This is a genomic window from Rhodococcus sp. 320_ES, from assembly GCF_059691855.1.
The window spans coordinates 1-57,671 of sequence record NZ_JCAWAG010000001.1 but is presented as its reverse complement, the minus strand read 5'-3'; the positions used below and the strand labels follow the sequence as shown (position 1 = coordinate 57,671).

General features: G+C 67.0%; 48 protein-coding genes and 1 tRNA gene (1 of these 49 running past the window's edge). 23 read left to right on the top strand and 26 right to left on the bottom strand.

Features of this window, described 5'->3' with window-relative positions; translation table 11 throughout:
- Both AC59JP_RS00245 and AC59JP_RS00240 read left to right on the top strand, forming a co-directional pair.
- Positions 1-1,147, top strand: the 3' portion of a protein-coding gene (locus AC59JP_RS00245) for a zinc-dependent alcohol dehydrogenase (protein WP_497323612.1). 35 nt of this gene lie to the left of the window's left edge; 1,147 of the gene's 1,182 nt are visible here — the last part of the coding sequence; the start codon falls outside the window, past its left edge; it ends in the stop codon at positions 1,145-1,147.
- Positions 1,144-1,419, top strand: a complete 276-nt coding sequence (locus AC59JP_RS00240) for a hypothetical protein (RefSeq protein WP_497323611.1) — start codon at positions 1,144-1,146, stop codon at positions 1,417-1,419. The genes AC59JP_RS00245 and AC59JP_RS00240 overlap by 4 nt, the downstream gene beginning before the upstream one ends.
- Here the strand turns inward: AC59JP_RS00240 and AC59JP_RS00235 are convergent.
- Positions 1,407-2,555 carry a metallophosphoesterase gene (locus tag AC59JP_RS00235; RefSeq protein WP_497323609.1) on the bottom strand — a complete coding sequence of 383 codons (1,149 nt, stop codon included), beginning with the start codon at positions 2,553-2,555 and terminating at the stop codon, positions 1,407-1,409. The two genes, AC59JP_RS00240 and AC59JP_RS00235, sit on opposite strands and share 13 nt — an antisense overlap.
- Positions 2,556-2,643: 88 nt before the next feature.
- On the opposite strand from AC59JP_RS00235, the gene pabB reads away from it, so the two are divergent.
- From pabB to AC59JP_RS00215, 4 genes are read left to right on the top strand one after another with little or no spacing between them, the layout of a single operon-like run.
- The gene (gene pabB, locus AC59JP_RS00230) at positions 2,644-3,801 is read left to right on the top strand and encodes an aminodeoxychorismate synthase component I (RefSeq protein ID WP_497323608.1); all 1,158 of its coding nucleotides are present in this window, start codon (positions 2,644-2,646) and stop codon (positions 3,799-3,801) included.
- A 27-nt stretch (positions 3,802-3,828) separates the two neighbouring features.
- Positions 3,829-4,407 (top strand): TetR/AcrR family transcriptional regulator, encoded by a 579-nt coding sequence (locus tag AC59JP_RS00225; RefSeq protein WP_497323606.1) that lies wholly within the window; start codon positions 3,829-3,831, stop codon positions 4,405-4,407.
- Positions 4,404-4,892 carry an FBP domain-containing protein gene (locus AC59JP_RS00220; RefSeq protein ID WP_497323605.1) on the top strand — a complete coding sequence of 163 codons (489 nt, stop codon included), beginning with the start codon at positions 4,404-4,406 and terminating at the stop codon, positions 4,890-4,892. The genes AC59JP_RS00225 and AC59JP_RS00220 overlap by 4 nt, the downstream gene beginning before the upstream one ends.
- A 12-nt stretch (positions 4,893-4,904) precedes the next feature.
- Positions 4,905-5,837, top strand: coding sequence for a LysR family transcriptional regulator (locus AC59JP_RS00215; RefSeq protein ID WP_497323604.1), 933 nt, complete (start codon positions 4,905-4,907; stop codon positions 5,835-5,837).
- Here the strand turns inward: AC59JP_RS00215 and AC59JP_RS00210 are convergent.
- From AC59JP_RS00210 to AC59JP_RS00185, 6 genes are read right to left on the bottom strand one after another with little or no spacing between them, the layout of a single operon-like run.
- A complete protein-coding gene (locus AC59JP_RS00210) occupies positions 5,830-6,807 on the bottom strand; it encodes a cyclase family protein (RefSeq protein WP_497323603.1) in 978 nt (325 codons plus the stop codon). The genes AC59JP_RS00215 and AC59JP_RS00210 overlap by 8 nt on opposite strands.
- Before the next feature lie 2 nt (positions 6,808-6,809).
- Positions 6,810-7,781, bottom strand: a complete 972-nt coding sequence (locus tag AC59JP_RS00205; protein WP_497323601.1) for a fumarylacetoacetate hydrolase family protein — start codon at positions 7,779-7,781, stop codon at positions 6,810-6,812.
- Positions 7,778-8,725 carry a VOC family protein gene (locus tag AC59JP_RS00200; RefSeq protein ID WP_497323600.1) on the bottom strand — a complete coding sequence of 316 codons (948 nt, stop codon included), beginning with the start codon at positions 8,723-8,725 and terminating at the stop codon, positions 7,778-7,780. Before AC59JP_RS00200 ends, AC59JP_RS00205 begins: the two co-directional genes overlap by 4 nt.
- The gene (locus AC59JP_RS00195) at positions 8,722-9,762 is read right to left on the bottom strand and encodes an amidohydrolase family protein (protein WP_497323599.1); all 1,041 of its coding nucleotides are present in this window, start codon (positions 9,760-9,762) and stop codon (positions 8,722-8,724) included. The genes AC59JP_RS00200 and AC59JP_RS00195 overlap by 4 nt, the downstream gene beginning before the upstream one ends.
- Entirely contained in the window at positions 9,759-10,895 is a 1,137-nt protein-coding gene (locus AC59JP_RS00190; protein ID WP_497323598.1) for an FAD-dependent oxidoreductase, read from the bottom strand. The genes AC59JP_RS00195 and AC59JP_RS00190 overlap by 4 nt, the downstream gene beginning before the upstream one ends.
- On the bottom strand, positions 10,892-11,881 hold the full coding sequence (locus AC59JP_RS00185; RefSeq protein ID WP_497323597.1) for a fumarylacetoacetate hydrolase family protein: 990 nt from the start codon (positions 11,879-11,881) through the stop codon (positions 10,892-10,894). Before AC59JP_RS00185 ends, AC59JP_RS00190 begins: the two co-directional genes overlap by 4 nt.
- Before the next feature lie 227 nt (positions 11,882-12,108).
- On the opposite strand from AC59JP_RS00185, the gene AC59JP_RS00180 reads away from it, so the two are divergent.
- The gene (locus AC59JP_RS00180; RefSeq protein ID WP_497323596.1) at positions 12,109-13,320 is read left to right on the top strand and encodes an MFS transporter; all 1,212 of its coding nucleotides are present in this window, start codon (positions 12,109-12,111) and stop codon (positions 13,318-13,320) included.
- A 22-nt stretch (positions 13,321-13,342) separates the two neighbouring features.
- Here AC59JP_RS00180 and glgX read toward each other — a convergent pair whose 3' ends face one another.
- Positions 13,343-15,382: a glycogen debranching protein GlgX gene (gene glgX, locus AC59JP_RS00175; RefSeq protein ID WP_497323595.1), complete on the bottom strand. Its 2,040-nt coding sequence runs from the start codon at positions 15,380-15,382 to the stop codon at positions 13,343-13,345.
- Between the two features lie 150 nt (positions 15,383-15,532).
- Between glgX and AC59JP_RS00170 the strand changes: the two genes are divergently transcribed.
- On the top strand, positions 15,533-16,540 hold the full coding sequence (locus AC59JP_RS00170) for a crotonase/enoyl-CoA hydratase family protein (protein WP_497323594.1): 1,008 nt from the start codon (positions 15,533-15,535) through the stop codon (positions 16,538-16,540).
- 4 nt (positions 16,541-16,544) lie between these two features.
- On the opposite strand, the gene AC59JP_RS00165 is transcribed toward AC59JP_RS00170, so the two are convergent.
- From AC59JP_RS00165 to AC59JP_RS00155, 3 genes are all read right to left on the bottom strand, one after another.
- A complete protein-coding gene (locus tag AC59JP_RS00165; protein WP_497323593.1) occupies positions 16,545-17,402 on the bottom strand; it encodes a cyclopropane mycolic acid synthase family methyltransferase in 858 nt (285 codons plus the stop codon).
- A gap of 226 nt (positions 17,403-17,628) precedes the next feature.
- Complete coding sequence (locus AC59JP_RS00160; RefSeq protein WP_497323592.1) at positions 17,629-18,969, bottom strand: dipeptidase; 1,341 nt, start codon at positions 18,967-18,969, stop codon at positions 17,629-17,631.
- 59 nt (positions 18,970-19,028) lie between these two features.
- Complete coding sequence (locus AC59JP_RS00155; RefSeq protein ID WP_497323591.1) at positions 19,029-20,540, bottom strand: hypothetical protein; 1,512 nt, start codon at positions 20,538-20,540, stop codon at positions 19,029-19,031.
- A gap of 208 nt (positions 20,541-20,748) precedes the next feature.
- Here AC59JP_RS00155 and AC59JP_RS00150 point away from each other — a divergent pair, with 208 nt between their 5' ends.
- A complete protein-coding gene (locus AC59JP_RS00150; RefSeq protein WP_497323590.1) occupies positions 20,749-21,456 on the top strand; it encodes a TetR/AcrR family transcriptional regulator in 708 nt (235 codons plus the stop codon).
- A 104-nt stretch (positions 21,457-21,560) separates the two neighbouring features.
- Here AC59JP_RS00150 and acpS read toward each other — a convergent pair whose 3' ends face one another.
- Both acpS and AC59JP_RS00140 read right to left on the bottom strand, forming a co-directional pair.
- Positions 21,561-21,953 carry a holo-ACP synthase AcpS gene (gene acpS, locus AC59JP_RS00145; RefSeq protein ID WP_497323589.1) on the bottom strand — a complete coding sequence of 131 codons (393 nt, stop codon included), beginning with the start codon at positions 21,951-21,953 and terminating at the stop codon, positions 21,561-21,563.
- Complete coding sequence (locus tag AC59JP_RS00140; protein WP_497323588.1) at positions 21,950-31,162, bottom strand: fatty acid synthase subunit beta domain-containing protein; 9,213 nt, start codon at positions 31,160-31,162, stop codon at positions 21,950-21,952. Before AC59JP_RS00140 ends, acpS begins: the two co-directional genes overlap by 4 nt.
- A 409-nt stretch (positions 31,163-31,571) precedes the next feature.
- On the opposite strand from AC59JP_RS00140, the gene AC59JP_RS00135 reads away from it, so the two are divergent.
- The 4 genes from AC59JP_RS00135 to AC59JP_RS00120 all read left to right on the top strand — a co-directional run bounded on the left by AC59JP_RS00135 (position 31,572) and on the right by AC59JP_RS00120 (position 33,288).
- Complete coding sequence (locus AC59JP_RS00135) at positions 31,572-32,330, top strand: DUF8548 family protein (RefSeq protein WP_497323587.1); 759 nt, start codon at positions 31,572-31,574, stop codon at positions 32,328-32,330.
- Between the two features lie 60 nt (positions 32,331-32,390).
- A tRNA-Leu gene (locus AC59JP_RS00130) sits at positions 32,391-32,474 on the top strand.
- A gap of 59 nt (positions 32,475-32,533) precedes the next feature.
- Positions 32,534-32,926: a transcriptional regulator gene (locus tag AC59JP_RS00125; RefSeq protein WP_497323586.1), complete on the top strand. Its 393-nt coding sequence runs from the start codon at positions 32,534-32,536 to the stop codon at positions 32,924-32,926.
- A complete protein-coding gene (locus tag AC59JP_RS00120; RefSeq protein ID WP_497323585.1) occupies positions 32,923-33,288 on the top strand; it encodes a DUF3817 domain-containing protein in 366 nt (121 codons plus the stop codon). The genes AC59JP_RS00125 and AC59JP_RS00120 overlap by 4 nt, the downstream gene beginning before the upstream one ends.
- A 1-nt stretch (position 33,289) precedes the next feature.
- Here the strand turns inward: AC59JP_RS00120 and rdgB are convergent, their stop codons facing one another.
- From rdgB to clpS, 7 genes are read right to left on the bottom strand one after another with little or no spacing between them, the layout of a single operon-like run.
- Entirely contained in the window at positions 33,290-33,892 is a 603-nt protein-coding gene (gene rdgB / locus AC59JP_RS00115) for an RdgB/HAM1 family non-canonical purine NTP pyrophosphatase (RefSeq protein WP_497323583.1), read from the bottom strand.
- Positions 33,885-34,637, bottom strand: a complete 753-nt coding sequence (gene rph, locus AC59JP_RS00110) for a ribonuclease PH (RefSeq protein ID WP_497323582.1) — start codon at positions 34,635-34,637, stop codon at positions 33,885-33,887. The genes rdgB and rph overlap by 8 nt, the downstream gene beginning before the upstream one ends.
- A gap of 17 nt (positions 34,638-34,654) precedes the next feature.
- Positions 34,655-35,413, bottom strand: coding sequence for a cyclic nucleotide-degrading phosphodiesterase (locus AC59JP_RS00105; protein WP_497323581.1), 759 nt, complete (start codon positions 35,411-35,413; stop codon positions 34,655-34,657).
- A 46-nt stretch (positions 35,414-35,459) separates the two neighbouring features.
- A complete protein-coding gene (locus AC59JP_RS00100; protein ID WP_497323580.1) occupies positions 35,460-36,110 on the bottom strand; it encodes a rhomboid family intramembrane serine protease in 651 nt (216 codons plus the stop codon).
- 41 nt (positions 36,111-36,151) lie between these two features.
- A complete protein-coding gene (locus AC59JP_RS00095; RefSeq protein ID WP_497323579.1) occupies positions 36,152-37,204 on the bottom strand; it encodes a P1 family peptidase in 1,053 nt (350 codons plus the stop codon).
- The gene (aosR, locus tag AC59JP_RS00090; RefSeq protein ID WP_497323578.1) at positions 37,201-37,788 is read right to left on the bottom strand and encodes an oxidative stress transcriptional regulator AosR; all 588 of its coding nucleotides are present in this window, start codon (positions 37,786-37,788) and stop codon (positions 37,201-37,203) included. The genes AC59JP_RS00095 and aosR overlap by 4 nt, the downstream gene beginning before the upstream one ends.
- Before the next feature lie 15 nt (positions 37,789-37,803).
- The gene (clpS, locus tag AC59JP_RS00085; protein ID WP_497323577.1) at positions 37,804-38,109 is read right to left on the bottom strand and encodes an ATP-dependent Clp protease adapter ClpS; all 306 of its coding nucleotides are present in this window, start codon (positions 38,107-38,109) and stop codon (positions 37,804-37,806) included.
- Between the two features lie 61 nt (positions 38,110-38,170).
- Between clpS and AC59JP_RS00080 the strand changes: the two genes are divergently transcribed.
- The 3 genes from AC59JP_RS00080 to AC59JP_RS00070 are packed head-to-tail and all read left to right on the top strand — an operon-like array spanning position 38,171 to position 42,083.
- The gene (locus AC59JP_RS00080; protein ID WP_497323576.1) at positions 38,171-39,469 is read left to right on the top strand and encodes a nicotinate phosphoribosyltransferase; all 1,299 of its coding nucleotides are present in this window, start codon (positions 38,171-38,173) and stop codon (positions 39,467-39,469) included.
- Positions 39,466-40,017 (top strand): nicotinamidase, encoded by a 552-nt coding sequence (locus AC59JP_RS00075; RefSeq protein ID WP_497323575.1) that lies wholly within the window; start codon positions 39,466-39,468, stop codon positions 40,015-40,017. Before AC59JP_RS00080 ends, AC59JP_RS00075 begins: the two co-directional genes overlap by 4 nt.
- Positions 40,018-40,034: 17 nt before the next feature.
- Positions 40,035-42,083, top strand: coding sequence for an ATP-dependent DNA helicase (locus AC59JP_RS00070; protein ID WP_497323574.1), 2,049 nt, complete (start codon positions 40,035-40,037; stop codon positions 42,081-42,083).
- On the opposite strand, the gene AC59JP_RS00065 is transcribed toward AC59JP_RS00070, so the two are convergent.
- Together AC59JP_RS00065 and glgP are read right to left on the bottom strand one after the other, a co-directional pair.
- Positions 42,080-42,862, bottom strand: coding sequence for an alpha/beta fold hydrolase (locus tag AC59JP_RS00065; RefSeq protein ID WP_497323573.1), 783 nt, complete (start codon positions 42,860-42,862; stop codon positions 42,080-42,082). The two genes, AC59JP_RS00070 and AC59JP_RS00065, sit on opposite strands and share 4 nt — an antisense overlap.
- Before the next feature lie 59 nt (positions 42,863-42,921).
- Positions 42,922-45,489, bottom strand: coding sequence for an alpha-glucan family phosphorylase (gene glgP, locus AC59JP_RS00060; protein WP_497323572.1), 2,568 nt, complete (start codon positions 45,487-45,489; stop codon positions 42,922-42,924).
- A 202-nt stretch (positions 45,490-45,691) separates the two neighbouring features.
- Between glgP and AC59JP_RS00055 the strand changes: the two genes are divergently transcribed.
- Genes AC59JP_RS00055 through AC59JP_RS00040 form a run of 4 tightly spaced genes read left to right on the top strand, consistent with a single transcriptional unit; the run spans position 45,692 to position 51,547 of the window.
- The gene (locus tag AC59JP_RS00055; protein ID WP_497323571.1) at positions 45,692-47,698 is read left to right on the top strand and encodes an alpha-1,4-glucan--maltose-1-phosphate maltosyltransferase; all 2,007 of its coding nucleotides are present in this window, start codon (positions 45,692-45,694) and stop codon (positions 47,696-47,698) included.
- Entirely contained in the window at positions 47,695-49,911 is a 2,217-nt protein-coding gene (gene glgB, locus AC59JP_RS00050) for a 1,4-alpha-glucan branching protein GlgB (protein ID WP_497323570.1), read from the top strand. Before AC59JP_RS00055 ends, glgB begins: the two co-directional genes overlap by 4 nt.
- Entirely contained in the window at positions 49,911-51,356 is a 1,446-nt protein-coding gene (locus AC59JP_RS00045; RefSeq protein ID WP_497323569.1) for a neutral zinc metallopeptidase, read from the top strand. Before glgB ends, AC59JP_RS00045 begins: the two co-directional genes overlap by 1 nt.
- Positions 51,357-51,370: 14 nt before the next feature.
- Complete coding sequence (locus AC59JP_RS00040) at positions 51,371-51,547, top strand: hypothetical protein (RefSeq protein ID WP_497323568.1); 177 nt, start codon at positions 51,371-51,373, stop codon at positions 51,545-51,547.
- A gap of 22 nt (positions 51,548-51,569) precedes the next feature.
- Here AC59JP_RS00040 and AC59JP_RS00035 read toward each other — a convergent pair whose 3' ends face one another.
- Together AC59JP_RS00035 and AC59JP_RS00030 are read right to left on the bottom strand one after the other, a co-directional pair.
- Positions 51,570-52,454: a co-chaperone YbbN gene (locus tag AC59JP_RS00035; protein ID WP_497324819.1), complete on the bottom strand. Its 885-nt coding sequence runs from the start codon at positions 52,452-52,454 to the stop codon at positions 51,570-51,572.
- Positions 52,455-52,524: 70 nt separating this feature from the next.
- On the bottom strand, positions 52,525-52,893 hold the full coding sequence (locus AC59JP_RS00030) for a DUF3817 domain-containing protein (RefSeq protein WP_497324818.1): 369 nt from the start codon (positions 52,891-52,893) through the stop codon (positions 52,525-52,527).
- A gap of 91 nt (positions 52,894-52,984) precedes the next feature.
- Between AC59JP_RS00030 and mce the strand changes: the two genes are divergently transcribed.
- Both mce and AC59JP_RS00020 read left to right on the top strand, forming a co-directional pair.
- Positions 52,985-53,464 carry a methylmalonyl-CoA epimerase gene (gene mce, locus AC59JP_RS00025; RefSeq protein WP_497323567.1) on the top strand — a complete coding sequence of 160 codons (480 nt, stop codon included), beginning with the start codon at positions 52,985-52,987 and terminating at the stop codon, positions 53,462-53,464.
- Positions 53,465-53,512: 48 nt separating this feature from the next.
- A complete protein-coding gene (locus AC59JP_RS00020; protein WP_497323566.1) occupies positions 53,513-54,679 on the top strand; it encodes a hypothetical protein in 1,167 nt (388 codons plus the stop codon).
- Positions 54,680-54,694: 15 nt separating this feature from the next.
- Here the strand turns inward: AC59JP_RS00020 and AC59JP_RS00015 are convergent, their stop codons facing one another.
- Together AC59JP_RS00015 and nucS are read right to left on the bottom strand one after the other, a co-directional pair.
- Positions 54,695-55,033 carry an Rv1322 family protein gene (locus tag AC59JP_RS00015; protein ID WP_497323565.1) on the bottom strand — a complete coding sequence of 113 codons (339 nt, stop codon included), beginning with the start codon at positions 55,031-55,033 and terminating at the stop codon, positions 54,695-54,697.
- A gap of 20 nt (positions 55,034-55,053) precedes the next feature.
- Complete coding sequence (gene nucS / locus AC59JP_RS00010; protein ID WP_497323564.1) at positions 55,054-55,761, bottom strand: endonuclease NucS; 708 nt, start codon at positions 55,759-55,761, stop codon at positions 55,054-55,056.
- Positions 55,762-55,804: 43 nt separating this feature from the next.
- On the opposite strand from nucS, the gene AC59JP_RS00005 reads away from it, so the two are divergent.
- Complete coding sequence (locus AC59JP_RS00005; protein WP_497323563.1) at positions 55,805-57,352, top strand: adenylate/guanylate cyclase domain-containing protein; 1,548 nt, start codon at positions 55,805-55,807, stop codon at positions 57,350-57,352.
- Positions 57,353-57,671 lie beyond the last annotated feature (319 nt).

Here is a 57,671-nt window from a genome sequence, read left to right as displayed (position 1 = left end):
GCGAGTGGACACGGTGCCCGACCCCGAGATCCAACAACCCACCGACGCCATCATCGAAATCACCTCGACGGGCATCTGCGGTTCCGACCTCCACCTGTACGAAATTCTCGGTTCTTTCATGACGGCCGGAGACATCCTGGGCCACGAGCCGATGGGCATCGTCCGCGAAGTGGGATCCGAGGTCACCGACCTCTCCGTGGGGGACAGAATCGTCGTTCCCTTCCAGATGTCCTGCGGCCATTGCTACATGTGCGAGAAGTCGCTCTACACCCAGTGCGAGACCACGCAGGTGCGCGATCAGGGAATGGGCGCGGCACTGTTCGGCTACTCCGAGCTCTACGGCTCCGTCCCCGGTGGTCAGGCCGAGTTCCTCCGCGTCCCGCAGGCGCAGTTCACCCACATCAAAGTGCCGCACGAGCACGACGATGCGCGGTACGTCTACCTGTCCGACGTTCTTCCCACCGCCTGGCAGTCGGTGCAGTACGCCGACGTTCCGGACGGCGGCTCGGTCACCGTCCTCGGGCTCGGTCCGATCGGAGACATGGCTGCACGCATCGCATCTCACCTGGGGTATCGCGTCATCGCGGTCGACCGCATTCCCGAACGATTGGCACGCGCCGAAGCGCGCGGAATCGAAACGATCGACCTCCGACAGCATCCCGGCGAGGTGGGCGACGTCATTCGGGAGATGACGGGCGGACGCGGTACCGACTCGGTCATCGACGCCGTGGGTATGGAAGCGCACGGTTCACCGATCGCCAACGCTGCCCAGCAGGTCACGGGACTGCTTCCCGACTTCATCGGCAAGAAGATGATGAGCAAGGCGGGCGTCGACCGCCTCGACGCCTTCTACTCCGCCATCGACATCGTCCGGCGCGGAGGAACCATCTCCCTGATCGGTGTCTACGGCGGCATGGCCGACCCGCTTCCCATGCTCACCCTGTTCGACAAGCAGATTCAGCTGCGCATGGGACAGGCGAACGTCAAGAAATGGGTCGACGACATCCTGCCGCTGCTCACCGACGCCGACCCCCTGGGCGTCGACAGTTTCGCGACCCACGTGCTGCCTCTCGAGGACGCCCCGCACGCCTACGACATCTTCCAGAAAAAGCAGGACAACGCGGTGAAGATTCTCCTGCGCCCATGACCGAGCACACCGACGACGGCCGCTACATCGTCGTCAACGGACGGAAGTGGCGCGCAACGGACCCGAAGATACCGCCGGACCGGGATGCCGAACTCCGCAAGATCTTGATGGCGTGGCGACGCGACGTTCGCCGCACCGACGGGGCGCACGAGTCTCGCGCCGGGGTGCAGGCTGCCAAGACGGCGCTCGGTGAACGCGGGACGCCGTGGTGGGAACAGACCGACGACGAGCGCCGGGCCCGATGGGAAGCCGACGTGCCCTATCCGGACTGACGCGACACCAGCGTGAGCATCGAAATCTCGGGCGGCGCAGCCACTCTCACCGGCGGACCCCATGCTCCGGCGCCGCGGGTGGTGTAGACGGTGGTCGACCCGACCGTGTCCAGACCTTCGACCGTCGGTTGCTGAAGTGGGACCAGGTAGCGAATCGGCCAGAGCTGCCCGGCGTGGGTGTGGCCGGACACCTGGAGGTCGACTCCCCGGTCCGACGCTTCGAGTGCCTGGCGGGGCTGATGAGCGAGCAGGAAGACGAACCGGTCGGGATCGATGCCGTCGAGAGCGGCGCCCATGTCGGGTTCGTACGGCGCCGGGGCGGTGAAATCGTTGACGCCGGCCACGTCGATCTCTGCGCCGTCGCGGCTCACCGTGGTGCGGTCGTTGCGGAGAACGTCGACACCGAGATCGGACCAGCGGTCCAGCCACTTCCCGCCGTCGTCGGCGTAGAACTCGTGATTGCCGCTGACGGCGAACACACCCAGCGGCGCAGACAAGTCCCTGATCGGTTCCAGCACGTCGCCGACGAGGTCGACGGTTCCGTCGATCAGATCGCCGTCCAGAACGATCATGTCCGGCTTCTGGGCGTTCACGTCGTCGACCACTGACCGAACGAAGTCCTGCCCGCGCGCCGGGCCCGCGTGGATGTCGGACACGAGGGCCACGCGAACGCCGTCGAACTGCGCAGGTAGCCGGTCGAGCGCGACATCGGTGCGCGTCACTCGCGGCGTCGCCGCCTCGAACAATCCGTACCCGACTGTCACCGCTGTTGCCACGACGACAACCGTCGAGCCGACCCGCAGGAACGATCTCCGGGTCGACGACGTGTCGCGGTGGCCGACCGCGCCTACAACGCGCACGACGAGCACCACGAGGCCCAGGACGAGCACCCCGAGCGTGAGGTACAGAAGCGCCGCCAACCAGGTGAGTCCGACGAAGCCGGGACCGCGCGCCCAGGACGGGTCGAACAGGTTTCCGCTGCCGAGTCCCACGACGGCGAGCACCCACATCACGAACAGCGCGAGTGCGACGACGCGGCGCACGGCACGGGGTGCGCCCGTCGCCCGTGCGAGCCGCCGATAGAGAAACAGGCTGACCAGGGCGAGTACCGGGCCGAAGCCGAAAACAGCGGGCATGTCCTTTACAACTTGTTTGCGAGGGTTCTGGTTCCTTGCCGGTGCGGTACTTTCGGCGCACACCGTCGGCGCAGTAGGAGGAGGCAGCGTGCACGGCTTCCCCGCCCAAGCGCGCTTCGACGACCTCGTCGCGGGCACGGCGCTGGCGTTCGAGCACGTGGAACGTCACCTCGTCGCATGGCAGATCGACGAGGTCGCCGCCGTTCTGGACGAGGCACAGCGGCTGTCCGACGAGGGGTTCTGGGCCTTCGGATACGTCGCCTACGAGGCTGCGCGCGGGCTCGATCCCACGCTGACCACCGCGCCCGCGGACCCGGCGCTTCCGCTGGCGTGGTTCGGCATCTCCCCCGGCCCCACCGCGGTCCCGGTGGTGACCGAGCCGGTGGTCCGCGGCTATTCGGCCGGCCCCTGGACGCCAGCCTGGAGCGGGAGACGACACGCGCAGGCCGTCGAGGCGGTGCGCGAGTACATCGCGGCCGGCGACACCTATCAGTGCAACCTGACAACCACCATGACGTCGAGCGTCGTCGGCGACGTCGTCGATCTGTACCGGGACCTGGCCCTTCGCCAAGGAGGTCGCTACAATGCCTACCTGGACCTGGGCCGACACGTGGTGGCCGGCGCGAGCCCCGAGCTGTTCTTCGAGCGAGCCGGAGACCTGCTCCTCATGCGGCCCATGAAGGGGACGGCGGCCCGCGGCAGCACCCGCGCGGAGGACGAGGCGGCGCGGACTCGCCTGGCGGCGAGCGAGAAGGACCGAGCCGAGAACGTCATGATCGTCGATCTGGTGCGCAACGATCTCGCCAGAATTGCTCGGTTGGGAAGCGTTCGGGTACCGGCGTTGTGCAGCGTCGAAACCTACGAGACGGTCCACCAATTGACGTCCGACGTCAGCGCCGAGGTCGCCGAGTCCACACCCCTGTCCGACATCTTCCGAGCGCTGTTCCCCTGCGGTTCCATCACCGGCGCTCCGAAGCAGCGCACCATGGAGATCATCGCCGATCTCGAAGACGGACCCCGCGGAATATATTGCGGTGCAATCGGAATGCTCGCACCGGCCGGCTCGGACTTTCGCGCGCGCTTCTCGGTTGCCATCCGCACTGTCGTCGTGGACCGCGAGCAGGGCACGGCGACCTACGGTACCGGCGGAGGCATCACCTGGGGCTCGCACGCCGCGGACGAGTACGCGGAGCTGCTGACCAAGACCCGCGTGCTGAACGAGCAGCACCGCAGATCGTTTGCCTAATACCCTTAGGCAATTTACGATTGTCTTATGGCACGAGCTGGATTGACCCTGGAGCGAGTGGTGCTCGCGGGCGCCGAACTCGCCGACCGCGACGGGTTCGAGCAGGTGACGATCTCTGCCGTCGCCCGGCACTTCGATGTCGCCGTGCCCAGCCTGTACTCCCACGTCAAGAACAGCCGCGACCTCGAAACCCGGATCTCGCTGCTCGCGCTGACGGAACTGGCCGACCGCGCCGCCGAGGCCGTCGCGGGTCGGTCCGGCAGGGACGCACTGACGGCCTTCGCCGACACCTATCGCGAGTACGCGCACACCCATCCGGGCCGTTGGACAGCTACCCGAGCCCACCTCGACCCCGATGCCGCGACGATTGCCGCGAGCAGACGACACAGCGAGCTGATGCGAGCCGTCCTGCGCGGATACGACCTCGAACCCGACGACGAGACACACGCAATTCGTTTGTTGGGCAGCGTGTTCAACGGGTTTGCGTCACTGGAATCCAGAGGCGGGTTCGCGCACAGCGCCCCGGACTCGCAGGAATCGTGGATGCGAATCCTCGATGCCCTGGACGCGCTTCTGCACACGTGGCCACGGAAAGGACAGCCATGAAACCGATCACCGAGTCCGACATCCGGGGCTCCTTCGTCAACTGCTCCAAGGGCGAGGTCAAGCGCCTCCCCACACCGAAGGACCTCGACGAGAGAGCGTGGGACGACCTCGACTTCCTCGGCTGGAGCGACCCGTCCTTCCCCGGCCGGTGCTACATCGTCTTCCCCCTGGGCGACGAACTGGTCGGTGTCGCACTGAAATACGAGGCGGGCGGCACCCGCAAGGCGCAGATGTGCTCGATCTGCCTCACCACGCACCCCAGCGGCGGTGTGGCACTGATGAGTGCCCGCAAGTCCGGCGAGTCGGGACGGAAGGGAAACACCGTCGGCACCTACATGTGCGCGGACCTCGACTGCTCCCTGTACACCCGCCGCAAGAAGACACCCGCGCTCGGTCGGCAGTACCGCGAGGACTTCGACCCGCAGGAGCGCATCGAGAAACTCTGCGACAACCTCGAAGCGTTCGTGGCACGGGTCCGCATCTGAGACAGTGTTCTCATGCGCGAGCTTGTGAACGTCTCCAACCTCGACCTCAACTTGTTGGTGTCGCTGGATGCGTTGCTGCAGAACCGAAGTGTCACCAAAGCGGCTCAACAATTGAGCCTGAGTCAGCCCGCGCTGTCGGCTGCCCTCGCGCGGCTGCGGCGACACTTCGGCGACGAATTGCTCTACCGAGTGGGCAACGAGTACCGACTCACCCCGTTGGCCGCGGAGCTAAGGGGCCGGGCGCGACTGGCGCTGGACGGGGTGGAACGGGTGTTCTCGAGCCAACCGGAGTTCGACCCCAGCGAGTCGACGCGCGAATTCACGATGCTGGTCAGCGATTACGGAATATCGGTGCTGGGCGACACCGTCGCCGGCCTGCTCGCCGAGGAAGCACCGCACGCTCGACTCCGGTTCGCGCCCACCAGCCCCGACGTGGTGGGGCACGCGGACCGGACGCTGCTCGGATCCGATGTTCTGCTCATACCCCACGGATTCATCACCGACCTGCCGCACTGCGACCTGTACCAGGACGAGTGGGTGATCGTGGTGTCCTCGGACAACGACTCCGTCGGCGACGCGTTGACGGACGACCAATTACGCACGCTCCCCTGGGTTCTCACCTACCACGGCCAGACGGCGTCCACTCCGGCCGCGCGACAGCTGCGCATGAGGGGAATCGAGCCGACGGTGCAGGTGGTCACCGAGAGCTTCCTGACGGTGCCCTCGCTGATCGCCGGAAGCGGACGCATCGCGTTGCTGCAGCAACGACTCGTGCGCCTGCTGCCGTTGAATGCCGGCATCCGCACGCTGCCGTCACCGGTTCCGCTGGCGCCGATGGTCGAGGCGATGTGGTGGCATCCGGTCTACGACCGCGACCCCGAACACATCTACCTTCGCGACCTCGTCGTTCGGGCCGCGCGGCTGGCGACGGACGATCTCACTTGACCGCAATGGGATTGACCGGTGCACCCACTGCCCCGGTCACCGGAATCGGTGCGGCCGTGAGGAAGAACTCGTACACACCGTCCGCCGCGCAGTCGTCCGCCAGCGCGTCGAGATCCCACATCTCGCCGAGAAAGAGACCGATGTTGGGAATGGCGATCTGGTGGAGGGGCTGGAAGGCCTCGTCGAATTCGTTGGGCCGTACCTCGAAACCCCAGGTGTCGGTAGCGATGGCCGCAATTTCACTGTCGTGCAACCAGTCTGCAGTGGTGAACGACAACCCTGGCGCCGCACCGCCCGCGTAGTCACCCCAGCCGTCGCGCCGGGCACGGGTGAGCTGGCCGGTACGCACCAGAACGAGATCTCCCGTCCCGACGCTCACCCCCTGGGATCGCATCGTCGACTCGAGATGACCGGTCGTGATCGCGAAGCCGTCGGGCAGTTCGCCGTTCTCACCCTCGCTGCGCCCGACGTCGAGAAGTACGCCGCGGCCGGCGATCCCGTTGGCGACCGTCTCGATGCCCGTGACACCGTCGCCGAGAGAGGTGACCACCTCGTCCGCCGGGCGACCGTTCCAGGCCATGCCGCGATCGAAGATGTGCCCCAGGCCGTCCCACTGCGTCGAGCACTGCAGCGGCATCGACACCACGTCGTCAGCCCCACCGATCCCGTGCGGGAAGCCCTGCACACCGGCCACCGCGTCGGTACCCGTGTCGAGCATCGTGTGAACCGGATTGGTGCGTCGCCTCCAGCCCTTCTGCGGGCCGTCCATGTCGAAGCTCTGCGACAAGGAGAACGAGACTCCGCGCCGAACGAGCGCTGCCGCCGCCGCGCGGTGGGAATCCGTCAGGTAGTTCATGGTGCCGCGGACATCGTCTGCGCCCCAACGGTTCCAGTTACGGTTGCGGGTCGCTGCGGCGGCGATCGCGCCCACCGGGTCCGTGCGATCCAACACGTGACGTTCGCTGTCCACGCTCACCTCGTCACCCCGCTGTCGGCGTGCGCGCGGCGGCGCGCGGGCGGTACCGACGGCGTGTCACGCGGTACGCCGACGACGTTGCTCACCGATCCGATTCCCTCCACGGCCAATGTAACGACGTCACCGGTCACCAACGGAGGCGGTGACTGTTCTCCGCGCCTCCCCCACAGCTCGGCGAGACATCCGCCGTTACCCACCGTGCCGGATCCCAGGACGTCGCCGGGGTGAACCCAGCTGTCGCGAGAGGCGTAGGCCACAAGCGATTCGAAGGTCCATCCCATGTTGACCAGCGAATCGTGACCGACCCGCTCGACGTTGACGACCACGTCGCAGTCCACCTCGAAGAACCCGTCCGCGTTGCGGTGACCGGCGAACTCGTCGGCGGTCACGATCCACGGCCCGAGTGTGTTCGCGAAGTCTTTGCCCTTGGCCGGTCCCAGACTCACTTGCATCTCCCGGCGTTGGATGTCGCGAGCGGACCAGTCGTTGAGGATCGTGTAGCCGAAGATGTGATCACGGGCATCCTCGACCGACACACTCGATCCCGATTTCCCCACCACCGCAGCCACTTCCAGCTCGAAGTCCAGGGCCGCGGTCTCGCGAGGAGGAACCACCGTGTCGTTCGGACCGATGACCGCGTACGGGTTGGTGAAGTAGAACCGGGGCGCCTCGTACCACGCATCCGGCACCGCCGCGCTTCCGTCGATACTGCGCCTGACGCCCTCGACATGCGATTCGAAAGCCACGAAATCACGCATGGTCGGTGGTCGGAGCGGCGCACGAAGAGTGATGTCGGACAACGGTAGTCCGCGATGAGTCACGGCCTCCGCGCCGCGCGTGAGGGCGTCGTGGAGACCGCCTTCGATGAGCTCCACCATGGACGACACACCGGTGAGCGGATGAACCCGGTCGTCGACCACGACACCCACGCGATCGACCGACCCGTCCGAGAACGTCGCGAGTTTCATACCGGCGGCGCCACGAAGAGACCCTTGTCGGGATCGTTGAACGATTGCTTGGCCACGAACTCGTTCATCGCGTTGGCGGTGCCCCACTGATCGGACACCTCGGGTGCGGAGAAGTCCAGCAGGTGCGGATGCCAGGTGTCCTCGTCGAGAATCTCGAGTTCGGTGGTGTACTCCATCGTGTTGCCGTTCGGATCGAGGAAGTACGAGAAGGTGTTGTTTCCGGCCATGTGCCGGCCGGGGCCCCAGATCTTTTCGACTCCGGCGCGCAACATCTTTCCGGTGCCACGCATGTACTCGTCGATCCCGCGCAACTCGAAGGACGCGTGGTGCAGCGCGACATGAGGACCGCGGGCGACCGCCATGCTGTGATGCTGAGCATTGGTACGCAGAAACCACATCATGTTGCCCATGCGGGGATGCATCAGTGTGTCGGACAGTTTGAATCCGAAGTGTTTGTCGTAGAACGCAACCGTGTCTTCCGGGTTCGGTGAGTTCAGGACGACATGTGAGAGTTTGACCGGAATCGACTCCCCTTCTTCGATCTTGCGATGTCGGCGCACCGCGACGTCCGACGAGATTTCGATGGTGCGGCCGTCGTTGTCGAAGAACCTGAATCCGTAACCGCCGCCCGGCGTTTGAAGTACGTCGGGATCGGCGACGAGGGTGACGCCGTCCGTGGCCAGTCGCTGCGCGAGGGAATCGACGGTCGCGGCGTCGGCGGCGCCGTAGGACACCAGGTCGAGGCGCTTGTCGGTGTCCTTGCGAATGCGCACCACGTACTGTTCCGGCGATCCTTCGGCGGCCAGGTACGTGACGTCGCCGTCGGTGGCGGCAACGCTCAGACCCCAGTGCCCGGTGTAGAACTCGAGCTGCTTGGTGTAGTCGGGGACGGCGAGATCGACGTGCCGGAGGTGGGTGAGGGAAAACGGGGACCGGGTGTTCACGATATGACTCCTACTGTGTTCGAAGGCAATGTGCTGGTGTGTAGTCCGAGAGCGGCGGCGTTGCCGCCGAGAACCGCGTCCACGGTGGCGGCGGGCAACCCCGCGGACCGGACGGCAGCCACCGGGTCGGCGGTGCCCATGTCGAACGGATAATCGGACCCGAGGACCACCGACTCCGAGCCGGCGGCGTCGACGAGGTGGCGAAGCTGAGCGGGGTCGTGCACGAGCGAATCGAAGGTCAGTCGGCGCAGATAGCTGCTGGGCAGATCGGCGCACCGACGCGCTTCCGGCCTGACCGTCCACGCGTGATCGGACCGGCCGATGTTCGTCGGCAGGTACCCACCGCCGTGTGCCGCGATCAGTTTCAGGTCCGGATGGCGGTCCAGGACGCCGGAGAAGATGACGTGCGAGAGTGCTGCCGCGTTCTCCGCCGGTTGGCCCACGGTGTTCGACAGGTAGAACCGGTCGAGACGAGCGTCGAGCGAACATCCGAAGGGATGCAGGAAGATCACTGCGCCCAGAGCCGCCGCCCGCGCCCAGAACGGATCGAGCGCAGGGTTCGACAACTCGACCGTCCCGTCCGGCGTCTGCGCGAACGACGAGATCTCGACACCGCTCAGACCGCACGTGAGCACGGCGTCGTCCAGAGCGTCCACCATCGCGTCGGGGTGTTGCAGCGGAACCAATCCGAGTCCGAGGAGCCGCGACGGTTCCTCGGCGACCAGGGCTGCGATGCCGCGATTGGCGGCGCCGTAGATGGTGCGCGAGAGTTCCCGGTCGGCCCAGTAGTGATACTGCGACGGAGACGGAGACACCACCTGAACGTCGATTCCCGCGGCGCTCATGTCGGCCAGGCGGCGGTCGAGGCCGGTGAGCTGAGGGATGCGCTCGCGCACCATCTTTCCCGACACCGCCAGCGACTCCGCGCCGTTCCGTACGGCTTCGAGCGCGCGAAGCTCGTCGAGCCCGGGATTACCGGCCACGATCGCCTCGACCTCGGGCACGATGGCGTGCGCGTGGACGTCGACGGTGCTCATGCCGGCTCGCTCACGAGTGCGGCGATACGTCGCATCAGACCGGGAACGTCTGCGTCCGTGCGGTGTTCGAGCATCCACGCACCGAGCTGCACCGAGGCGTCGACCACTGCACCCGCACGCGGTCGGCGCCGGTCCGCGAATGCGGTGAGGACGGTGTCGTCGACGTTCTCGGCGGCGAGCAACAACTCGGTGAGCACAGCCGCGTCTTCGAGCGCTTGGGCACCGCCCTGGGCGAGGGTGGGCGGGCAGCAGTGCGCGGCGTCTCCGATGAGCACCACTCGGCCTCGGTGCCACGGACCGTCGAGCAGGTGGCTCTCGAACCAGGTGTAGTTGACCGCGCCGGGATCGGTGAGTTGCTCGCGTATGTCGTCCCACGGTCCGTGGTAGTGAGCCGCCAGATCGAGCATGACGTCGAGACGCTCCGCCTCCGAGAGAATGGCGCGATCTCGCGCATCTTCGACGATGTACGCGTACAACGAGTTCGGGCCCGTCGGGCAGTAGCCGGCGATGTATCCGACGCCGCCGTAGTACAGATCGGTCCTGGTGACCGACTCCGGTCGCGGGCCGACGAGGCGCCAGATCCCCATCCCGGTCGGCACGGGCTCGACGTCGATGCCGATCGCCCGACGCGTCCACGAGCGGAGTCCGTCGGCGCCGATCACGACGTCGTAGCGTCTCGATGCGCCGTCCGCGAAGTCGACGTCGACACCGGTCGCATCCTGGGTCAGCGCGGTCACGGTGGTGCCGAGACGGAGCTTCACTCCCGCCTCTTCCGCCGCGTCCATGAGGATCGAGGCGAGGACGGGCCGTTCCATCCCGAGCGTGGCCGGAAGGTCCGGCCCACCGGTGCGGGCGTCGTCCATCTGCACGATGAGGGTTCCGTGCGTATCGGGCGCCCGCAGCCCGAGATCGTCGAACGCGTACCCCGCCGCTCGTACTCGATTCCAGACACCGAGTTGTCGAAGAACGCGGAGAGCGTTGCCCTGCAGTGTGATTCCCGATCCGATGGTGCGGCTGCGCGAGGACTGTTCCACCACGTCCACTTCGACGCCGCCGTGGGCGAGACCGATGGCCACCGCGGTGCCGGCGATACCTGCGCCGATCACCAGGACCGAGTGCACCGGGGCGTTCATGCGTGCGAACCGATCACGGGCGTCTTCTGATGTCCGAGTCCGGTGATGGTCGACTCCATGACGTCGCCGTCGGCCAGCAGTCGGCCCCAGTGCATTCCGTTACCGGCCGGACTTCCCGTCAGGACCAGATCGCCGGGCAACAGCGTGACCGTCTGCGACACCGCCGAGATCAGCTTTGCCACACCGAACAACATGTCCTTGGTCGACTCGTCCTGCATCACGGTTCCGTTGAGTTCGAGAGTGAGTCGGAATTCCGATACGTCACCCGCGTCCTCCTTCGGCACGATCCAGGGACCGACGGGAAGAAAGCCGGGGGCGTTCTTCGCGCGCAACCAGTCGGTACCGATCTCCGGCATGTCGCGGCGGAATACCAATTCCCGTGTCGTGAGGTCGTTCACGATGGTGTAGCCGGCCACCACGTCGAGTGCCTCGTCGACGCTCACGCGGTGTGCGCGTCGGCCGATCACCGCTGCCAGTTCCAGTTCCCAGTCGTTCTTCGTGGTTCCCGGCGGCAGGGTGACCGTGTCGTACGGTCCGGTGATGGCGGACGGGAGACCGACGAAGAAGTACGGTTCACCCTCGGCTGCACGCTGATCCATCATCTCCGCGGCCTCGGCGCGAACCTGCTCTTCGGTGCGACCGTCCGAGCGATCCGCGTGCTTGACGGCGAGGTCGATCACGTGCGTGCGGTAGTTGGCTCCCGCCTGCAGAATCTGACGGGGCTCGACGGGGGCGAGCATGTCGACCTCGTCGACCGACACCCACCTGCCCTCGGACTCCCGCCCGACGACTCGAAGTGCGGGAAGCACTCGGTCCCAGTCGTCGAGGATGTCGCGCACGGCGATCGGCGCGGTCAGATCGAGCCGGTCTGCGACGCTGTCGAGCACCAGGAGCGTGCCGCCGCTGAGCAGCACGGCGCGGCTGTGGCCGTCGAGACGGGCCGTGCCCAGTGCGATGGTCGGGAGGGTGAGCGATGCTGCATCCACGGTGGTTCCACTTCTGTCGCGGTCGGTAGTGACTGCAACCACTGTGCGGCGGCGGGCGGCATCAGGGAAGAAGCGATTGATGATGCCGCCCATCGACGACATTTATGCCGCGGGTATCAGCGGAGCTGATGCACAACCCCGGTGATCGTTATTTCCGTAATGGGCGATCGGGCTCGACACTTCCCTTCAGCACGTGACTCAGATCACCGGACCACGATGGAGAATCGATGACCAACGACATCACGCCGACCCGGGCGGCCACCTCGACCGACCGCGTACCCGGTCCCGTACAGGGACTCCTGCTCATCTCGATGGGCTGCCTGCCGGTTCTCGGAGCCGTACTTCTGGCCCCCGCGCAGCCCCAGATCTTCGACGAGTTCGCCGATACCGGAGCGGCGAAGTGGCTGGTGCCTCTGGTCATCACCACGCCGGCACTCATAGTCGGGCTGGTCGCCCTCGGCGCCGGCCGCATCGTCGACGCGATCGGCCGGATGCGACTGCTGATCACCGCGCTGGTCGTGTACGCGCTGTTCGGCACCGCCCCGCTCTATCTCCACTCCCTCGTCGCGATCTTGGGATCACGTGTCGGGGTCGGGGTGGCGGAGGCCGCCATCATGACGTGTTCGACCACTCTCATCGCCGACTACTTCGTGGGTAAGGAGCGAGCACGCTACCTCGGCCTGCAGGTGGTCGTCAGTTCGCTGTCCGCCGTGGTGTTCATCGGCCTGGGAGGTGCACTGGCACAGTCGAGTTGGCGCACACCGTTCTGGGTGTACGGCATCGGAGTGCTCTTCGCCGTGCTCGTGCCCCTGCTCCTCTGGTCGCCCGCGAAGTCGACCTCGGCAAAGGACACTACGCTGAGCCCGGTCGACTGGCGCCCGCTGGCAATACCACTGGCGGTCACCGCCTTCGGCGGCGTGGTGTTCTACGTGCCGATCGTCGAGATCCCGTACGCCCTGTCGGAGCTCGGGATGACCGGGGCAGGCGCCATCGGTGCAGTCAGCGCCCTGGTCGCGGTGGCCACGGCCGTCGGAGCCGTCTCGTTCATGCGCATAGGCAAGCTCGGACCGAAAACACTGCTGCCCAGCGCATTCGGCGCAGCCGGTCTCGGGATCACCGTCATCGGTCTCGCGAGCACACCGGTCGTCGTCGCGCTGGGAGGCGTCGTCGCGTCCGCCGGCTGCGGCGTCCTGCTCCCCACCTTGCTCACCTGGGTGCTCCTCACCCTGAAGTTCGAGGAACGCGGCCGAGGCACCGGCGCCTGGACTGCGTGTCTCTTCATCGGTCAGTTCGCGTCGGCGCTGGTCGTCGTCGCCATTGCCGCAGCGGTGGGCGGACTGTTCCCGGCGCTCGTGACCGTCGGGGTGCTCAGCCTCGCGTTGGCGGCCGCCTCGACCCGGTTGAGCTCGGTGCGTGCCGCGGTGCCGGCCTTCGAATGATGAAGGCCGACACCGACTGTGCTTATTTGCTGGGCGAACTCAGCAACGTGAAGGAGTGCTCCCGCGCCACCGTCGATGGGCCGCCGGTCTCGTGCACCTGCTCGGGGTCACTCGTCATCTCGAGCGACCACTCACCCTCGGGAAGAGTGAACTCGACGCCACCCGACGACGCGTTGACGATCCACGCGAAATCGGACTCGTCCTTCTCCGCTCGCAACAGCACCAGGATGGACTTCGACGTCGTGTCGTCCCAATCCTCCGCGTTGAGAATCTCGCCGTCCGCTCGGTAGAAGTCGACGCTGTCCGTCGCGCTGGACGAGCTGTCGTGACGGAACCAGATCGGCCGCAGAGCGGGGTGTGCCTTGCGCAGTGAGATCAGACCGGCGGTGAAATCGATCAGGTCCTGATCCGCAGAATTCCAGTCGTACCAGGAGATCTCGTTGTCCTGGCAGTAGGCGTTGTTGTTGCCGCCCTGCGTGCGACCCAACTCGTCACCGCCCAGGATCATGGGCACGCCGGCGGAGAGCAGAAGCGTCGCCAGGTGGTTGCGTTGCTGGCGCGCTCGCACCTCGAGGATGCCGACGTCGTCCGTCTCTCCGTCCGCCCCGCATCCCCAGGAGCGGTTGTCGGACTCGCCGTCCTGGCTGTCCTCGCCGTTCTCTTCGTTGCGCTTGGTGTCGTACGCGTTCAAGTCGGCCAGGGTGAAGCCGTCGTGGGCGGTCACGAAGTTCACGCTCGCCAGGACCGGGCGACCGTCGTTCTCGTACACGTCCGGGCTGCCCGTGATGCGTTGCGCCAGAGCGGGAAGCGATCCGTCCTGGCCGCGCCAGAAGTCACGGGTGTCGTCGCGGTACTTGCCGTTCCACTCCGACCACCGCGCCGGGAATCCACCGACCTGGTAGCCCTGCGTGTCCCACGGTTCGGCGATGAGCTTGACCGGTGCGAGTACCGGATCCTGGTGAACCATGTCGAGGAACGCGCTGTGGACGTCGAGACCGCTGTCCTGCCGCGTGAGGGTGCTGGCGAGGTCGAACCTGAATCCGTCCACGTGGCAGTCGGTGACCCAGTAGCGCAGTGAATCCATGATGAGTGCCAGTGCCGCAGGGTGTCCGACGTTCAGACTGTTTCCGGTTCCCGTGGTGTCGTAGTACTTGCTCTGGTCCTCGGGCACCAGCCGGTAGTGTGATCCGTTGTCGATTCCCTTGAGCGACAGGGTCGGTCCCAGGTGGTTGCCTTCCGCGGTGTGGTTGTACACCACGTCCAGGATCACCTCGATACCCGCGGCGTGGAGCGCCTTGACCATGGTCTTGAATTCGCGCACCTGGCCGCCGTCGTCGCCGCTGGAGCTGTATTCGTTGTGGGGGGCGAGGAAGCCGATGGAGTTGTAGCCCCAGTAGTTTCGGCGTCCCGCTTCGAGCAGATGTGAATCCTGAACGAACTGGTGAACGGGCAGCAGCTCGACGGAGGTGACCCCGAGACGGGTCAGATGCTCGATCGCGGCCGGCTCGGCCATTCCCGCGTACGTTCCCCGAATGTTCTCCGGCACACCGTCGAGACGCGCCGTGAAGCCCTTGACGTGCACCTCGTACACGACCGTCTCCGACAGCGGGATCAGCGGGGAACGGTCGCCCTCCCAGTCGAACTCGGTGTCGACCACGACGCACCGCGGCATCGCGTCGGCCGAATCGTCGTCGTTGCGTTCCATCGGCTCGTCGTGGTGATGACTGAAGACCGACTCGTTCCAGTCCACCTGCCCGGCAACAGCTTTCGCGTACGGATCGAGAAGCAGCTTGTGGACGTTGTGGCGCAGGCCGTTTGCCGGGTCCCACGGACCGTCGACGCGCAGACCGTAGCGGGCGCCGACGACGAGGCCGGGAACGATTCCGTGGAAGACGTGGCCGAAACGGTCGGTCAGCTGCGTCGTGGTGGAGGTGTCACCGTCGAACACCTCGACCGACACCGTGTCGGCGGTCTCGGAGTACACCGCGACGTTGCCGACACCACCGTCGAGTGGTGTCACTCCCAGAGGGTACGGACGACTCACGGGAGCGGACTCGCTCATGTTTTCACCTAATCGCTGGTAATTGGACGCACTGGATCGAGCCAGATGTACCCGCGGGTGGGTGGGGCGAAACCGGACGACTGCGTCACAGTGCGTCATCCGGCCCGTTCCACTTACCACCGTCCACTCGGTGGGGCAGACTTCGCACTCATGAACTCGACAGGAGAGCGTCCGGCTGCGTGGCGCGAGGGGTGGGACGAAGGCGACGAGTCGCTGTTCACCGGTCGTGAAGCTGCGTCGGAGGAGACCGAGTACCGCACCCTGACGTACGAGGTCACCGGGCGCATCGCGCGCATCACCTTCAACCGTCCGAAGCAGGGCAACGCCATCACGTCGGACACCCCGTCCGACCTGTCGGCTGCGGTCGAACGTGCCGACCTCGACCCGCGTGTGCACGTCATTCTGCTGTCGGGGCGCGGGACCGGTTTCTGCGGCGGCTACGACCTGAGCATCTTCGCCGAGAATCTCGACGCCGAGACGGGGGTCGACCGATCGGCCGGCACCGTCGTCGACCCGGTTGTCCAGGCGCGCAACCACAATCCGAGTGGAACCTGGGATCCGATGGCGGACTACGCCATGATGAGCCGGTTCAACAAGGGCTTCTCGTCGTTGCTGCACGCCAACAAACCGACCGTCGCCAAGATCCACGGATTCTGCGTGGCGGGCGGAACGGACATCGCGTTGTTCTGCGATCAGATCATCGCTGCGGACGACACCAAGATCGGCTACCCACCCACGCGGGTGTGGGGCATCCCCGCAGCCGGAATGTGGGCACACCGACTCGGCGATCAACGCGCCAAACGCCTATTGCTGACCGGCGATTGCCTCTCGGGCAAACAGGCTGCGGAATGGGGCCTGGCCGTCGAATCGGCACCGGCCGACCAGCTCGACGCTCGCACGGAAGAATTGGTCGCACGAATCGCAGCCATGCCGATCAATCAGCTCATGATGGTCAAACTGGCTCTCAACGCCACCCTGCTGAATCAGGGCGTCGCCACGTCGTCGATGATCAGCACCGTGTTCGACGGCGTCTCGCGCCACACCCGTGAGGGCTACGCCTTTCAGATGCGCGCCGCCACAGTGGGATTCCGGGAAGCGGTCAAGGAACGCGACGATCCGTTCGACGATCACGGTCGAACGGCATCGCCGGGTCTCTAGTTCCCTACTTCACCAAGGTGTACTGGCGGACGTCGATCAGTCCGCTGCGGAATCGTTCGGCACACCCGGTCAGGTATTTCATGTAACGCTCGTACTCCTCGTTCGACGCGATGGCGATGGCCTCGTCGCGGTGCGCCTCGAGTGCCTCCGCCCAGTGGTCGAGGGTGCGTGCGTAGTGCATCTGAAGTGCCTGCACCCGCTCGACGGAGAAGCCTGCGCGGCTCGCGTGATCGGGAACCCAGGCGGGAAGCGGAAGTTCGCCGCCGGGGAAGATCTCGGTCATGATGAAACGCGCGAACTGGATGTCCTCACGCAACACCTTGTAGCCCTGCTGACGCTTCTCCCACACCAGGCCGACGATGGTGTGCAGCAACATACGGCCGTCGGCGGGAAGGATCTCGTAGCACTTCGAGAAAAAGGCGTCGTAGCGCGACTGCTGGAAATGTTCGAATGCGCCGATGCTGACGATCCGATCGACGGTTCCTTCGAACTCTTCCCACCCCTGCAAACGCACTTCCGCGGTGCGGTGCGACGTGGTGGCCTGCAACTCCTCGTTGACTCGCTCGTACTGATTGCGACTGAGGGTCAGACCGATGACGTTGACGTCGTACTTCTCGCGGGCGCGCTTGATGGTGGCACCCCACCCGCAGCCGACGTCGAGGAGCGTCATTCCCGGTTTGAGATCGCACTTGCCCAGTGCCAGATCGATCTTCGCGATCTGTGCCTCTTCGAGCGTCATCGAGTCGCGCTCGAAATAGGCACAGCTGTAGGTGTGCGTGGGGTCCAGGAAGAGATCGAAGAACTCGTTGGACAGGTCGTAGTGTGCCTGAACGTCCTCGTAGAACGGTTTCAGCGAAGTCATGTGCGGGTCCTCTCGAGAGACCGTCGTCGGCTTGATTCGATCGACGGCAGGGCCCCGCTACACCGGCCGTCGACACAGTCGAACGTACCTGCCGGACTCGAATCCCGCGTCGAAGCGCGCGGAATTGGCGCTTCGAACAGGTTGCACCGCAACAGAACTCGGAACATCGCCTACTACGGACACCGGAACCGAACGCTCGACAGGTTTTCGGCCCCGTTTGCAGCGCTCAGGTCAAGCGCTGGAGGAACAGCGCTTCCGCGACCGCGATCGATTCGATCTCGCGCGGATCGACACTCTCGTTCGGTGCATGTATGGAACACAGTGGCTCCTCGACGCCCATCAAGATGATCTCGGCATCCGGGCAGGCGCGAGCCAGCGCCGTACACAGCGGAATGGATCCGCCCTGACCGGCGACGGCGACATCACGCCCGTAGGCATCGCGCAGCGACTCCAGGAACGTGCCGTAGCCCGGCCCGTCGGTGCGCGCCCGGAACGGTGACCCGACGGCCTCCGGGGTCACGGTGACCTCCACGGACCACGGCACCACTTCCTGCAGATGACGCGTCAGAGCCTGCTGCGCGGCGGCGGGATCCATCCCCGGCGGAACCCTCAAATTCAGCCGCGCCGACGCACGGGGCACCACGGCGGCCGCCGACCCGACGACAGGTGGGCAATCCATCCCCATGATGGTCAGAGCCGGCCGCGCCCATACCCGGTCGGCAACGGAACCGGTACCGGCCAGGTCGACGCCGTCGAGGACACCCGCGTCGGCACGGAACTGCGCTTCCGGATAGTCGGCGCCCGACCACGTCCCGGTGCAGTCCAGACCGCGCACCACGGTGTTGCCGTCGTCGTCGCGAAGAGTTGCCAGCATGCTCACCAGCGCCACCAGCGCATCCGGAGCCGGGCCGCCGTACATACCCGAATGCACTGCGCCCGTGAGGCTTCGAACCTCGACGACCACGTTGGCGATGCCGCGCAGAGTGGTGGTCACCGTTGGAACACCCACGCCGACGTTCCCGGTGTCGGCGATCACCACGACATCGGCGTCGAACAGGTCAGGACGTGATTCGACCAGAGCCTCCAACCCACCTGCGCCGGTCTCCTCGGACCCTTCCGACACCACGGTGATACCGACGGGAAACGGAGTTCCGACCGCGCGAAGGGCAGCCAGATGCATCACGACGTTTCCCTTGCAATCGGCGGCGCCGCGGCCGAACAACCGCCCGTTGCGCTCGGTCAGCTCGAAAGGCGGCGTGTGCCACAGACTTTCGTCGCCGGCCGGCTGGACGTCGTAATGCGAGTAGAGCAGGACGGTCGGTGCGCCGTCCGGCGCGGGAACGTGACCGATGACAGCCGCCGAACCATCGACGGTCTGCACGAGGTCGACGTTCTCGATGCCGGCACTTCGGAAAGCGTCAGCCACCCACGTCGCTGCGGCCCGGCATTCGGACGCCGGAGCAACGCGCTCGTCCGCCACCGACCGGAACCGCACCAGCGCAGCCAAGTCCTCCAGCACGCGGGGCATGTCGGCCTCCACGCGAGAACGCACATCGTCGATCGACATTCGACCACCCTTCTCGGCGGCGCGATCGGGTCAGCGCGCCGGAAGGTCGACGTTACGGGTCAGCCGAACTGCTGCTCCAGGTACTGCCCGGTCTGCTGCCAATGCCGCTGCCACGCCTCGTCCTGCAACTCCTGCGGAGTCGCGTTCGGGTTGTTCGGGTCCGGCACCGGCACCGGCACGGTGAACTGCGGCGGCGGGACGTACGTCTGCGCGGACTGCGGAGCCTGCTGTACCGGCGCCTGCGTCGACGGCGACGCAGCCGACGGGGCGCGATTCTGAGTCCACGCCGGCGGAGCCGAGTTGGACCACGGCGTCGAGGAACCGGCCGGTGCGGAGTCCGCAGTCGGGGCCGGAGGTGCAGGGGGCGCGACCGGAACCGCCGGTGCGGGCACCGCGGCAGGCGGGGGAACTTCTGCACTCGGCGCGGCAGGCGGAGCAACCGCCGCGGACGGCGCATCTTGCGTGGCTGCCGACGGCGCCTGTTGCGGAACCTGCGCGGGATCGCCATTGCTCAGAGCGAGGGCCGCTCCGATGCCGCCGGCCAGCACGAAAGCCGTCGCAGCGGCCGCGATCACCAGACCGCGACGACTCTTGCCTCCGACAGTCGCCGGTGCAGCAGTGGACGCCGTTGCAGCAGCCGACGTCGACGCCACGGGTGCCACCACGGGAACCGGCGCAGTGACGTCGCTGTCCGAGAACGCCTGGGTCGACACGAGCGGCGGCACGACCGCGATCTCTTCGGTGGGCGGATCGTTCGTCTCGACCGGCGGGGCGGCGACGGTCGTGCCCGTCTTGTTCTTCGCGGCAACGGCAGTCTTGCTCTTCGCGACAGCGGTGGCGGCGATACCTGAGCCCGCGCCCGCCTTGGTCAGCGAAATGGCCTTCGTCGGCTCGTCGGCCGGCTTCCCGGGCCTCGACCCGGCAACCGACTTCGTTGTGTCGGTCTTGATCGTTTCGGTCTTGTCGGTTCCGAGCTTTGCCGGGACCGGCTTGCCCGGCACCGGCACGACCGTAGTGGTCGCCTTCGTGGGCGACGCGCGCTTGGCGGGCGTCGGCCTAGCGGTTGCCGCCGGTGTGATGGGCTTTGTGGCGGCGTTCTTCGGCTGCGCATCGCTCTTCGACGTCGCAGCGGCCTTCTTCGCAGCGGTCTTGGGCTTGACAGTCGGCGCCTCGGGCGCGATGACCGGAACGCCGAGAGCCAGCTCCAGAATGGGCGAGACAGTCGCGGTGTTGCCATCGCCGAGAACGACGACGGTACGAGGCTTGACCTCGGCGCGGTCGAGAAGCTCCCACAGCATGGGAACCGTCAGACCGATCTGCTCGGGCGACAGGTCTTCGAGATCCATCGACCGGGCTTCCCCGCGCTCGGAACCGTCTTCGCCGTCGACGAGCAACGCCGTCAAGTGTGTGTCCGTCAGCTCATACGTGAGGACAACCGAGTCGGACCCTGTGCCCGATGTGGATCCCGTGCCTGACGCGTTTGCCGCCCCTCGACCAGCCGCAGGGGTCGCGGCGATATCGGAGCGGCTCTTGGCCGCTGCCGTGGCTTCGGTCATTCCTACTGTTGTCATGTTGGCCTCCCGTGCTTGGAGTTCCGCAGCACCCGACGACGGGCCTCATCACGTGGCCCGCCCTGCACGTCCAGTCGACTATACGCAACTTATTGGACTTTCGTGTCGATTATGCCAGCACAAACAAACCGACTGCATGATTCTTCACATTCGACCCGTCGGATGCGCACAGTCGGAATTTCGAGAGGGGACCGATACGCTGGGAGGCGTGGAGTCGAGCCTCGGAACGCCCTTCCCTGTGGACGAGCCCGACCCCGAAGACACGGGACCGGACGGCGCCGACGAGAAGTCGGACGAACTCCTCCCCCGTCGACGGCCCACCCAGGAACGCAGCAAGCGCAAGTTCGATGCCCTGCTCGCGTCGTCTCGGGAACTGCTGACCGACGTCGGCTTCGAGTCCTTCACCTGCGAGGAAGTCGCGGCGCGCGCCGGTCTTCCCATCGGAACGCTGTACCAGTTCTTCGCGAACAAGTATGTGATCGTGTGCGAGTTGAGCCGGCAGGATCTAAGGGGCGTCCAGCACGAGCTGGCCGACTTCGACGGTGAGATTCCGTCGCTCGACTGGCTTCGCTTCCTCGACCGTTTTCTCGATCATCTGGCGGGCCTCTGGACGTCGGACCCGTCGCGGCGCGAGGTCTGGCTGGCCATGCAATCGACGCCCGCCACCCGCGCGACCGGTGTGATCCACGAAAAGGCCTTCGCAGCGCAGGTCGAACGCATGCTCGCACCACTGACGCCGCGAACGCCCCGATCCAAGCGCATGCTGCTCGCCGAGGTTCTCGTCCACGTCGTCTACTCGATGCTGAACTTCTCGGTGCAGGACGGCCAGAGCCACGGGGACGCCGTCACCGAGCTCAAGCGGCTGATGGGCGCGTACCTACTGGTGACCGAGAAGGAATCCGAGAGCCGACGCTGACCCACCTTGCCTACAAGGAGTGAGGGGCACTCCGAGTCGACGTATCGACATCAGGGTGCCCCTCACTCGCGTTCGGAAGCCCTCGAAAGCACTTCCCGGAAGCCCTAGTCCTCCAGGATCGCCACCGCCGCAGCCATGTCACCGTCGTGCGTCAACGACAGGTGGATCTTGACCGTCGGCAGAAACTCCGCGGCCATGCCGTGGAGCTTGATCGACGGCCGTCCCCACGCGTCGTTTACGACCTCGATCAGCGGATACGGGTTGTCCCCGATCTGCGGCGGCCGAGCGAACCTCGACGACGCCCACGCTTTCAGGACCGCTTCCTTCGCTGCCCAGCGCGCTGCGTAGTGCCGAGCCGGTTCTGCACTCTTGGTTGTCGCGTGCCGACGTTCACCGGCGGTGAAGCTGTCGCGGACCATGGTGGTCCCGATCTTTTCCATCTGTTCGGCGAACTGGGTCACGTTGACCAGATCGAATCCGACTCCCAATATGCTCATTTGCACCCCGGTGTGTTGCTGCGGTAAACGTCGTCGGCGCCGAGCCTTGCATCCTCGCTCAGCAGCAGGTCGACTTCGAGCTGATGCTTCGCATCCGAGGACGCACCCTCGTGTCCGAGACGCCGATCCTCCGGCCGCTCGTACAACGCGGATCCACCGCACATGGCCGAGACCAGTCGGCGCCGGCCGGCGATCTTCCGCTCGCGTGCCGTGGCCAGGTACTGCTCACGACGTTCCTGCGGAATGGCCTCGATGAACGCCTGCGGGTGAACCAGTGCGATCAGACCGGACACGTGACCGAAGCCGAGGCTGGTCAGCAGTCCTGCCTTGAGCGGGAGACGCTCACCGAAGCGCAGCGGTTCGCGAGCCCAGACCAGGTGCCCGAACTCGGTCATCTTGTCGTCCACGCAGTCGAGGCTGCGGTTCGGCGGGATGACACCCTGCGCCAGCACCTGGCACAGACCGATCAGCTGGAATGCCGCGGCGCCGCCCTTCGAGTGTCCGGTCAGCGACTTCTGCGAGACGACGAACAGCGGGTTGCCGTCCGAGCGTCCGAGCGCCTTGGCCAGTCGGGTGTGCAGCTCGGCTTCGTTGGGATCGTTTGCCGCCGTGGACGTGTCGTGCTTCGAGACCACAGCGATGTCGTCGGCGGAGACACCGAGCGCGGCGAGCGACAGAGCCAGTGCCGAATCGCGGCCACCGCGTCCCACACCGAGAGCGCCGAGGCCCGGAGCCGGAATGGACGTGTGCACACCGTCGCCGAAGGACTGTGCCCACCCGACCACACCGAGGACGGGGAGACCCATCTCCAGCGCCAGATCGCCACGCGCCAGCAGAATCGTTCCGCCGCCGTGTGATTCGACGAATCCACCGCGCCTGCGGTCGTTGGCCCGCGAGAACCGTCGATCGTCGATGCCCTTGGCGTGCATTGCCGCCGAGTCCGCGGTGGCCGACATGTCACCGAAGCCGATGATGCCTTCGGTGCTCAGGTCGTCGAAGCCGCCGGCGACCACGAAGGTTGCCTTGCCGAGCCGAATCTTGTCGACGCCTTCCTCGACGGAGACCGCCGCGGTGGCGCAGGCCGCGACGGGGTGAACCATCGCGCCGTAGCTACCGACGTAGGACTGAACCACATGGGCTGCAACGACGTTCGGCAGAGCTTCCTGCAGGATGTCGTTCGCCCTGGCGTCGCCGAGCAGTGTGTCGATGTAGAGCGAGCGCATCGATTCCATGCCGCCCATGCCCGTTCCCTGCGTGTTGGCCACGAGGGAGGGGTGCGTCCAGCGCATCAACTCGGACGGGTTGAACCCGGACGTGATGAACGCGTCGACGGTGCAGACGATGTTCCAGAGCGCGACGCGGTCCACCGAGCTGGCCATGTCGGGCGAGATGCCCCACTTGGTCGGGTCGAAGCCGGTCGGAATCTGGCCACCGACGGTGCGGGTGAGCTTCATCTGGCGCGGAACGCGAATCTCGGTGCCCGCCTTGCGTGTCACCTGCCAGTCACCGCTGTCCGGTGCCTGCGTGATCACCGTCTTCTCGGGATCGGCACCGACGAAGGCGCGTGCCTCCGCTTCGCTGCTGACCACGAACGTCAGATCGTGGTCGAGGAACACCGACGTCATCAGCGGGGCGCTGTTGTCGATCATGGCGCCGTCGTCCTCGTACCGCCGGATGCCGCAGCGCTCGACGACCGTGTCGTGGTAGCGCTCGGCGATCTCGGCCTCGGGGACCAGGTCACCGGAGTCGACGTCGTACCACCCCGGCTTGGGATCGTTCTCCCAGACCACGAGCCCGGTGTTCCACGCCAGCTCCAGAACACCTGCGGCGGAGAGTCGTTCGTCGACCTCCATCTCGAAGCGGGTGCGCGCGCTGCCGTAGGGGCCGAGCTCGCCCGTACCGACGATGACCACGAGCTCCGACGGATCCACGTCGACCGAGTTCCACGCCGGGGCGGGGAGTTCGTCGGTGAGGCGCGGCGGCGCCGGGAGCGCCGCGATGGACGCTTCGAGCTCGTCGATGACCTCGTCGACGGCGGCGGCATCGGCCGCCTCCTTGGCGAGTGCACCGAGATCCAGTCCGGCCTCCGCCAGTCCTCCGGTCAGATCGATCTCGATCGGAGCGGCCACAGCCGATTCCTTCGACGCTGCATCGCATGTCGCGAGCAGCTGATCGGCCATCTCCTGCGTCGACCAGGTGCGCACCCCGGCGGCTTCCGCAGCCTTGGCGACCGGATCGTTGTGACCCATCAACCCGGTTCCGCGGACCCACCCGATGCGGGCGTGCACCAGCGTGACTCGCTCGGCCCACGTGCGCTCGGCCTTCCAGCGGTTCACGATCGCGTCGAGCGCCGCCTTCGATTCGCCGTACGCTCCGTCGCCACCGAACATGCCGCGGTTCGGCGAACCCGGCAGCACCACGTGCAGGCGGGTGTCGACGTCGCGGTCGTATCCGATCTGCGACAGACCGGCGACCAGACGCTCGACGGACCAGAGCAGAACACGCATCTCCATCTCGGCGCGCGAACCGGCGTCCGACAGCTCGCCCTGCACTCGCGGAGCCGCGAACGGGAAGAGCATGGTCGGAGTCACGGCCGGCTTGACCAGAGTCTTCGCGCCACCGGCACTGTCGATCTGCTCGTTGCCGATCCACTCGATGAGCGCGTCGACGTCGGTGTAGGACGCCATGTTGGCCGGAACCACCCACAGTGCCGCACCCGCGCGAGCGTTGTCGCGGTACAGATCTCGGTAGAAACCGAGCCGCTGCTGATCCAGACGCGACGTCGTGAGGAACACCGTCGCGCCGCCGGCGAGCAGCTTGCCGGTGACCGCCGCGGCGATCGAACCCTTGCTGGCTCCGGTCACCACCGCTACCTCACCGGCGAACTCGCCGGGCTCGTCGGCCACAGCGGCTGCGGAGGCGATGGCGCCGTAGGTCTGCGCCAGGCCGTCCAGTCCGGAGGCGGACGCCTTGTCCTTCCACCACTGAGCCTGCGCGGCAACAGCTTCCCCGGCCCCGGCAAACGCGGTCACGGCGAGAGCCTGTGCGCGCTCGTCTCCGATCCACAGGCGAGCCAGATCCTCGCGGGCCGTGGCCCACCGGTCGTCGAGCAGGACTGCGCGCTTGTGGTCGAACGACGGAGCGACCAGACGCGGCCAGTCGGAACCCAGCTCGGACGACACCAGATCGACGAGCTCCGCTTCCGATCCGTCGGCGACGGGAATCGACACCTGATCGGCGAAGCCGAGCTGCTCGAGCACCAGTCGCGCCGCCGAGGCGAGCACGCCGGAGCGTCCGGTGATGTTCTCGGTGAACTCGCCGAGCGCTGCTGCGTCGACGGTGCCACCGCCGCCGCCACCGCTGGACGGCATGGCGACCTGGATGCCGCGGCGCAGGCCGACCGCGGAGACGGCCGAGTCGATGAGAGCGTCGACGGCGGCGCCGTCGGCGATCGGGCCTTCGTGCAGTCCGCCGAGCGAACCGCCGCGGACCGACGATCCGTCGCGAGTGCCGAGGGCGACCTCGGCCGTGACGTGATGCGCCCAACCGTCACCGAGCTGCCACACCTTGGTGACGCGCTCGACGATCGATCCCGGACGACGACCCGACGGTCCGAACACCTTGCGCAGGTGGTCGTTCAGCGAATCGCTGAGCACCGGCCCGAAGGGGCGGTAGGTGCGGGCGAGCTTGTCGACGGTGCCGGCGAGCGCACCCATGTCGGCATCTGCCGCGCCGTCGATGGCACCGAGCGCGAGCTCGGAGCCGAGGTCGACGAGCAGCTGGTTGCGGCGCGAGGACACGCCGTCGCACAGCGCCTCGATGGTGTCGGCAGGGCCGATCTGATCCAGGCGCAGTTTCGTCCACAGACCGATGAGGATCGTCGTGGCATCGCTTGCGGTGAACGCGATGTCGTCCGGACGCGGCGCTCCGGCCGGAGCCGATGCGGGCGCCGGAGCGGCGGGTGCCGCGGCCGCAGCAGGCGCGGCGGCGGGATCGGCTGCTGCCGTTTCCGTCGGCTCCTCCTCGACCGGTTCCGGATCGACGTCGGTGCTGAACACGATGGAGGCTTCGCGCTCGATGTTGAGCACCTCGATCGGATGACCCACGCGGCCCGGCAGTTTCAGCGTCTGAGCCGCGAGGTTCGCGACGGTCGGCACGGAGCCGAGTCCGACCTCGACGAAACGCTCGACGCCGAGACCACCGTCGGCCTCGTCGGCGAACAGCAGGTCCTGGGTCTCGATCCAACGCACCGGGCTGGCGAACTGCCATGCCAGGAGCTCGGTGAGAATCACCCGGCACAGATCGGCGGGACGCGAGGCCCAGCTGTCCCAGTCGGCCAGGACGTCGGCGAGAGGCTGCGACGGAACGAGATCGGCGATCTCCTGCGCGAACTCACGCTCGAGCGAGAACGGCTTGGGGACCAGGTTCGGGATGTACCGGCCGACGAGGATCGACGGATCGATGTCTGCGGGCAGCAGGTCGAGGAGCCGGCGACGGAAGTCGTCGACACCGCCGCGCAGCACCGTCGAGTGGAAGGGGACGTCGATTCCGGGAACCAGGATGAACGCGCGCTTTCCGCCGAACTCGAGACGACGCTTGTCGACGCGAGACTCCATCTCCTCCAGTCCCGCAACGGTTCCGGCGATCGCGTACTGCGAGCCCCGCAGGTTGAGGTTGACGACCTGAAGGAATTCGCCTGTGTCCTCGCTGATTCCGGCGACGAACGACTCGACCTCGGCGTCGGCGAGACCCATCTGCGACGGACGGATCGCAGCCATCCGGTAGTTGCTTCGTCCGGCGGCGTCGCGCGGCACCAACTGGTGCATCGCCGAACCGCGCTGGAAGACCACTTCGAGAACGGCTTCGAGCGGAAGTACTCCGGCCACCGCGGCCAGTGCGTTGTATTCGCCGACGGAGTGGCCGGCGAGGTACGAACCCTCGACGAATGCTCCGGCTTCGCGCAGTTCGGCAACCTGCGCCACACCGAGGACGGCCATGGCGACCTGAGTGAACTGGGTCAGGTGTAGAACGCCGTCCGGATGCTTGTGCACCGTGCCGCGCGCACGCAGTTCGGTCGGATTGTCGCGCACCACAGCGAGAATGGAGAATCCGAGGGCAGCTCGGGTGTGCTTGTCGGCACGCTCCCAGATCTCGCGGGCGGCCTTCGAGCGGGCGCGGGCGTCGAGACCCATTCCCGGCTGCTGGATGCCCTGACCGGGGAACGCGTAGACCGTCTTCGGGGCTGCGACGCGGCCGGTGGCGACCATGACCATGTCACCGTCGACCTTGCAGGAGACCTCGATGATCTCGGCGCCGGAGTCGGTCCCGGTCCGGTCGACGCGGACGTCGATCTCGGCGCCGGGACGCACCATTCCGAGGAAGCGCGCGGTCCAGGCGGTCAGCCTGCGCGGCGGGGTCTTGGTGTCGGACGGGTCGATGGCGGTGACCGTCTGCTGGGCGGCGGCCGAGAGCCACATGCCGTGCACGATCGGCGATCCGAGTCCGGCGAGCTTGGCGGCAGCGTCGGAGGTGTGGATCGGGTTGTGGTCACCGGATACCTGAGCGAAGGCGCCCATGTGCCGCGGCGCGACGATGGTGGTGTCGCGACGACGGCGACGCGGGGTGTCCTGCGCTGCGTCGGTGAGCGATCCACCTGCGCGGGCCGGGTCGGTCAGTTCACCTGCGCCGGTGCGTCCGCGGATGGCGAAACGTTCGACCAAGGTGGCGACGACGGGTGCGTCGAGACCCTCGCCCAGCATTGCGCCGATGGTGACGGTGACCTCGACGACGCGGCCGAGATCGGTGTCGATCACCTCGCCCGACTCGGCCTTGACCACGAGAATGCTTGCGTGGTCCGGCAATTGACCGGTGACGGCGATGCGGTGGTCGAGGTGGACCAGGTCGAGCATGCCTTCGATCACGCCGACACCGTCGGCGGTGCGGGTGGCACCGAGCACGGCGAACACGGCGGGCCAGCAGGCACCGACCAGAACATCGGGAACCGCGCTGTGGCCGGTGCCGAAGGAGGCGGGCAGGCCGGAGCCGGTGACGCCGGCGTGGTCGGGAACCAGATCCGGCGTCCACGCGATGTTGACGCGGGCCGCACCGTTCTTGACCTCGGGAACCGACTGTCCCGCAGCAACTCCGAGGAGAGCGGACATCGACTCCTCGGCGTCTGCGTCGGTGACGAGCGGGGCGCCGCCGTCGACCGCGGACGCGGGAACCGTGATCCGGATGCTCACCCGGTTGTGTGCCGACAGCGGAACGGCGAGTTCGACGTGCTCGGAATCGAGCACGGTGAGCGTCGACCCCGTACGCGAGTGCGACGCAACCGAATCGGACTCGACGGTCCACTCGGACGTCTTGCCCAGCTTGCGCACCGGGTTCGGTGCGAGACGCGAGGCCCAGGTGATGTCGGGCGCGGTCAGCACGATGCCGAGGAGACCGGGCGCGACCGCCGGGTGGCGACGAGTGGCGACAGGGGTCGGGACGGCGCCGGCCGCGAGGAGACGATCCGTCGTCGCCTTCTCGAAGCGGTTCAGCAGGTCGCCGACCGGTTCGTTCAGACGATCGATGCCGGCGACGGCGACGGTTCCGGGGATGACGCAGACCTGATCGGCGGAGTAGCGGGGGTCGTGTGCCTGCCAGAGCGAGTCACTGCGCCACCAGCGACGCACGTCCTTGTCGACGACCGGAACGAAGTTCACCGGCTTGCCGGGGGTCTTGCAGAGGGTGAGGAAGAACGGGATGTCGGCCGGGTGCAGAACGACGGACCGGGCGTCCGGGTACTTCTCGCACAGGGCGGCCAGGGCGGCGGCCGGGCGTTCGAGAAGGGCGGTGTCGTCGAACAACGTCGGAATCGGGCCGCTGTCGACGGGGTGCAGGCGCGCCTCGGCACGTTGGAGCATCTCACCGAAGCGCACGCGCCAGGTGATGTCCAGCCAGGGCGAGTCACCGGTGAGGTCGTCGCCGATCGCGAGCTGCAGGTAGCGCGAGATCCACTGCTCGTACGTCATGGTCGAGACGTCGCCGAAGTACGGCTTGGCGGTGGCGTCGAGCGCCGCGATGATCTCGTCGCGGCGGTCGGCCACGGCGTCCTCGTCGCCGGCAACCTCGTCGAGGAGGCGTCCGGTGCGTGAGGCGGCGTTGTCGATCTCGTGAATGTCGGCACCGAGTTGGCTTCGGCCCGAGGCCATTCCGCCGTTGGCGGTGCCTGCGCCGACCCAGTCCGGCGTTCCCGGAGTGTCGACGAGGAGCTGCTTGACCTCGGGTGAGGTGGTCGCTTCGAGCGTGGCCATCGCGGCGGTGCCCACGAGGATGCCGTCGAGCGGCATGGCCGGGTAACCGGCGGCCTCGGACCAGCGTCCGGTCAGGTAATCGGCTGCGCGCTCGGGTGTTCCGATGCCGCCACCGACGCAGATGACGATGTTCGGGCGGGCGCGCAGTTCGGCGTAGGTGGCGATCAGCAGATCGTCGAGGTCTTCCCACGAATGGTGTCCGCCTGCGCGGCCGCCCTCGATGTGAATGTTGACCTGGTAGTCCGGGACCTCGTTGGCGATGCGGATGACCGCGCGAATCTGCGCGACCGTTCCCGGCTTGAACGACACGTGGCTGATGCCGACCTCGGTCAGCTCCTCGATGAGGGCGACGGCCTCGTCGAGTTCGGGGATGCCGGCGGTCACGACGACGCCGTCGAACGGGGCGCCGGCCGTACGGGCCTTCTGCACCAGGCGCTTTCCGCCCAGCTGCAACTTCCAGAGGTACGGGTCGAGGAACAGCGAGTTGAACTGGATGCTGCGGCCGGGCTCGAGGAGCGTCTGCAGCTCCGCGACGTGCCCGGCGAAGATGTCTTCGGTCACCTGGCCACCGCCGGCGAGCTCGGCCCAGTGCCCTGCGTTGGCCGCGGCGGCGACGATCTTGGGATCGACCGTGGTCGGTGTCATGCCGGCGAGCAGGATCGGAGACCGGCCCGTCAGAGTGGTGAACGTGGTCTCGACGCCGATCTTGCCGCCGGGAAGTTCGACCAGGGTGGGTGCGTAGGCACTCCACGGAAGTTCGACCTCGGGTGCGGCACCCGGGGTCAGGAGGCTGCGATGGCCGCCGCGGGTGGATGCGGCAACGACGCCGACGCCGTGTCCGCGGGCGTTCGAGGCGGTGAGACGGGTGAGCGAGTCGCCCGGACCGAGGTCGAGGATCCACTTCGCGCCTGCGGCGACGACGGAGTCGACGGCTGCAACCCAGTCGACGGGATCGACGAGGATGCCCTGCGCCAGCGACCGTGCACGTGCAGCGTCGAGACCACAGCGCGACGCCCATGCCTCGACGATCTCGACTGCCTCACCGAGGAGCGGGTGGTGGAACCCGACCTCGACGTCCAGCGGCTCGAAGACCGGGGCGAAGATGGCGCCGCCGCGCTTCTTGGCCTCGCGTTCGCGGTTCTCGTCCTCGGAGATCTGCTCGCACTGCTGCTGAATGCGCACGATCTTGGCGTAGGGGCCGGTCAGGACGACGCGTCGGCGGCCGTTGCGGATGGCGAGGACGGCGTTGGAGGTGCTGTCGGCGCCGGCGACCTGGTCGACGACGGCCTGCAGACGATCGGGGTCGACGTTCGAGACGGCGACCATCGGGGCGCGGTCCCCGGTTCCGACGAGCCGGCGACGGCGACCGACCAGACCGGCGGCGGCACCGACGAGCTGGGCGACGGCGAGCATTTCCGCGTCGCTTCGACCGGCGTCTGCGACGGCGGCTTCGGCGAGAAGTCCCTGCGAATGGCCGATGACGGCCACGGGCGCGGTGACCGTGTAGTCCAGTCCCTGCACTGCGAGAGCTCGCAGTCCGGCGAGCTGGGCGAGCAGCACTCCCGGCATGGACACTGCAGCAGAAGTCAGTGCGGCGGCCGAGGGCCCCGCGGACATGTCGTCCTCCAGCTCCGCTTCGAGCATCCACGCGATCGGATCGAATCCGAGGGGACGCACGACCAGCAGTTCCTGTGCGACGGGGGCGAGCAGGCGGGCCGACTCGTTGACCAGGTCGGTCAGCTGCGGTTCGAGCGCGCAGTCACGGGTCAGTTCTTCGAGAGTCACCAACCACGGGGCTCCCTGGCCGCCGAACGCCAGTGCGTACGGCTCACCGTCGACGATTCGCTCCGCGACTGCGGCAGAACGGTCGGCCGACCTCGGTCCTCGGGGTGTGCTCTCGTTGATCGTCACGCGTGAAATTTCCTCTCCTGGCGCCGTCGCGGTGGCGAGGCGGTTCGTTCGGTGTGCTTATGGCAGCTGAGGCAGTGCCGGAAGGCGGTCCATGGACAACCGGCAGCTCCGCCGGTGTGGTCATCGCGCCAATTCAGAATGTCACAAAATCATGAGGAAATCCTCAGGTTTTGTCGGACGTCCTACTGCTACCCGCTGGTAGGTGCCGTAGGGCTGTGGTCGAGCACACCGAAGTGACCGACGAGTAGCCGCCATCACCGCAGGCCGAGGTCCGATCGCACTCGGTCGAACACGAGGATTTCCTCATATTCATCGTTATGCGTTCGTTATAAATCAGGACTGTCGGTCTCGTCGCATATTCTCTGCGCAATCGAACATACGTTCGATAAACCGACAGCAGGGGGATGCCATGACCATCATCGACTTCGTGAACGGGCGCCTGGCCGAGGAGTGGGAGGACGTCCAGCCGCCAGAGAACGAGTACACCGAGACCGAGTACACCGAGACCGAGTCCGTCGACACGGTCGAGATCGTGGCCGCCTACATCACGGCCATAATGCCGAGGGAATCGTGGCCGTTCTGGTTCGACGGGTGGCCGGGCGAGATCGAGGCTGCGGTGCTCGACGCCGTCTTCTCCGCCCGCGCGACGTACGGAACGGAAAGCACCGGGGTCCGAAAGGTCGTCGCCGCATGGAGAGCCGACCGCGGCGTCGAGCTCGACGACCTCCGGGCGTTCACCGCCCTCGAACCCGACGCACTGGTCGACGTGCTCGGCAACCGCCAGAGGGTCGCCGGCAACTACACCACCAAGGCAGAGGCCGCACGGCTGATAGCCGAGGCGCTCCTCGCCCTCGGAGTGCGCCACGCATCCGACATCGACGGCTCCGACCTGCAGAAGGCGGCCTTCACCTCTGTCGCGGGCGTGGGACAGATGTCCTGGGAGTGCTTCCTCGCCGTACTGGACGTTGCGACACCCGAGTCGGAGGCAGCGATCGCGGCCTTCGTGCGCCAGGCGGCCGGTTGGGAGGACGTCGACGTGGACCGCGAACTCGCCTCCGCCGCCTCCCTGCTGGACTGCAGCACCGCCACCCTCCGGCACAGCATCTGGAGGTATCAGCGCAAGCAGATGCGGCCGCGGAAGGTGATGGGTGAGGTGCGGGAGGACTAGACCCGAGGGCCGGCGCGGACGCGTCCGAGACCGTCCGCGTCGGCTAAACTCGTCCCGCACGCGCGAGTGGCGGAATGGCAGACGCGCCACACTTAGGATGTGGTGTCTTAGGACGTGGGGGTTCAAGTCCCCCCTCGCGCACCAGAGATTCCTCGTCTACGACGTGCTGTCGTTCACACTCGCCGTTCCGGTACCGTCGTGGTGTGGCAAATACCGGGAAGCGTCGCCGACCAGCATTGATTCTGCTGGTCATCGCGGCATCGGCCACCTGCCTGCTGCTCGGCTACTGGCAGCTCCAGCGGTTCGAGTCCTCCTCGGGAAGCGGCCAGAATCTGGGCTACGCCTTGCAGTGGCCGCTGTTCGCCGGATTCGTCGTGTTCTTCTACAAACGCTTCGTCCAACTCGAGGACGCCGACGAGGACGAACCTGCCGTTGCCGACGACGAACCCAAGGCGATACCCGACGGAATCCTTCCGGAGCGACCGTCGTTCGCGAACTACGTCGATACCGACGACGACCCCGAGTCGCGTCAGCTACTGGAATACAACACCTATCTCGCCGATCTGAATCGCGAGAGCGACAGGAGCAACTCGTGAGCACAGCTGACGCCTCGTCCAATTCGGTTGTCCTACAACCACGGATCGCTTCGGCGCTGACCCGCTATCGCGTTCTCGCGTACGTCACCGGCGTATGGCTGCTCGTGCTCACCGGCGAGATCATCTACAAATACGTCCTGCTCACCGACAGCAGCACGGCCCCGAGTTGGTTGTTCTACATCGGCCAGGCACACGGCATCTTCTACATGATCTACCTGGTGTGCACCATCGATCTCGCGATCAAGGCTCGATGGAAGCCGACGACGATCATCGGTGTCGCGCTCGCCGGAACCATTCCGTTCCTGTCCTTCGTGGCCGAGCACTACGTCACCAAGCGCGTGCGCTCGGGCGCGAAGCTCTGAGCTAAGCCCACTCCCGCAGCGCCGGAACCAGCTGACGCAACGCCCGCCCGCGGTGCGACGCCGCGTCCTTCTCCTCCGGACTCAGTTCGGCCGCCGATCGGGTCTCGCCGTCGGGGACGAAGACGGGGTCGTAGCCGAAACCGCCCTCGCCCTTCGGCTCTCGTGCGATCGAGCCGCGCCACTCGCCCCGCACGACGAACTCGCGGCCGTCCGGGAGGACCAGCGCGCAGGACGACACGAACGCTGCACCACGCCGGTCGTCGGGCACGTCCGCGAGCTGCGCCAGCACCAACGCGGTGTTGGCTGCGTCGTTGCCGTGGGTGCCGCTCCACCGAGCCGACAGCACGCCGGGCATGCCCCGCAACGCGTCGATCTCGACACCGGAATCGTCTGCCACACAAGCCATTCCGGTGGCGGCGGCGCCGTCACGAGCCTTCGCCAGCGCGTTCTCCTCGAACGTCGCCCCGGTTTCGGGTGCCTCCGGAAACGGCGGCACCGTGTCCAGACCCACCAGGGTGATTCCCTCGATGCCCGCTACGCCGAGAACGCGCTCGAGCTCGCGCAGCTTCTTCGGGTTGCGGCTCGCGACCAGGAGATCAGGCACCGGGAAGAACACCCGGGTACGGCTGCGCCAACGCCGCTCGCTGGACCTCGAACAGCTGCTCACATCCGGCGAGAGCGGAATCCATCATCTTGTCGAGAGTGGAACGCGAGAACGTCGCTCCCTCGGCGGTGCCCTGGACCTCGACGAGGGTGCCGGTGTCGGTGGCGACGATGTTCATGTCGACCTCGGCGCGCGAGTCCTCCTCGTACGGAAGGTCGAGGCGCACCCGACCGTCGACGACACCGACGCTCACCGCGGCGATGGCGCACGAGATGGGCTGAGGGTCGGCGAGCCGGCCGTGCGCGCGCAGGAACGTCACCGCGTCCGACAGTGCGACGAAAGCCCCGGTGATCGCGGCGGTACGAGTGCCGCCGTCGGCCTGTAGAACGTCGCAGTCGAGCGCGATGGTGTTCTCGCCGATGGCCGCGAGATCGATGCAGGCCCGCAGCGATCGTCCGACCAGGCGGCTGATCTCCTGGGTGCGCCCGCTGACCTTGCCCTTGACCGACTCGCGGCTGTTGCGCGTGTGCGTTGCGCCGGGGAGCATCGCGTACTCCGCGGTGAGCCATCCGAGTCCGGAACCCTTGCGCCAGCGCGGAACTCCCTGCTCGACGCTCGCGGTGCACATCACGCGGGTGTTGCCGAATTCGACCAGAACCGATCCGGCCGGATGGGACGTGAAACCTCGGGTGATGGTGATGGTGCGGAGTTCGTCGTCGGCTCTGCCGTCTTCTCGTGTGGACACGGCGCAAGCGTAGCGAATCAGATCTCGAGAACATCTCCCGGAGACACCGCGTGAACCGGGCCGTCGAAGGCCGCTTTGGCCTCGGCGATGACGTCTTCCCGCGAGGTCCACGGCGGGATGTGCGTGATCAGGAGTTCGCCGACGCCGGCGGATGCGGCGAGCTCACCGGCCTCGGTGCCGGACAGGTGGACACCCTTCGGTCGGTCCTCGGCGTGCGTCCAGGACGCTTCGGCCAGCAGTACATCGGCACCCGCGGCCAGTTCCCGCACCGCGTCGCACATTCCGGTGTCGCCGGTGTACGCGAGCACTTTTCCGGTGTCGCTGGTGATGCGAGATCCGTAGGACTCGGGCGGGTGGAACACCTGGCGGGTGAGGATCTTCAGCGCTCCGAATTCGATGACACCGCCGTCGCGCAACTGACGCAGATCGAGTGTGTCCGACATGTCGTCGATGCGTCCGCCGCACTCCGCCGAGGCGACACCGAGCCGGAACGCGGTGTCGGTGGGGCCGTAGACGATCGCTCGGCCCTCCGGCCGGGACGGGCCGTATCGGCGCCACACCAGAAGGCCGGGGACGTCGAGGCAGTGGTCGGCGTGAAGATGCGATAGCAGAACCGACACGGCTCCGGGGTCGGCGTAGCGCTGCAGTGCACCGAGTACGCCGGGTCCGAAGTCCAGCACAAGCGGCGGGGTGTTCGGCGCCCCGAGCAGATATCCGGACGCGGGTGAGTCCGGTCCGGAGACGCTCCCCGAGCATCCCAGAACGGTTAGACGCATGGCTGCCATGCTGCCAGAGAAGGACCCCTCAAACGAAAGAACGCGATCATCGAGGCGAAAGCACCGCGGCGGTGCCGGAACGTCGTGCGCGCCGCACATCCGACGCGAGTATCCACGCCGCGAGAACCCCCGCGACCGCACCGAACAGGTGCCCCTGCCACGAGATGCCTTCCTGGCCCGGGAGCACACCCCACAGCACACTTCCGTAGACCAGAAGCACCAGAACCCCGAGTAGCAGCTGCAACAGACTGCGCGTGAACACGCCCCGAACGATCAGGTAGGCCAACCAGCCGAACACCAGGCCGGACGCTCCCACGTGAATGCTCAGCGCACCGCCGGTCAGCCAGGTTCCGAAACCGCCGACGATCCAGATGATGGCGGTGGCGGCGAGGCCGCGGCCGATGCCCGACATCATGACGACGAATCCGAGCACCAGGATCGGGCCGGTGTTGGCGAACAGGTGGTCCCAGCCGTGGTGCAGCAGCGGCGCGAACGCGATCCCCTTCAGACCGTCGACGTCACGCGGTTCGATGCCGGCGTTGTCCAGTCGCAGGCCGGACGCCACGTCGATGGCCTCGATGACGTAGAGCAGGGCGACGAAGGACGCGGTCACCATGCCGGCGCGCAACCACAGGGGGCGCGTTCTGCGTGGCGCGGCCCGGTCGGGCACCAACATTCCCGTCGACGGATCGATCATGTGCCTTCACCCTTCTCCCGACACGAATGTACCGCCACGCGTCAGCGGAAGAGCGACGGAAATACCTCGCGATAGGTCGGAATGCCCGCGATCGACGTGGCAGCCAGCACTGCCTTGACGATGGCCCGCTCGACCACCGGAGCCACCGCACGGCACACGGCGTCCAGCACCCGCAGATCCGGCATCATCATGGGGTTGGCCTGCTCGTCGGTCGCGACCGTCGCTCCGCCCGTGGCGAGAGCGAAGATCGTGTCGCCGTCGAGTGGGGAGTGCGCCGGCCTGATGGCGCGCGCCAGACCGTCGTGCGCCGCCACGGCCATTCGGCGGCACCCCGCCGCGGACAGCGGTGCGTCGCACGCGACCACGCCGATCGTGGTGTTGAGCGAGGTCCCCTTCTCGGCCAGCGCCGCCGCGGCGGCAACCTCGGCCGGCGTCGGAGCGGGCCCGGACGAGCCCCACAGCACCCCGGTCGACGGATCGAAAACCGACCCGACCGGATTGCACACCATCAGGGCGGAGACGGTGACACCGGCGGCGGGGCCCGATGCAATCACCTCGCTGGCACTGCCGACCCCACCCTTGAGTACACCGGCCCGAGCGCCCGTTCCGGCGCCGACGGAGCCGAGGGCGAAATCCTCGGTCGCCGCGTCCGCGGCCAGGTATCCGAACTCCGCGGTCGGCCGGACCGCCCAGTCACCGACCGGCAGATCGAAGATCACGGCAGCCGGAACGATGGGCACGACGAACCCGTCGGCACCCATCGGAACACCGCGCCCGTGCTCCTCCGACCAGCGCATCACCCCGTCCGCGGCGGCGAGTCCGTACGCGCTGCCGCCGGTGAGAACAATCGCGTCGACCTGTTGGACAGAATGCGACGGGTCCAGCAGGTCCGTCTCCCGCGTGCCGGGTCCACCCCCGCGGACGTCCACCGCGGCGGTCGTTCCGACGGTCGTGCGGACGACGGTGCAGCCGGTCGCGCTCCCATGTCCGACGACGGACTCGGTTGCCACGGTGACGTCCCGATCGAGTAATTGGTGATGGCCCACGAGCAGGCCGGACACGTCGGTCAGGAGGTCGCGCGGCCCGGTGGTCACGGCATCAGCGCTTGGACCAGAGAATCCTGCATCCAGGTCAACCAGTGGTACACGTCGAGGTGCGGCGCACGCGGATCGTCGGCGTCGAACTCGTCCGGAGTGTCGGCCTCGATGCCCAGCGTGGTGCCGAGCGCGAGCCGAACGTCGTTCAGCGCGGTGAGCCAGGCGTCGGCCTGCTCGGGGGTGAGCACCACGCGGCCCCCGTCGGCTGGGAGCGTCTCGAGCACGACGGCACCGGCCGCGCGTTTCGCGTCGATGATCTCGGGTTCGTGCATGCTGCGCAGCGCGCCGTTCAGATCGGCTTGCTCGGCCAACTCCAACTGCGGGTCGGACGCGTCGGCACCCTCGGGACGGTGGAAGTCCGGAAGCAGTCGCGCCAACGTCGGATCGGTCGGCTTGGTGGTGTTGCCCGCCCTGATTCCCGTCAACTCGGCGAGATCGTCGACGGGCGTCTGCGACGCACGTTGCTCGAGCAACCCGCCGACGGACGAGACCAGCGATCTCAGGACGGCGGCTTCGCGACCGTCCATCTCGGACTTCAGCTTCGGACCCCCGAGACCGTTTCTACGGCTCCACTGTCGCACGCGCGAAAAACCCCTCTACGTATCGTGCTGCATGGTGGCCCACAGGCCGGCGGCGTGCAGGCGTTGCACGTCGAGTTCCATCTTGTCGCGCTCACCGGACGACACCACGGCCTTGCCCTCGGAATGCACCTGCATCATCAGCTCGGTGGCCTTGGGTTTGCTGTAGCCGAACAGCTTCTGGAACACGTAGGTGACGTAGTGCATGAGGTTCACCGGGTCGTCCCAGACGATGGTGACCCACGGCTTGTCCTCGGCGACGTCTTCGACGACCTGCGCCGTTTGCGTCGGTGACGCTTCGGGAACGGTCGTGGCAGTCGACATGAGAACAGGGTACGACGAGACCTCCGGACAGGTGAACCCCGTGTCCGTACAGTTTCCACTCGTGACGTCCACAGCGCTGTTCACCGACCAGTACGAGCTGACCATGCTGTCGGCTGCACTCCGAGACGGCTCCGCCGGCCGGCGCAGCGCCTTCGAGATATTCGCGCGCCGACTGCCGGGCGGCCGACGCTACGGCGTGGTCGCGGGCACCGGCCGCTTCCTCGACGCGCTGACTCGCTTTCGCTTCGGTGACGACGAGTTGTCCTCTCTCGCAGTCTTCCTCGACGACGCGACGCTCGAGTGGCTCCGCGACTACTCCTTCTCGGGAGACATCGACGGCTACCGCGAGGGCGAGCTCTACTTCCCCGGCTCCCCCATCCTCTCGGTGCGCGGAACCTTCGCCGAGTGCGTGATTCTCGAGACGCTGGCCCTGTCGATCTATAACCACGACAGTGCCGTTGCGTCCGCAGCGGCGCGGATGGTCGGCGCCGGCGCCGATCGCCCGCTCATCGAAATGGGGTCTCGGCGCGCCCACGAGGAAGCTGCCGTCGCGAGCTCACGCGCCGCCTACATCGCCGGTTTCGCGGCGACGTCCAACCTGGAAGCCGTTCGGCGCCACGGCATTCCCGGAGCCGGGACCAGTGCGCACGCCTTCACCCTGCTGCACACCACCGCCGCCGGGCCCGACGAGGCAGCGGCGTTCCGCAGCCAGATCGACGCGCTCGGGGTGGGCACCACACTCCTGGTGGACACGTACGACATCACCGAGGGCGTGGCCACCGCCGTTTCCGTCGCGGGACCGGAACTGGGCGGCGTCCGCATCGATTCGGGCGACCTCGGTGTGCTCGCGAGGCAGGTCCGTGAGCAGCTGAATTCACTCGGGGCGCAGCACACGAAGATCGTCGTCTCGGGCGATCTGGACGAGTACGCCATCGCCTCGCTGCGCGCCGAGCCCGTCGACACCTACGGCGTCGGGACGTCCGTCGTCACCGGTTCCGGCTCCCCGACCGCGGGCATGGTCTACAAACTGGTCGAGGTCGACGGTATCCCGGTGGCCAAGCGCAGCAGCCACAAGGAATCGCGCGGTGGGAGCAAGCGCGCGTTCCGGGTGTTCCGGCACACCGGCACCATCGTCGAGGAACTCGTGCAGGCCGCCGATGCGCCGCCGCCCACCGTCGGTGACCACACCGTCCGCGAACTGTCGATCCCGCTCGTACGGTCGGGCGAGCACCTGCCCGACCTGCCCGGAATCGCCGACGCCCGCGCGCTCGTGGGCGCCGGCCTGCGGTCGCTGCCGTGGGAGGGACTGGGACTCGCGCAGGGAGACCCCGCGATCCCGACGGTATTCTCGGCCCCGTGACCACTGCATTGCTCGTCGTCGACGTCCAGAACGACTTCTGCGAAGGCGGCTCGCTGGCCGTCGCCGGGGGCGCCCGTGTGGCGCAGTCGATCACCGACCTGATGTCGGCCGGCACCTACTCGGTGGTGGCGGCGACCCGCGATCACCATATCGACCCGGGGTCGCACTTCTCGGACACACCCGACTTCGTCGACAGCTGGCCGCCGCACTGCGTCGTGGGCACGCCGGGGTGCGACTTTCATCCCGCCCTCGAGCTGAGCCCCGTGCAGGAAGTCTTCTCCAAGGGCGAGTACGACGCGGCCTACTCCGGGTTCGAGGGAAAGTCCGACAGCGGTGTCGGCCTGGCCGACTGGCTGCGCGAGCGAGGTGTCGACGCGGTGCACGTCGTGGGCATCGCCACCGACTACTGCGTGAAGGCCACCGCGTCGGACTCGGCGAAGGAGGGCTTCGCGACGACCGTGCTGACGGACTACTGCGCCGCGGTGGCGCCGGACAACACGCCCGCGGTGCTCGGCGAGTTGAGCGAGCGTGGGGTTCACATCCGCTGACGCAGTAACCTTCTCCGGTGCCGCCCCTGTCATCGAAGAACAAGCCGGATCTGCCGACCGTTCCGAGTCTGCTGAAGACCGCGGTCACGGCGCTCGGCGGAACCGAACGTGCCGCCCAGGTCACGATGGCCTCGGCCGTGGCGCACAGCATCGACACCGGCGAACACCTCGCGGTGCAGGCCGGAACCGGTACCGGTAAGTCGCTCGCCTACCTCGTTCCGGCTCTGCGCCACGCCGTCGAATCCGGGAAGACGGTCGTGGTGTCCACCGCCACGATCGCCCTGCAGCGTCAGCTCGTCGACCGCGACCTCCCCCGCCTGTCCAAGGCGCTCACGTCGGAACTGAACCGCGCACCGAAGTTCGCGATTCTCAAAGGTCGCGGAAACTATCTGTGCCTCAACAAACTTCACGGCGCGCCCGTCGACTCGCCCGAGGAAGACCCGCTGTTCGACGCCTTCGCCGTGTCACGGCTCGGCCGCGAGGTGCAAGCGATAACGAAGTGGTCGTCCGACACCGAGACCGGCGACCGCGACGAACTGAAACCGGGCGTCAGCGATCAGGCGTGGCGGCAGATGTCCGTCACCTCACGCGAGTGCCCGGGCAAGTCCAGGTGCACCTACGGCGAGGACTGCTTCGCCGAGAAGGCGCGCGGCGAATCGGCGAAGTCCGATGTCGTGGTGACCAACCACGCGATGCTCGCCATCGACGCGATCACCGGCATCAAGGTGCTGCCCGAACACGACGTGGTGGTCATCGACGAAGCTCACGAGCTGGTCGATCGCGTCACGGGCGCCGCGACGGCCGAACTGTCGGTGTCGTCGATCGGTACGGCTGTGCGGCGCAGCGGCAAACTGGCAGACGACGAACTTCTCGATCGCCTCGCTGCGGCGGCCGAGGGTTTCGCCGCCCTGCTCGACGAATGCCGGGCGGGTCGGTGGGAGGAGCTTCCCGACGGCGCCGGCCACACTCTGGCCGCCATCCGGGACGCGGCGTGGTCTGTCCGAAGCGCCATCGGGCCGGCCGAAAAGGGTGATGCGGATGCGGCGGCGGCTCGGACTGCCGCCATTGCGGCCATCGACGAGGTGCACGACACCGCCGTGCGCATCCTCGAGACCTACCAGGAGACCGATCCTGCGAAGCGCCGCGACGTCGTGTGGCTGTCGGTGGACGAGTTCCGCGGCGTCGTGCGCCGCGTCGTGCGCGTCGCACCGCTGTCGGTGGGCGGGCTGCTGCGCAGCACCTTGTTCGCCGAATCCACGGTGGTGCTGACCTCCGCCACGTTGACCGTCGGCGGTTCCTTCGACGGTCTCGCGGTCAACTGGGGCCTGCCCGCGGAGAATCCGTCACGTGTCGACGCCGCCCTGGCGTCGGGTGTCGAGCCGCCGTCGGACGAGAAGACCATCCGCTGGAACTCGCTCGACGTGGGCTCACCGTTCGATCACCGCAAGGCGGGCATCCTCTACATCGCGAAACACCTGCCGACGCCGGGACGCGACGGTCTCGGTCCGTCCTACCTCGACGAGATCGCCGGACTCGTGGAGGCCGCAGGCGGGCGCACCCTCGGATTGTTCTCCTCGATGCGCGCGGCCAAGACGGCCGCGGCCGAGATGCGCGAGCGCCTCGACACCCCGGTCCTGTGCCAAGGTGACGACGCCAGCGGCGCGCTCGTCGACCGGTTCGCAGCGGACGAGCCGACCACCCTGTTCGGAACGCTCTCCCTGTGGCAGGGCGTCGACGTTCCGGGCCGCTCGCTCACGCTGGTCATCCTCGACCGAATCCCGTTCCCGCGGCCGGACGATCCGCTGCTCGTCGCGCGGCAACGCGCGATCGAATCTCGCGGCGGCAACGGCTTTCTCGCCGTCGCTGCCAACCACGCCGCGCTGCTGCTCGCCCAGGGTGTGGGCCGCCTTCTGCGCAGCGTCGACGACAAGGGCGTGATCGCCGTGCTCGATCCCCGGCTGGCAACCGCCCGGTACGGCGGTTACCTGCGGGCGTCGCTCCCCCCGTTCTGGGAGACCACGGATCCGGACGTCGCGAAAGCTGCGCTGAAAAGGCTGACGACCTAGTCGGTGCTGTCGAGGATCAACTGAACCGCCTCACGCGGCGCGTCCCACTGCGGAAAATGACCGCACCGGTCGAACCAGTGCACTGTCGCGTCGGGGAAGAGTTCCGCGGCACGGGAGGCCTGCTTCGGCACTGTCACCAGATCTCGCCGCCCCCACCCGATCGTGACTCGACCGGGCACTGTGCCGGCTGCGGCGCCCTGCTGCTTGGGCCCGTGGAGCAGGGCATCCAGGGTGGCTCCGACCGACGGGGAGTCGGCCAGGCCGCGTACGTCCGGCAGCACGGTCTCACGCGAGAGCGCCCAGGGGCGCGCCGACAACTGCGCCAACAACAGGGATCGTCCCGCGGGGTTTCCGAGCAGGGTGGGCAGCGCGCCTCGCAGCGCCTTGACCAGAGCTATCGACGGCTTCAGGGTGGCGCCGAAGACGGTGAGCTCGCGGTCGCTCCAGAACCCGCCGGGATCCAGCGCCACGGCATCGCCGCCGACTCCCCGTCGTGCGAGTTCGAGAACGAGCCGGGCGCCCACCGAGTGTCCGACGGTCGAGATGCCGTCCAGCTCCTGCTCGCGGATGAAGTCCGCCACGGAGTCGGCCAGGGTGGCGATCGAGACCTCGCCGGTCAGCGGCGGGGTCTCACCGAAACCCGGTAGGTCGATGGCGATCACCTCGCGGTGCCTGGCCAGGTCGTCGAGGATCGGCGCCCAGGATCGCGACCCCGCGCCCAGACCGTGTACGAGCAGGAGAGGGCTGCCCTGTCCGGTTCTGACATGATTCAGCGTCATCGCATCCACGCTATCGCAGTCGACGAGGCCGTCAGGATCTCCGGGGGCTCGGCGACGAGCTAGGGCGCAGCCACGCGCCCCAGCTCCGCGTCACCGGCGAGCGCCGGATGGTGCGGCAGGACTCGCACCGTGTAGCCCACGTTGCCCGACATGGGCAGCGTGGTGTCCACGTCGAAGATCGCCTCGCCCTCGGTGCCCTGACCCGAGTGGGCCATCGGCACGGTGACGACTCCGGACAGGTTTTCGTCCGAATCCGCCTTACCCAGAACCGCCTGCACCACAACGTCTTCCGGGGACAGACCAGCCAGGTCCACGTGCGCGGACAGGGTCAGTTCCGATCCGAGCACGGGGGTGTCGGGCAGTCCGGAACTGTCCACCTCGAGAACCCGCAGCGACGGCCACGCCGAATCGATGCGCCCCCGGTACTCGGCGAGGGCCTTGGCTCCGGCGAATCCGTCCGCCGTCGCCGCGGCGCCGGCGCGTGAGGCCGGACCGTAGTATCCGGTCGTGTAATCGCGAACCATCCTCGACGCCAACACCTTCGGGCCGGTCCGTTGCAAGGTGTGCCTCACCATCTCGACCCACCGTGCCGGCAGTCCCTCGGCGTTGCGGTCGTAGAACTTGGGCAACACCGACTTCTCGAGCAGTTCGTAGAGGGCCGCGGCTTCGAGGTCGTCTCGTCGCTGTTCGTCGACGACACCGTCCGCCGTCGGGATGGCCCACCCGTTCTCGCCGTCGTACATCTCGTCCCACCATCCGTCGCGGATGGACAGGTTGAGTCCGCCGTTGAGAGCCGACTTCATTCCGGAGGTACCGCACGCCTCGAGCGGCCGCAACGGGTTGTTGAGCCACACGTCGCATCCCCAGTAGAGGTAGCGCGCCATCGACATGTCGTAGTCCGGGAGGAACACGATGCGGTGCCGCACGTCCGCTTCGTCCGCGAAGCGCACGATCTGCTGGATGAGCGCCTTGCCGCCGTCGTCGGCGGGGTGGCTCTTACCGGCGACCACCAGCTGCACCGGTCGCTGCGGATCGAGCAGCATCGCCCGCAGGCGGTCGGGTTGACGCAGCATCAAGGTCAGACGCTTGTACGTCGGGACCCGTCGCGCGAAGCCGACGGTCAGCACCGACGGATCGAAAACCTCAGCGGTCCATCCCAATTCGGCCTCGGTGGAACCGCGCTCCAGTGCCGACGCCTTGACTCGGCGACGAACCTCCTGCACCAGCTCCGCCCGCAGGTCGCCGCGGATGCGCCACAACTCCTGCTCGGTGACGTCGCCGAGCCGCTCCCAGCCCTCGGCCTCTTCCATCGTGTGGTCGGCAAGTTCGATCCACCGGCGCGACGCCCACGTGGGCGCGTGCACGCCGTTCGTGACCGATCCGATGGGCACTTCGTGTGCGTCGAAGCCCGGCCACAGCTCGTCGAACATCCCGCGGCTCACGATGCCGTGCAGCTTGGACACACCGTTGGCGCGCTGCGCGGACCGCAGCCCCATGTGGGCCATGTTGAACACACTCGGGTCCTGCTCGCGGCCGAGTTCGAGGATCCGATCGAGCGCGATACCGGGCAGCAACGACGACTGTGCGGACCCGTCGCCGAAGTAGTGGCGCACCAGATCGGCCGGGAACCGGTCGATGCCGGCCGGCACCGGAGTGTGCGTGGTGAAGACGGTCGACGCGCGCACCGCGGTCAATGCGGAGTCGAAGTCGAGCCCGTTGGTGTTGTCGGCCAACAACTCTCGGATTCGTTCGAGTCCGAGGAAGCCGGCGTGTCCCTCGTTCATGTGGAACACCGACGGATCCGGAAGGTTGTGGATCGTGGTGTACGCACGCACGGCGCGCACCCCGCCGACGCCGGCCAGAATCTCCTGCTTCACCCGGTGGTCCTGATCGCCGCCGTAGAGGCGATCGGTCACCCCGCGCAGTTCGGGATCGTTGTCCGCGATGTCGGAGTCGAGCAGAAGGAGCGGAATGCGGCCCACCTGCGCGATCCACACCCGCGCGCGCAGCACTCGATCGCCGGGCATGGCGACGTGAACCAGCACCGCGGAACCGCCGTCGTCGGTCAGCAGACGCAACGGGAGTCCCTGCGGGTCGAGCGACGGGTAGCGCTCCGCCTGCCATCCGTCGGCGGTCAACGACTGGCGGAAGTATCCCGACCGATAGAGCAGGCCGACGCCGATGAGCGGCAGCCCGAGGTCGGAGGCGGCCTTCAGATGATCGCCGGCCAGGATCCCCAGGCCACCGGAGTAGTTCGGGAGGACCTCCGACACGCCGAACTCCATCGAGAAGTACGCGATCCCCGCAGGCAGGTCCTGGCCCGCCTCGAGCTCACGCTGGAACCACCGTGGTTGACGCAGGTACTCGTGCAGTTCGTCGGTCAGCTCTCCGAGGCGGGCGACGAAACCGTCGTCGGCAGCGAGTTCGCGGAGCCGCTCTGGGCCGACCTCACCGAGAATGCGAACCGGGTCGCGTTCGCTACGGATCCACAGCTCCGGATCGATGCTCTCGAAAAGATCCTGGGTGGGCGAATGCCAGGACCACCGCAGGTTGACCGAGAGTTCGGCGAGTGGGGAGAGACGGTCGGGCAATTGGGCTCGGACGGTGAACCGACGCAGGGCTTTCACCGGCCGAACACTACCCGGGGGCGGGGGCCACCGCGGGCGGACAACGAGAACAGTTCGAGAAATCGGTTTGAGGACGGTCGATCGCGGCCATTCCACCTTCGACTCTGCGACCACACAACGCCAGGGCAGTGACTCCGATACGGTTAAAGGCGTTCTTCAGCCAGACACTCACAGCCAGCGACGCATCAGAAATGGGGCTCCGGTGACAGGCCGACTCGGCATCGACGACGTACTACCCGACACGACGGCCGGGAGGTTTCCCGCGAAAGCCGTGGTCGGAGAAACGTTTCCAGTGTCCGCGGCGGTGTGGCGAGAAGGGCACGACGCCATCGCCGCCACCCTGACCGTCCGCGGACCAGGACAGACGAAGACTTTGCGCATCCCGATGGTGCCGGGCAGCGAACCCGACATCTTCCATGCGGTGTTCACCCCCGACGCCGAAGGATTCTGGATCGCCCGCATCGAGGCGTGGAGCGACCCGGTCGCCACCTGGATGCACGCGGTCGAGGCCAAGTTGGGTGTCGGCCAGGGACCTAGCGAGCTCGCCAACGATCTCGAGACCGGCGCGTTGCTGTTCGAGCGGGTGGCCAAGACCGTGCCCAAGACCGACCGGCCGCGTATCGACGAGGTCGTGGCGTCGTTGCGTAGCGATGCCTTCCCCCCGACGCGCGTGGCTCCGGCGTTCACACCCGAGGTGCGCGCCCTGATTCGCGAGTACCCGCTGCGCGAACTGGTGACCCGTGGCAACGCGGTCAACATCTGGGCCGACCGCCGGGTTGCACTGTTCGGTAGCTGGTACGAACTCTTTCCCCGGTCGACGGGCGGCTGGAACGAGGACGGAACTCCGCGGCACGGCACCTTCGCCACGACCGCGGACCAGCTTCCGCGCGTGGCGGCCATGGGCTTCGACGTCGTCTACTTCCCGCCGATTCACCCGATCGGCAAGATCAACCGCAAGGGCCGCAACAACACCCTCACACCCGGACCGGACGACGTGGGTTCGCCGTGGGCCATCGGCTCGGACGAGGGCGGCCACGACGCCACCCACCCGCAGCTCGGCACCGCCAAGGAATTCCGCGCCCTGGTCACCGCGGCCAAGAGTCTCGGACTCGAGGTCGCCCTGGACCTGGCGCTGCAAGCGGCACCGGATCACCCGTGGGCCAAGGACCATCCCGAGTACTTCACGGTCCTGCCCGACGGCACCATCGCCTACGCGGAGAACCCGCCCAAGAAGTACCAGGACATCTACCCGATCAACTTCGACAACGATCGCAAGGGCATCTACACCGAAGTTCTTCGCGTCGTCCGGTTCTGGATCAAGCTGGGCGTCAAGATCTTTCGGGTCGACAACCCGCACACCAAGCCACCGGACTTCTGGGAGTGGCTGATCGCGGAGATCAAGAAGACCGACCCGGACGTGCTGTTCCTTGCGGAGGCGTTCACCCGCCCCGCCCGGTTGTACGGCCTGGCGCGTCGCGGATTCACGCAGTCCTACACGTACTTCACCTGGCGCACCTCGAAGACCGAACTCACCGAGTTCGGCACCGAGATCGCCGCGAAGGCCGATCAGTCGCGTCCCAACCTGTTCGTCAACACCCCGGACATTCTGCACGCGAGCCTGCAGCACGGAGGACCGGGAATGTTCGCCATCCGGGCCGTACTGGCGGCGACCATGTCGCCGACATGGGGCGTCTACTCCGGCTTCGAGCTGTTCGAACATCAGGCCCTGCGCGAGGGCAGCGAGGAGTACCTCGACACCGAGAAGTTCGAGCTGCGACCCCGCGACTTCGAAGGCGCCCGCGCGCGCGGCGAATCGCTCGAACCGTGGATCACCACGCTGAACGCCATTCGCCGGGCACATCCTGCGTTGCAGCAACTGCGGAACATCCACTTCCACGCCATCGACAACGACGCACTGATCGCGTACTCGAAGTTCGACCCCGAGACCGGCGACGCCGTTCTCGTGATCGTCAACCTGAACCCGTTCGGAGCCGAGGACGGCACCATCTGGCTGGACATGCCGAAGATCGGTCGAGACTGGCAGGAACACCTGACGGTCACCGACGAGGTCTCCGGACAGCAGTTCCAGTGGGGTCAGGCCAACTACGTCCGGCTCGAACCGTGGCGAGCCGTCGCCCACGTGATCGCGTTGCCGCACATTCCCTTTCCCGCACGATTAGAGCTCGCCTATCGGGAAGGAACATCATGACCGATACAACGCCCCCCACATCCACGCGCGCCGACTACTCGCCGCCGTCGTCGGACGACCTGTCGCTGCTGGCGAGAGGCCATCACCACAATCCGCACTCGGTTCTCGGTGCCCACCCGGTCACCGGCGGCACCGCCATCCGGGCACTGCGCCCGAACGCGAAGTCGGTCACGGCGGTCATCGGCGGGAAGGACTACCCGCTGAGCCATCTGGCGAGCGGTGTCTTCGACGCAGTGGTCCCGATCGAGAACCTCTCGGACTACCGGCTGCGGGTCGAATACCCCGGTGACCACGTGGTGACCGTCGCCGACGGCTATCGCTTCCTGCCCACCCTCGGCGAGCTGGACCTGCACCTGTTCGGTGAGGGCCGACACGAACGGCTCTGGGAAATCCTCGGCGCCCACCCCCGCTCGTACACGACGCCCGACGGCGAGGTCTCCGGCACGTCCTTCGCCGTGTGGGCTCCCGGCGCGGTCGGCGTGACCGTCGTCGGCGAGTTCGACGGCTGGGGCGGCCAGACGTGGCCCATGCGCACCCTGGGATCGACCGGGGTGTGGGAGCTGTTCGTCCCCGACATCGGCGACGGCACCCTCTACAAGTTCCGCGTGCACGGCAAGGACGGCGTCACCCGCGACAAGGCAGATCCGATGGCCTTCCGCACCGAGGTCCCGCCGTCCACGGCGTCGGTCGTCTCCACCAGCTCCTACCGGTGGCAGGACGACGCTTGGATCACCGCCCGCGCCGAGGTCGAACCGCACCGCGCACCGATGAGCGTCTACGAGGTGCATCTCGCGTCGTGGCGCCCCGGACTGAACTACGCCGAACTGGCAGAACAACTCTCGGCTCACGTCAAGGAAACCGGCTTCACCCACGTCGAGCTCCTGCCCGTGGCCGAGCATCCGTTCGGCGGTTCGTGGGGTTACCAGGTCACCTCCTACTACGCGCCGACGTCACGCTTCGGTACCCCCGACGAGTTCCGTGCCTTCGTCGACCGGATGCATCAGGAGGGCATCGGCGTCATCGTCGACTGGGTTCCCGCGCACTTCCCGAAGGACGAGTGGGCCCTGGCCCGCTTCGACGGTTCCCCGCTGTACGAGCACGGTGATCCCCGCCGCGGTGAGCAACTCGACTGGGGCACACTGGTTTTCGACTTCGGTCGCACCGAGGTCCGCAACTTCCTCGTCGCCAACGCCCTGTACTGGATCGACGAGTACCACATCGACGGACTCCGTGTGGATGCCGTCGCGTCCATGCTCTACCTGGACTACTCCCGGCCGGACGGCGGCTGGGAGCCCAACATCTACGGCGGACGCGAGAACCTGGAGGCGGTTGCCTTTCTCCAGGAGATGAATGCCACCGTCCACAAGCAACATCGGGGCGTCGTCACGATCGCCGAGGAATCCACGTCCTGGCCGGGTGTCACACGCCCCACCAGCGTCGGCGGTCTCGGCTTCTCGATGAAGTGGAACATGGGCTGGATGCACGACACCCTCGGCTACATGGGCCGCGATCCCATCCACCGTGCGTACCACCATCACGAGATGACCTTCTCGCTCGTCTACGCGTGGAGCGAGAACTTCGTCCTTCCGATCAGTCACGACGAGGTCGTGCACGGCAAGGGCACGCTGTGGACACGCATGCCGGGCGACGACTGGGCGAAAGCCGCCGGTGTGCGCGGGATGCTCGCCTACATGTGGGCGCACCCGGGCAAGCAGTTGCTCTTCATGGGCCAGGAGTTCGGCCAGGCCGCCGAGTGGTCCGACGAGCGCGGCCTCGACTGGCACGACATGGACGGCGACGGTGTCGGAGTGCTGCACCGCGGCGTTCAGAAGCTGGTCGGCGACCTCAACCGCACCTACGTCGACGGGCCCGAATTCTGGACCCAGGACAGCTCGCCGAGCGGGTTCTCCTGGATCGACGCCAACGACACGGCGAACAACGTGCTCAGCTTCCTGCGATTCGGTACCGACGGCTCGACCGTCGCGTGCCTGTTCAACTTCTCGGGCACTCAGCATGCGGACTACCGCGTCGGACTGCCCGAGCCGGGCACCTGGACCGAGATCCTGAACACCGACTCCGAGTCCTACGCCGGTTCCGGCGTCGGCAACCTCGGTGAGGTCACGGCATCGGAGCAGTCGTGGCACGGTCGGCCCGCCTCGGCCCGCGTCACACTGCCGCCCTACGGGGCGATCTGGCTCAGACTGGAGAGGTGATGACCGGGGGTCGCTGGGGCCTGATTGCAGCGACCCTCGTCGTCGCCGTGGTCGCGTCGGGATGCGGCGCCGTCGTGTCCGGCCGCGCCGTCTCTATCTACGACGACCCGTTCACCGTCGCCGGCCTACCCGTCACCTCCGGTCCGTCGGGGCCTCGCCCCGGAGTGCGCCACGCCGACATGCCGGTCACGAACTACGACGGCAACGACGCCGACGTGCTGGCCGTGGACGCCGTAGACGACATCCAAACATATTGGAATACGGTCTATCCCACGCTCTTCCGAGGTCGTTTCGAGCCGGTCTCGGAGCTGATCTCGTGGGATGCGAACGCGCGGCGTGGGCAGAACCCGGACTTCTGCGACGAGGAGACCGACGGAGTCCCGAACGCCGGTTTCTGCTCGCTCGACAACACGATCGGCTGGGATCGTGGAATTCTGCTTCCCGCCATGATCGATGCGTTCGGACCCATGTCCGTGGTGATGGTCCTCGCGCACGAATACGGCCACGCCGTGCAGACGCAGTCGGGACTGGTCGGCGACAGCGATCCCACGATCGTCGCCGAGCAACAAGCCGACTGCTTCGGCGGCGCCTTCATGCGCTCCGTGGCCGAGGGCCAGTCGAAGCACTTCACGCTCAACACCTCCGACGGGTTGAACTCCGTCCTCGCCGCGACGGTCGCCGTCCGAGACGAGGACCCCGGCTCCCCCGATTCGGTCCACGGATCGGCGTTCGAGCGCGTCACCGCCGCGCAGATCGGATTCACCGACGGCGCGGGCGCGTGCACGAAGATCGACGAGAAGGAAGTCGAATCTCGGCGGGCGAGCCTGCCGCAACAATTCGACAATCCAGCGGACACAGGCGAATTGCCGGTCACTCAGGAATCGCTGGAAATGTTCGCGACCACCTTCGAGCAGGTACTTCCCACCCCCACACCGCCGACGTTCGACTACAGCGGCGCCGACACCGGATGCACCGACGCGAAAACCACCGAGCCGGTGTCCTACTGTCCCGCGACCAACACGATCGGTGTCGACGTCGAGAAACTGGCCGACCGCGGCGAACAGTCCAGGTCCGGCGACGACGTACTGCCCATCAACGTCACCGGTGACTACAGCGCGTACGTCGTCTTCGTCTCGCGCTACGTTCTCGCCGTTCAGAATGCCGCCGGGCAGAGTCTCGTCGACGCCCGCGCAGCCCTGCGGTCCGCATGCCTCTCGGGTGCCGTCACAACGTTGCTGAGCCCCGAAAATCCGCAGGACGGAGCACAATTGGCCGTCACGCTCTCTCCCGGCGATCTCGACGAAGCCGTCTCGGGACTGCTCTCGGACGGGCTCGCAGCCTCCGACGTGGACGGCAACACCGTGCCCAGCGGCTTCTCCCGCGTCGACGCGTTCCGCTGGGGTGTGCTCGGTGGCCGAACAGCCTGCGACGGCCGCTACAACTGAGGCACACTGAGTACGTGAGCGACACAGGTGAGTGGTACTACGACGTCGAGACCAAGCAGGTCTCGCAGGGCAAGCAGACCGGATACGCCAACCGGATGGGTCCCTACCCCGATCGGGAGAGCGCAGAGAACGCCCTCGAAACGGCCGCCGCGCGCAACAAGGCGGCCGACAAGGACGACGACTGGAATTAAGTCGTAGTCAGTACAGCGCCGATCAGTACAGGGCTGTTGCGAGCTTTCGCCGGGCGCTCACCACGAGCGGATCGGCGACATCGAACAACTCGAAGAGTTCGAGCAAACGGGCCCGAACACGTGAACGGTCTTCGCCCGCAGTGCGTTTGACCAAGGCGACGAGCCTGTCGAAAGCCTCTTCGATGCGCTGCTCGTGGAGTTCGGCATCGGCTGCGTCGAGACCGGCGTCGATGTTCGACGGGTCGGCGTCCGCGGCGGCGACCGCGTCGGCCGGGAGCTCCTGCACTCGGGCGAGGAACCGCACCTGACGCACACCGCTCAGCGCTTCGGCGTTGGACGGTTCCGCGTCGACGATCGCCTGGAACGCTTGCTCGGCCTTCACGAAGTCGCCGTCGGCGAGCGCCTCTTCCGCCGCGTCGAATCGTGGGTCGCTCGGTTCCTCGGGCTCGGCGCCGTCGGCCGGCGGGGGTCCGCTCAACTTGCCCTCCACCGCCTGGGCGATGGCGGCGAGCCACTGCCGGAGGTGTTCCTCGGGTTGAGGTCCCTGCAGATCGGCGAGCGGTTGTCCGGCGGCCACCGCGACCAGAGTCGGGATCGCCTGTACTCCGAAGGCCTGCGCGATGCGCGGGCTGACGTCGACGTCGACGTTGGCCAGAACCCACGTGCCTTTGCCCTCGACGGCCAACGTCTCCAGCGTCGTCGTGAGCGATGCGGTCTGCGGCGACCGGGCCGAGAAGAAGTTGACGATGACCGGCACCTGGTTCGACCGGACCAGAACGTTGTCCTCGAAGTCCAGCTCGGTCACGGCGACGACCACGGGCAGCCCGTTGGGCGCGGTGGGCGGCGGAGGTGCGTCCTTGGCCGCAGCCTTGGCTTTGAGGGCGGACAGATCCACGGCGCCGGACATGGCGGCCGCTGTCGCTGCCGAGGGACGGGGAGGACGAGAGCCGGGTCGAGTCACGCCCGATATTTTGTCACTACGCGGTGACCGAGCGTGAGGTTGCCCCACCATCGGACAGCTCCGCCAATCGGCCCGCTCGCACAGCCCAACGCTCGAAGACGACGGTGCCGAAGGGCGGGATGCTGGCCAGCAGCGCCACGAGGGTGACAGGCGCGCTCCACTTCAGCTTCACCGCAGTGAGGACCGTGACGACGAGATAGATGACGAACACCGCGCCGTGAATCATGCCCGGGTATCGGACGGCGCTGTCGATGTTGGGATCCGGGATCCACTTGATCGCCATTCCGATGAGCAAGGCCACCCAGGTGATCGCCTCGGCGATCGCGACGAATCGAAAGCGCTTGGCCGTGGTGGAGAGATCGAGTGCGTTCGCCATACCCTCGATTGTGCCCGACCATTACGACAGCCGGTAGTTGGTCCTCGGTGTGTGACCTACGCCATGCTCTTTCCGGGCTGTGCCGCTATACCGTGTTGTGATGACTTCCACCACGCAGTCCCCCACTGCTCAGGTGATCGCGGCGGGCCTGGTGACCGCGATCGATCATGTCGGTATCGCAGTCCGCGACCTCGACTCCGCGATCGAGTGGTACCGCGAGCACCTCGGCATGGTGTCCACCCACGAAGAGGTCAACGAGAGCCAGGGCGTCCGCGAGGCCATGCTCTCCGTGCCCGGAGCGACGGATGCGTCGGCTCAGATCCAACTGCTGGCACCGCTCGACGAGTCCTCCACCATCGCCAAATTCCTCGACCGCAACGGGCCCGGCTTGCAACAGCTCGCGTTCCGCGTGGGCGACGTCGAAGCGGTGTCCGACTTTCTGCGCGAGCGCGGCGTTCGGTTGCTCTACGACGCGCCCCGGCGGGGTACCGCCGACTCCCGCATCAACTTCGTCCACCCCAAGGATGCGGGCGGGGTGTTGATCGAACTCGTCGAGCCCGCTGCCTCGACGGAGCACTGACGGGTACACGCTGGGAACAACGGAGGTTGTCCCGGTAAGTTGGCCGCCATGGTGAACGAGAACGTCAGCGGGGGCGCTACGAACCTTCCTTTCAGCGTCACACGCAAAGGGTTCGACAGAGACGAAGTTCAGCGGTACTTCGAGCGCTTCGACGCGGAGTTGCGTGTCACCGCAACCGATCGCGACGCGGCCGCAGCGCAGGCGAGGGACCTCGCTGTGCAGCTCGAGGACGCGCGGGACGAGATCGACGACCTTCGCAAGGACATCGATCGACTCTCCGTCCCCCCGACGACCGCGGAGGGCATGAGCGATCGCATTTCGCGCATGCTGCGCCTGGCCTCGGACGAGGCGTCGGAAGTGCGTTCCACCGCACAGGCCGAAGCCGCCGAGATGATCTCCGTCGCGGAGCAGGAGAGCGAGCGTCTCCGCGGCCAGCACGACAGCCTTGTCGCCGAGCTCAAGGAACAGCGAGCGGCGCTCGACAAGGAACACGAGAAGACGATGACCGAGGCGCGCGCCGAGGCCGCCCGGATCATCGAAACCGCTAAAGCCGAGCGCGACCGGCTCGATGCCGAGGCGGAGAGCAAGCGCAACGCGATCCAGGAAGACTTCGAGATCACCATGGCCGACCGTCGGGCCACGGTCGTCGCGGAGGTCGAGGAACTCGACACCACCAGCAAGGCCGAGGCAGCCAAGCGACTGGCCGAGAGCAAGGCCGCCGCCGAGACGCTCCTTGCCGAGAGCACAGCCGCGGCCGAGAAGCTGCGGTCCGAGAGCACCGCCGAGGCCGAAGCGCGTCTGACCGAGAGCCGGAACGAGGCAGAACGACTTCGTACCGAAAGCCAGGCGGAAGCCGAGAAGGTACTGGCCGAGAGCAAAGCCGCCGCCGAGCGCCGTCTCGCCGAGGCGAGCGCCGAAGCCAAGCGAACGCTGGCCGATGCCACCGCCGAGGCCAAGCGACGTCTGCAGGCCGCAACCGAACAGTCGGAACGACGGATCGCGCACGCGAAGGAACTGGCCGAAGAGCTGCGCGTGTTGCGCGGACGCGTCCTGGCTCAGCTGCTGGGCATCCGCGGGCAGCTGGACTCGGTGCCCGCGATGCTGTCGTCGGTCAACCGAGAGAGCGAGCTGCTCGACAGCTCGCAGTCTCAGGACGACGACGTCGACGACTACACGGACGAGGACGAGAGCACGTCCGTCCGCACCGGAAACTGACGCGGCGCTTGCTCGTCAGGACCACCGACGGGTGAGCGTCCTGGTGCCGCGGCCCGACCAGCACCCGGTGTGCCAATGTCGCCGATCGTCCGGCCCGCCGATGCGATCGACGGGCCAGACGACGACGTGGGCAACGCCCGGCATGATTTCCTGATCGCATCCCGGGCATCGGTACGGCTTCGTGGCCCTCGATCCCGGAACGGACCGCACGGCGTAGCGCTCGTCCTCGTCGCCGGCCGGTCCGGATTCGGTGCGCATGGTCGCACCGCCGAAGAGGGTTCCCTCGTCACCGGTAGCGCGCGGCTCCGCAGGCGCGGTGCGGCGGCCTTTCCGGTCAGGTTTGCGTCGAGGCACGCCTCCGATTCTATCGGCGCTCAGAAGAGTTTGAACTCGGTGCTCTCGGTACCCCGAAGGACGTCGTAATCTAGTGTGAGACAACGAATTCCGCGGTCCGCCGCGAGGGTCCGCGCCTGCGGCTTGATCTGTTGTGCCGCGAAGACTCCGCTGACCGGCGCCAAGAGCGGGTCGCGGTTGAGCAACTCGAGGTACCTGGTCAGCTGCTCGACGCCGTCGATGTCGCCGCGGCGCTTGATCTCCACCGCCACCGAGCCGCCGTCCTCGGCGCGACACAGAAGGTCCACGGGGCCGATTGCGGTCGGATACTCCCGGCGGACGAGCGTGTAGCCGGGCCCGAGGGTTTCGACGTGCTCGGCGAGCAGCTCCTGCAGGTGCGATTCGACGCCGTCCTTCACCAGACCGGGGTCGACGCCCAGCTCGTGCGAGGAGTCCAGTTCGATGTCTTCGACCGTGATCCGCAGTTCCTCGCCGGCCTTGTTGGTGACCACCCAGACCTGCCGATCCGCCGGCACGATCTCGCCCTCGAGCGGCGCACTCAGATGCTCGGGGTTCTCGGTCAGCCAGCACGGCGGTGTCATCCAGTTCAGCGGCTTGTACGCACGATCGTCGGCGTGGATGCTGACCGAGCCGTCGGCCTTCATGAGGATGAGACGTCGCGCGAACGGGAGGTGCGCGGTCAGGCGTCCCACGTAGTCGACTTGGCAACGAGCAATGACGAGACGCACTCGGACACAGTAGAACAGTTCGCCGGATAGTCTGACCATCACCATGCCCCGCAGACCAGGTCGTACCGTTGCCCCGCTGGGATCGTCGCTTCTCGGCAAGCCCGACGAGTCCCCCCGCCGCCGGCGTATTCGAGTCCAGATTCTGCTCACGGTGTCGCTACTGGGAGCCAACGCCATCGGGCTCGTCGTGGTGCTCACCTTGGTGAGCGTCGTGGTGCCGGGGCCAAATGTCGTGACACCGCGCGAGTACTGGTGGGTCAACTTCATCATGCTCCCCGTCTACCTGGGGCTCGCATTCCTGATCGGTCTCGTCTACGGAACCACCCGTACCGTGCGGGGACTGCGATGGGCCATCGAGGACCGCGAGCCGACCCGACGCGAGCAGGTTCGGACTCTCGCCATGCCCTGGCGACTGACCCGAGTGCAGATCCTTCTCTGGACCGTGGGGTCCATCCTATTCACGACCGCCTACGGCACCATCGACCCGAACGCCATTCCCAAGGTGGCCTTCACCGTCGTCTTCGGCGGAACCACCGTGTGTGCGTTCAGCTACCTGCTCACCGAGTTCGCGTTGCGCCCGGCCGCCGCGCGGGCGCTCGATGCGGGCGATCCGCGGCGTATCCGCATGGCGGGCGTGATGGGTCGGTCCCTGTTGTCCTGGTTGCTGGGGACCGGCGTTCCCGTGATCGGTCTGATGATCATCGCCATCGCGTCGTTCATTCGGCAGGACACCAGTGCCACACAGTTCGCTGTTGCCATCCTGGCCCTCGGCTCGGTGACGATCGTCTTCGGCTTTCTGCTCACCTTTCTCGGGGGCCTGGCCACGACCGCCCCGATAAAGAACGTGCGATCCGGCATGGCCGCCCTCGAGAAGGGCGAGCTCGACACGCGCCTCGAGGTGTACGACGGAACCGAGCTCGGTGAGCTGCAGAGCGGATTCAACCGCATGGCCGACGGTCTCCGTGAGCGAGAGAAGATCCGCGACCTGTTCGGTAGGCACGTGGGCACCGAGGTGGCAGAGGCCGCGCTGGCTAAAAACCCCGAACTGGGCGGTGAGGAGCGCGAGATCGCAGTGTTCTTCATCGACCTCGTCGGATCGACCGAGCTCGCAGCGTCGCACCCACCCTCCGAGGTCGTCGATCTGCTCAACCGCTTCTTCCACGTCGTGGTCGAAGAAGTGGATCGGCACGAGGGTTTCGTCAACAAGTTCGAGGGCGACGCCGCCCTCGCCATCTTCGGGGCGCCGAGCGACATCGACGACCCGTGCGGCAAGTCCTTGGCAGCAGCCCGCCGCATCCGGGACCGTCTCGTAGTGGAAGTCCCGGACTGCAAGGCCGCGATCGGTGTCGCCTCGGGCCGGGCAGTGGCCGGCAACATCGGCGCGAAGGCCCGGTTCGAGTACACAGTGATCGGCGACCCGGTCAACGAGGCAGCCCGTTTGTCCGAGCTCGCCAAGACCATTCCAGGGGCTCTGGTGGCGTCCGCTCGAACGATCGACGAAGCGAACCGTGCCGAGGGCTGGACGCTGGGAGATTCCGTCACATTGCGTGGGCGGTCCCAGGAGACGCAATTGGCAATACCGGCGGAGTAGGCCGGAGCTGCGGCGCAGTCCTGTCCCCCCATTACCGATCCAATGTGACGTTGGGTCCATCTAGGGGACCCAATGCGTCATTGGATCCCGTCACCATGCGGTTTCCAGGGACGAACTGTGCTTTGCCCCCGGCCGATCCGTCGACAGCGATCAGTGGAAGAGGCGCTCGGAGCGTGTAAGCCGGCCACAGCTCGATTCGGGTCACCTATAAACGAACGGTGTTGCACCCGTTGGCTTTACCCGGAAATGCAGAAAGCCCCTCACCGTGTGGTGGGGGGCTTTCTGGGATGTTGTGTTCGGCGGTGTCCTACTCTCCCAC

Coding starts and splice junctions, on each gene's coding strand:
- glgX (WP_497323595.1), bottom strand. CDS start 15,382: ATGAGCGAGTCCGCTCCCGTGAGTCGTCCGTACCCTCTGGGAGTGACA.
- AC59JP_RS00155 (WP_497323591.1), bottom strand. CDS start 20,540: ATGACAACAGTAGGAATGACCGAAGCCACGGCAGCGGCCAAGAGCCGC.
- AC59JP_RS00160 (WP_497323592.1), bottom strand. CDS start 18,969: ATGTCGATCGACGATGTGCGTTCTCGCGTGGAGGCCGACATGCCCCGC.
- AC59JP_RS00240 (WP_497323611.1), top strand. CDS start 1,144: ATGACCGAGCACACCGACGACGGCCGCTACATCGTCGTCAACGGACGG.
- AC59JP_RS00005 (WP_497323563.1), top strand. CDS start 55,805: ATGCCCCGCAGACCAGGTCGTACCGTTGCCCCGCTGGGATCGTCGCTT.
- AC59JP_RS00170 (WP_497323594.1), top strand. CDS start 15,533: ATGAACTCGACAGGAGAGCGTCCGGCTGCGTGGCGCGAGGGGTGGGAC.
- AC59JP_RS00100 (WP_497323580.1), bottom strand. CDS start 36,110: ATGATCGATCCGTCGACGGGAATGTTGGTGCCCGACCGGGCCGCGCCA.
- glgB (WP_497323570.1), top strand. CDS start 47,695: ATGACCGATACAACGCCCCCCACATCCACGCGCGCCGACTACTCGCCG.
- AC59JP_RS00195 (WP_497323599.1), bottom strand. CDS start 9,762: ATGAGCACCGTCGACGTCCACGCGCACGCCATCGTGCCCGAGGTCGAG.
- AC59JP_RS00190 (WP_497323598.1), bottom strand. CDS start 10,895: ATGAACGCCCCGGTGCACTCGGTCCTGGTGATCGGCGCAGGTATCGCC.
- mce (WP_497323567.1), top strand. CDS start 52,985: ATGACTTCCACCACGCAGTCCCCCACTGCTCAGGTGATCGCGGCGGGC.
- AC59JP_RS00205 (WP_497323601.1), bottom strand. CDS start 7,781: ATGAAACTCGCGACGTTCTCGGACGGGTCGGTCGATCGCGTGGGTGTC.
- AC59JP_RS00105 (WP_497323581.1), bottom strand. CDS start 35,413: ATGCGTCTAACCGTTCTGGGATGCTCGGGGAGCGTCTCCGGACCGGAC.
- AC59JP_RS00225 (WP_497323606.1), top strand. CDS start 3,829: ATGGCACGAGCTGGATTGACCCTGGAGCGAGTGGTGCTCGCGGGCGCC.
- AC59JP_RS00215 (WP_497323604.1), top strand. CDS start 4,905: ATGCGCGAGCTTGTGAACGTCTCCAACCTCGACCTCAACTTGTTGGTG.
- AC59JP_RS00035 (WP_497324819.1), bottom strand. CDS start 52,454: ATGTCCGGCGCCGTGGATCTGTCCGCCCTCAAAGCCAAGGCTGCGGCC.
- AC59JP_RS00220 (WP_497323605.1), top strand. CDS start 4,404: ATGAAACCGATCACCGAGTCCGACATCCGGGGCTCCTTCGTCAACTGC.
- acpS (WP_497323589.1), bottom strand. CDS start 21,953: ATGAGCATATTGGGAGTCGGATTCGATCTGGTCAACGTGACCCAGTTC.
- AC59JP_RS00235 (WP_497323609.1), bottom strand. CDS start 2,555: ATGCCCGCTGTTTTCGGCTTCGGCCCGGTACTCGCCCTGGTCAGCCTG.
- AC59JP_RS00045 (WP_497323569.1), top strand. CDS start 49,911: ATGACCGGGGGTCGCTGGGGCCTGATTGCAGCGACCCTCGTCGTCGCC.
- AC59JP_RS00020 (WP_497323566.1), top strand. CDS start 53,513: ATGGTGAACGAGAACGTCAGCGGGGGCGCTACGAACCTTCCTTTCAGC.
- clpS (WP_497323577.1), bottom strand. CDS start 38,109: ATGTCGACTGCCACGACCGTTCCCGAAGCGTCACCGACGCAAACGGCG.
- AC59JP_RS00180 (WP_497323596.1), top strand. CDS start 12,109: ATGACCAACGACATCACGCCGACCCGGGCGGCCACCTCGACCGACCGC.
- AC59JP_RS00165 (WP_497323593.1), bottom strand. CDS start 17,402: ATGACTTCGCTGAAACCGTTCTACGAGGACGTTCAGGCACACTACGAC.
- AC59JP_RS00065 (WP_497323573.1), bottom strand. CDS start 42,862: ATGACGCTGAATCATGTCAGAACCGGACAGGGCAGCCCTCTCCTGCTC.
- AC59JP_RS00135 (WP_497323587.1), top strand. CDS start 31,572: ATGACCATCATCGACTTCGTGAACGGGCGCCTGGCCGAGGAGTGGGAG.